We start from the raw sequence: 48,693 nt of genomic DNA on the forward strand, positions 1-48,693 counted from the left end.
CAGTTGAATATCGGTTACAATCAGCATAGATTTGCACGATTTTAGTTTGTCTACTTGACAGGGTTATGTGCACCTCGCTCAAACGTGCGAACTCACTCCAAAACGTGCAACCCCGGGAGACCATCGCGCGAGTTCAGAATCACAATATCATTAATTCTGTTGTCGATCGCGAAAGTGCTTCATTGCCATCAGCTGTCACAACATAATCGTTTTCAATTCGCACACCACCAAGTTTCGGAATATAGATACCGGGTTCAATGGTGACAACCATGCCTGGCGCCGTTACCTTGTCAGAGCTTTTTGAGAAGAATGGTTCTTCATGAATGTCCAATCCGATGCCATGTCCGGTGCCGTGCCCGAAGTATTCGCCAAAGCCCTGCGCTGTAATGTAATCCCGTGGCAATGCATCTACACTTGGTGCAGTCATATCCGGTTTCAGTCCTTTAGCACCTTGTGACAAGGCTTCCTGGACAATGGAATAAATCTCCTTCAGCTTTTCATCCGGTTTGCCAACTGCGACCGTTCTTGTGATGTCCGAACGATAACCTTCGTAATATGCTCCGAAATCAAGTGTAACCATGTCTCCTTTTTCAATCACTTTATCGCTGGCAACACCATGAGGTAAGGCGGAGCGAAAGCCGGAAGCGACAATGATGTCAAAAGCAGAAGACGCTGCTCCGAGTTTTCTTATGGTATTTTCTAATTCATGATTAACATCCATTTCTGTGATTCCGGGACGAATATAGTCTGTAATCCTGGAAAAAGTTTCATCTGCAATGTCAGCCGCTTTTTTGATGGCATTGATCTCATCTTCGCTTTTAACCATCCGAAAGTTTTCAATCACACCTGTGGTTGGAACTAACTCCGCATTAATATGTTCAGTGAACTGTTTGAACATGCCATAGGTTACGTGATTTTCCTCAAAGCCGAGTTTTGTGATATCCGAAGAAGCGACCTGTTTATCTATTTCATCGATCGTTCTTCTTTCATGTAGAACAACTTCAAAATCCTTAGCCTGTGTTTTTGCTTGGTCGACATAACGAAAGTCGGTGATCAATTTCGCGTCTGATTTTGAAATGAGTACAATGCCGGCTGTCCCGGTAAAACCAGTCATGTACCGACGATTTTGATCATTAGTAATCAAGATACCGTCGATTCCCAAATCATCAAATTGTTTTCGCAGCTTATTTATCGTTTCCATTTGTTGCGTTCCTCCTTTTAACTACGTCTGATATAAAATAAGCAATTTTCATGCCAAATAGCCCATGTATTCTTACGTGAAATCTCCACAGACTCCAAGAAAGGGGAAGGTGGAGGTTTACGTGTAATGCTACACGTGGTGCTGGGATAAAAGTGTTTTAATAAAACGTGACTCAGCCGCTCCGGAAATATACTTCGCTTTCCGGGGGCGGCTGCTGAGCCTCTCCGTGCTGACGCACTACGAGTCTCACCTAGGCCTAGCTCCCCCAGGAGTCTACGTATATTTCCTCCGCTAAAGCGATGCATTGTACGTCTTTTCTGATATGCGTTTTTGTTTTTATCCCAGCCTTCTCTCTATTAGACTGCTTTAATGTTTCAGAACGCGGGCATATGTCCAGTCCACTGTCGGACCGTAATTCCGTACAATTATGTGTTTAACATACGGTTTTTTGACATAGGCCGCAGCAGCTTGATGGGTTGGTACAATTGCTGCATCTTCCAATAGGATTTTTTCGGCTTTTTGTAACAGTTCCCAGCGTTTTTTTGGTTTATGGCCAAGGTTTTTGGCTTTCTTAATCAGTGCATCAAACTCCGGATTGGAGTATCCTGTCCGGTTGAAGGGAGCGTCTGTTACCCATAAATCAAGAAACGTCATTGGATCGCGATAATCTGGCAGCCATCCCCATTTTGACATATCATATTTTCTGTTTCCTTCAAGCTCCAAATGTGATTTGTAAGGCTGCCTATTGATGGTTACGGTTAGTCCCGGTAAATTTTCTTCCAGTTGATTCGCGTAAAATTCAGCTATGGTAGCATTCGTATCCGTATCACCAATCATCAGACCGATTTCCACTTTTTCTTTTCCGATTTGCTGAAGTCCTTTTTTCCAGGATTTTTGCGCCTCTTCCAGTGACATTTTATTAATGGATGGATTTTTTGAACGAAAGTCTTTCCCATCCGGTCCTTTTGCAAAGTCTTTCGGTACCACATATCTGGCAGGTTCGGCACCGGTTTTCACCAATACATCCACAAGGCCCTCTCGGTTAAGGGAATTATAAATGGCATCACGGATATGTTCATTTGCGAGTGCTTCATGTTTTTGATTCAGCCGGATAAAATGGATTTCCGCTGTTAATTCGCCAGTATGAAGTTCACCGCTGTCTTCAAAGAGTTGAATATAATCGGAACTGAGTTTTAAAAAATCGAGACTGCCGGATTTATATACGTTTGCTGCAGTGTTTTGCTGCTTTAAGACTTTGTAGTTCACTTTTTCCAGTTTGACTTCATCAGCATTCCAATATTTTTCATTGTTAACAAATGTCCAACCTACGCCATGATTCCATTTTTTTAACTTGAAAGGTCCGTTGAAAAGCATGTTTTCCGGTTCCATTGCAAATTTATCGCCCTGTTTTTCCACAAACTCCTGATTTAACGGATAAAAGGGCGGGAAAGTTAATAAATCCAAGAAGTAAGGTGTTGGTTTTTCAAGGGTAATTTTCAATTTGCGCTCATTTACAGCTTCAATCCCTATCTTTTTTTCTTTTCCATACATGTCACTGTTTTTATCCCGAATTTTAGCCGCATTTTTGATATTGGCTGATTTATAGATAAACGCATATTCACCAGCCGTTTTCGGATCGACTTCCCTACGCCAGGCATACACAAAATTTTGTGCCGTTACCGGGTCCCCGTTTGACCATACGATATCATCCTTTAATGTAAAGGTATAAACTGTTCCATCTTTACTGACTTTTGGCAGTGAAGCAGCCATATCGGGAACAACTTCTCCGTTTTCATCAAGTGTGACCAATCCGGAACGAATTTGATATAAGGCGTCAAACGATGGTGCATCTGAAGCGTGATGCGGATCAAGTGAAGTAAAATCTGCTGAAGACGTAAGATTTAAGACCTGGTCCTCAGCCAGTGCAGGCTGGCTGTTATTCGCGGGTTGGGATTCATCATTTTCCTGATTGTTGTTTTTGCTGCTCTCTGAATCGTTTCCACTACATGCGTAAAGGAAAGTAATTAGCAAGAGTGTGATAGTCAATAAAACTATTGTTCTTTTTTTATTTTTCATATTCATCCTCCCAAATAATAGTCAAATGCTTTGATACGCGGCAAACCGATAAATCTAAAACAAAGCTGGCCTCCTTTTTTGGCAGTAAGAATGTATATAACTTTCTTACTGCATAAGTGCTACTAAGGCTGTCATCTCAAGGCTTAGTGACAACCAAGTTTTCTAAATGATTCATTATATACATAGCAAATTTTGTGCCAACTAAAATTGCCGTATAATTCGAAATAATGTTGAAAGTAAATCGTGATTGTGTCAAAATAATTTAAAAGTGTTAAAGAGATTTTACAGATAGAGGGGTGTTTTATGTTTTTTCCGACTTTTTTAGATGTGAAAAAAATGCTTAATGAAAATTTTATATTATATAACGCGGAAGATTTGCTCAGAAGTGAAGTGAAGTCGAAAGTCAAAGCTGAATATTCGAAGCAGATTTTTCTAGCGGATAAAGAGGAAACTATTCAATGCGTCACCTATTCGGAAAAGGAAAACCAATTAAACTATTCACCATGTGCAGAAACCACGATAGATGAGGGGATCAGTCACATCGTTACTATTTTGGCGGACTATAATTGCACGGTTGTAAAGGATAGCAAAGGGCAGTTGTTGGGATATATAACGTCTCAGGAATTTCCCAAAAAATTATACACTTCCTATCAATATCTGTATAAATATATTACCACCATCCTGGAAACGATTGATGAATCTTGTACCGTTATTGATAATGATAAGAACGTTTTAGCTTGGACAAAAGGGGCAGAACAGGTTTTTTCGATTAAACAGGAAGAAATATTAGGCAAACCGATTACCGATTTTTTCAATCCGAAACATTTGGAATTGTTGAATACATTAAAGGATGGTACGTCTGTTTATCATAGTCAACATAAAGCACGCGATAATCAAGTAGTGTTAATTAACTCTAATCCAGTTTATTGTGATGAGGAAATCATTGGGGCAGTGGTATCTGAGACCGACATAACAAGTCAAATTAAGTTGAATAAAGAATTGTATCACGCTTCCGAGCGATTGTTTCATTTGGAAAAAGAGGTTAGTAAGTTAACCTCTACAGATAATCCATTTGTTAAAATTCGAGGGAACAGCAAGCCGCTGCGTAAAACGATTCAAAAATTTAAAAAGGCAGCGTCCACCGATGCCAATATTCTGATCTACGGTGAAAGTGGTGTTGGAAAAGAACTGTTTGCAAAGGCAGTGCATACAATGCGCGAGCACGAAAAGGCCCCGTTTGTGGCAATTAATTGCGGTGCAATTCCGGAACCGTTGTTTGAGAGTGAAATTTTCGGCTATGAGAAAGGTGCATTCTCCGGTGCAGATCAAAAAGGGAAAAAGGGAAAGGTGGAACTCGCCAAAGGAGGCACATTGCTTCTTGATGAAATTGGCGAAATGCCGTTGGATATGCAGGTGAAAATGCTTCGCCTGCTGCAGGAAAACAAATTTTATTCGGTAGGTGGGACAAAGGAAAAAGAAGGGGATTTCAGACTTGTAGCCGCAACCAACCAGGATTTAAAGGCATTAGTGAAAGAGGGGAAGTTCAGGGAGGACCTTTATTACCGATTAAATGTGGTAAGTATTGAGGTGCCGCCGCTGAGAAAACGAACGGAAGACATTATCGAGTTAACCCATTATTTTTTAAATGAAATTTCCATTAAATATCACCGCCCAATTCACGGCATATCGCAGGAAGTCATGCAGGCGCTGCTGCAATATCATTGGCCGGGAAACATCCGGGAATTAAAAAACGTTGTGGAACGGCTCATTGTGTTTTCGGAAAATGGTGATATAAAGTTGGATGACTTGCCATTTGAGCCGAAAACCGGCAATGGAATAAACGGAGGACACAAAATATCATCTGAAAACAATGGACGTTCGTTAAATGAGCGGCTGCAGGAAGTGGAAAAAGAAATATTTGTCAAAGAATTGGACAAGGTGGATGGAAATAAAGCTGCCTGCGCCGAAAATCTGCAGATAACCAGAGCAACACTTTATAACCGGTTAAAAAAATTGGGATTAAAATAAACACCATGAACAAATAGTGCTTTAAACGATTTATTTTTCGTTTTGGCACTATTTTTGCATGTGTTAAAGAGAGATATAGAATAGGAGTGATTCAATTGACGGAAAAAGATGTGGTTATTTGCAGATGTGAAGAAGTGACCTACAAGGAATTAATCGAAACTGCTTCCAAATATAATTGCTCTGCACGCGAGTTAAAGCTTCGAACAAGGGCATCTATGGGATATTGCGGCGGAAGAACATGCCGGAGTTTAGTTGATAAAATTGCAGCCGAAATCGAAAGTGGACAACGTAACCAAATATCGCTAAAGTATCAGCCACCGGTTCGTCCGGTTCATTTCGGCGATTTAGGGAGGGTGGAAGAATGAGTCAGCGTATAGAGGACCACCCGGTGCTTGGAGCAATTAACGAAAAAGAATATGTTGCGTTTACTTTTAATGACAAAGAGTATAAAGGGCTGAAAAATGAATCTCTTGCGGCTGCGCTTCTGGCAAATGGCATTCGCACGCTTCGTTACCATGAGGAAAGTGGCACACCAAGAGGCATCTATTGTAATATCGGTCACTGTTTTGAATGCAGGGTAACGGTAAACGGAAAACCAGGAGTTCGCGCCTGCCTGACACCACTAAAGGAAGGGATGGTTGTGGAAAGCGGCGGAAAACTGCCCACACCTGTGAGAGATTGGAGGGCTGTTCATGAATGATGTGATTATAATCGGGGCTGGTCCGGCGGGCTTATCAGCGGCGATTACGTGTGCCGAAAAAGAACTGAAGCCTCTGGTAATAGATGAATATTTTAAACCGGGTGGAAGACTGCTGGGGCAATTGTATGAAGAACCAGATGGATTTTGGTGGAATGGTATAAGGGAGTCTGAAACCCTATACCAACAAGCTATTAACTTGGATGTTGAGATTAATTTAAATACCTCAGTTAATAATATCGAAAAACAAGGTGATTACTGGGTTGTTTACACTGAAAAAAACACCCTTTACGCAGCTCATCTGTTGTTAGCAACAGGTGCAGCCGAATCCCCAATTCCGGTTCCAGGCTGGACACTTCCAGGCGTGATGTCTGTCGGTGCTGCACAAGTGATGACTAATGTTCATCGGGTGAAACCGGGAAATCGTGGTGTCATTATTGGAGTAAATGTTTTGTCTGCCGCTATTGCAATGGAACTGCAGCTAGCTGGAGTGGAAGTGGCAAGTCTTACATTACCTAAAAAGAATAAAATTACTCAAAGTGAAGCAAAACCCAAGGAGGTAATGGACTCCCTTCTTCATGTTTCCCATATGGCCCCGTCAACTGTTGTTCGTTATGGCAGCAAAATAATGAAAAATGAATGGATGAAAAAGATGGGAATATCATTTTATCCGAAGAAAGGGTTCAAAATGTGGGATATTCCAATTCAGCTTCGAAAAGCCGTCATTGAGATTTGTGGTGATGAAACCGTTAGTGGCGTTAAATTAGCAACAATAGATTCAAATGGTGAAGTGGTTGACGGCAGTGAGGAACATATACCATGTGATTTTGTTTGTATTGCCGGTGGATTGTACCCGTTAGCCGAATTAGCTGCGGTTGCCGGGTGTCCGTTTTATTTAGTGGAGGAGTTAGGCGGCTATGTCCCAATACACAATGAGTATATGGAAACCCCACTTGATCGATTATACGTGGCTGGTAATATTACCGGGGTTGAAGGTGCCAAAGTTGCCATGAAACAGGGGGTCACAGCAGGTCTGTCCATAGCAAAGAAGGGCGGTGTTCCCGGGTTAACGCAAGAACTTAACCATGCCATACAATCAACCGAACAATCGAGAGACAATGCATACATTCAGTTTCATCCTGATGTGCAGAAAGGAAGAAGGATCATTCAGGAACAGTGGGAGGAAACTGTGGGTACATCACAATTACCATAGTATTTAATATATATAGGTGGGGACACAGGGATATTAAACATAGTGTATAGCGTGGGAATGGTGACTGCTTCGTTCGGTATTCCATTCCTGCGTTAATAATGTGACTCGTTATATTCGCTTTAAGAAATTCTCTTCAGATACATGAAGGATGATTCAAGCTGAAACACTCGGAAATACCCATTGTTAAATAAAATAGAAACTGTTTTTTTATCTACTTTTGTCACTTGCCCGTTTAGTTTAAAAACCCTGTGAACTACTTTTTCTCCAATGGAATACATGGTCAACATTCCTTTCTTAACCAAGATAGCATTACTAACATTATATGATAACGTTTTCAAAAAATAAACTGAAATTTTGAAATTATGACTTCTGCTCCCGACTTTTTCATTTTACAACTCAGCACAAAGATTACATAAAGGTAAGGAAATTAAATATGGGGAGGTAAATGATTTGGACTTTAACCGAATGATTTCAACTGTAGATTTACATGTGGCAGGAGAACCTTTAAGGGTTATAACGGGCGGTCTTCCGCCAATCAAAGGCAGGACACAACCGGAGAGAAGAGCCTATTGTATAAAGCATATGGATGGTCTTCGAAAAACATTAATGAATGAACCAAGAGGTCACCATGGAATGTATGGGTGCATCATTACGCCGCCAGCAACAGAACAAGCCGATTTTGGCGTGTTATTCATGCATAATGAAGGCTGGAGTACCATGTGCGGTCACGGTATTATCGCTGTCGTTACGATGGTAATCGAAACCGGTCAGTTTACTGTAGAAGGGAATCAACGAAAATTTATTGTTGACAGTCCTGCTGGTCAAGTAGTTGCTTATGCACGGTGTGAAGGACAGCGAGTAATGGATGTTTCCTTTGAAAATGTAGCTTCTTTTGTTTATGAAAAAGATTTCCCCATTGAAATTGATGGGAAGAAAATTACGGTTGATATTGCATTTGGCGGGGCTTTTTACGCCATTCTTGACAGTGTCAAAGTGGATTTACAGTTGAATAACGAATCATTATCAAAGCTGCAATCGCTCGGTATGAAAATAAAATATGATATTGAAGCAAATTTAAATGTGAAACACCCGCTTCAGGATGATTTAAATGGAATTTACGGGGTTATCTTTTCGGGGGATCCCACTAATAAAGAAGCTGACTTGAAAAATGTGACCATATTTGCCGATCATCAAATTGACCGTTCGCCATGTGGCACCGGGACGAGCGCCAGAGTAGCGACACTGTATGCAAAAGATGAATTGGGAAAAGGAGAACCATTTATTCATGAAAGTATTACGGGTGGCGTGTTTCAAAGTGAAGTGCTGTCTGAATCGAAAGTTGAGTGTTTTGATGCTGTGATACCAAAAGTAGCAGGTATAGCGAGTATTACTGGATTCCATCAGTTTGTAATAGACAAGAGGGACATTATGCCGGAAGGGTTTTTATTGTAGTGAAGATTTGCTGTATTGAAAACCAGGTTATAATTGCTGAAACAGGGACCGGCAACGGAATATGTCTGGAAGTTCATGAAAAATCGCTATTCTTAGTAATGCACGAAAAGGAATTAAAAGTAGGTATAACAGTAACAGGTGGGCCTAGTATTTATCTACCGAATGTCGGGGGAGCACGAGTGGAAGAACGTTGACGCCATCGGATAAGGAGTTGAAGATTATTTAATCCAGGTTGTAATGGCGTCCGTGATGGAGGAAATGAAAAATATAAAGAGGTTGAAGTAATAGTGGACTGTCACTCGTAAGGTGGCGGTCTTTTTATTTGTGGACATTTGGTAATATTAATGTTATAATGTAATTACATAATAATGTATAAATTATATAAAATAGAATACAATGGATAGGAGAATGATATGAAATGGGTGTGGGTGCAATGGCAAAAAAAGAAGTTCGTAAAGTCAACCAGACTGGGAACAGTTTAAGTGTTGGTCTGCCAAAGTCAATTGTTGATGCATTGGAAATTAAACGTGGTGATGAAATGGAATTTGAAGTTGAAGATAATCAAATCATTTTGAGTAAAAAAGAAAACTGGGAAGACCATGTAGATACTGAAATGGTTGAAATGCTTCGTGAAACGTTTGATGAACATTATGAAGTGTTCAGGAATTTGAAGGACAGATAAATGAAGCTAGTTTATTTGAAAACAAAGGATGTAATATTGATTCATTTTATGATCATGAAGAAATTTGGGGAAGGTGAACAGGCTGGAATTAAAGAGCAGGGGCTATTGGAGTCGGCAGTTCATCGACCTCAACAATCAGCATTTGGTGAAGATGCCTATCCAACCATTTTTGAAAAAGCAGCATCTCTATTTGAATCATTAGCGAGAAATCACTGCTTTTATAATGGAAACAAGCGCACCGCATTTGCTGCAGTTGATATATTTTTGAAGAAAAACGGATTCAAATTGAAACGGAATGATGCCGAGAATGAAGACTTTACCGTTGTTGTTGCTGAAGGCAAGGTAACCGCACAGGAAATTGCTGAATGGTTGAGAAATAATACAGACAAATATAAATGATGAAGTCACTTTAAAAGGTGGCTATTTTTTTCAGCTAATGTCATGATCGCTTTTATAACCAGGTGGAATACGTGCGAAGTGGGTGTTCAAACGAGCGAACTTCGGCCGAAACGTGCGAAGTGGGTGCTCAAACGTGCGAACTCAGCCCCGAAACGTGCGAAATGGTCGCTCAAACATGCGAACTCAACGCCGAAACGTGCGAAGTGGTGCTCCAAACGTGCGAACTCAGCCCCGAAACGTGCGAAGTGATGCTCCAAACGTGCGAACCCAGCCCCGAAACGTGCGAAGTCCCCGCCCAAACATGCGAACCCCTCCCAAATCACACACCCCCAAACGCTCCATACCTTCATCCCCGCATGCCCAACTGACTCCGCATCACATTACGGCGGGCAAAAAGCATGAGCGTGATGGCGACTGATCCTTCTGCGGCTGGGAGGGCGAGCCAGATGCCGGTTATTCCGAAAAAATATGGCAGAATGAGGAGCATGGCGATGAGCATGATGAAGCCGCGGAATATGGTGATTCCGAGGGATGGGCGGACGTAGCCGATTGATTGGTAATAGGTCATGTATATAAAATTAATGCCCATAAATAAATAGCCGATAAAGAACAGTCTGATTCCATTTGCGGCGAGTGCGGTGATTTCATCTGTCGCGACTCCAAAAATAGAAATGAGCAAATCAGTTCCGAGATAGCCTATTAGCAGTGCAAGAGCTCCCAGTGCGAGCGCAGTTACCTCGGCGACTTTTACGGTTTCTTTGATGGCATTATATTTTTTCGCTCCATAATAAAAACTGATCATCGGCTGAATTGATGTTCCGATACCGATAAATGCCAGAAACATGAAGGTATGCAAATAGTTAATGACGGAAAAAGCAGCAAGTCCGGCCGTTCCCGCATAATACGTGATTGCAATATTGTAGCCCATTACAAATATACCGGTGCCTGCTTCCGATAAAAAGTTGGGCAGTCCCATTGCTCCGATTTGTTTTAAATCGCGGGCTTTCCATTTGACGCGGACGAACTTCAGGCCTGAATCTTTTTTGAAAAAGTGAATCGTATAGACGAGCAGGCCGGCGAGTGTGGCGACGCAGGTTGCCAGTGCCGCCCCGGTGACTTCCCATTCCAGAATAAAAATCGCCCAGTAATCCAGCACGATGTTGAGCAGAGCCGAAACGATTAAGCCTACCATGGCAAGCTGTGGATCCCCGTCATTACGCACAAATATGCTGATATGGATTTCCCAGGCAAGGATAAGGGAAAATAAGAACAGAATCCGCATATAGTCGATTACATATGGCAATGTTTCCTGATTCGCCCCAAAAATTTTGGCTAGAAATTCCATGTTAAATAGGCCGATAACTCCGCTGAATAAGGTAATAACGGTGACAAGTATGAAAGAAATGGTGAAAATGAGTTTAGCGCGGTCTGTGTTGTTTTCTCCCATCGCAATGGAATATAATGCCCCGCCGCCCATTCCGATTAAAAGGGCAACCGAAATAATGATGGAAAATACCGGGACGGCGATGTTAACCCCGGCAAGCGCAACGGCACCAACCCCATTGCCGACAAAAATTCCATCGACAACAATATTTACCGACATGAGCATCATGCCCAATATGGTCGGAACAAAATATTGGAAAAAACTTTTAATTGTTGATTGTGATTGTAACCGTTCGTTTAGTAAACTCATCGTCATCCTCCATCGCATGATAGTATTTCCATTTTAAGTTGTGGGATGTAAAAAGTCTAAAAAAGGGGAAAAAGAATTTGTAATTGCCTACATTATGCATTATTGTCTAATTACATAATGGCGCATAGACTACGGAATTTAACAAAAAATGGCTACAAAATATGGAGATGGCTCCGTTCGCCCTTCCGAATGGAGTATTTCCTTATGAAATTGGATGGTGTTTTTAATAAAAATAACCCCATAGAGTGTTCACATTTTAAAAACGTGAATTCCATGAGGTTACTTCTTATTTATTTATGATATACGTTTAAAGGTAATTGGTCAATTTTTACAACAGCAAGTGGATTGCCTTATATTAGATAAAGCTCTTCTAATGGGGTGTTAAGAGTTTTAATCAAACGTTCGATTAGATACTTAAAGTTACGCTGATATCAATAAATATAAAGTGATGACAAGATGGGGTTCGAAAATGCGACTATACGGGATGGAGGTTATGTTAATGGAAAAGCGATACAAAAAAATTAAAGACGTAAACACAAACGCAAAAATAATAAATAAACGAAGGAACTGGATGGAAAAACAGTATATTTTGCAACATTAAAAAGAAATAATCACCATCATAATGGTAACGATAGATAACGGATTTTGCCATGGCTAGTTTATAATTCATAGTAATGTGAAGTCAGTTATTAAAAGGCACAGCAATCTGCTATAATGTCCTTGAAAGATTACAATCAGAAAGGAAGCTTCCATGACACAGAGCATTATATTTTTCGATCTCGACAATACATTGCTGAATGCGGAAAAAGAAGTGCCGCAATCGGCGAAGAAGGCAATACAGGCGCTTCAGGATGCTGGTCATATTGTTGCGATTGCGACAGGCAGGACGCCATTCGCGTTTGATCACTTGCTGGAGGAGCTGAACATTGATACATATGTGTCGCTTAATGGTCAGTATGTGGTCTATCAGGGTGACGTGATTTATAAAAACCCGTTGAATACAAAAGCGTTAGAAGGGCTAACGGCGTATGCCCTGGAGCATAATCATCCGATTGTTTATGTTGATCATGAGGATTGGCGTTCCAATAAGGAGAATGACGAATCGGTTACGAATGCGATTGGGACATTGAAAATCCCGCATAAAGTTAGCTATGACCCTGATTATCACATCGGACGTAATATTTATCAGGGGCTGCTTTTTTGCACGGATGGAGAAGAAGCGGTTTATGAGGAGCACTTCAGCCAATTCGATTTCATTCGCTGGCACCCCGCTTCGGTTGATGTGCTGCCACATGGCGGTTCCAAGGCGCGGGGCATTGAAAAGGCCATCGAAAAAATGCGTATTGCTCCAGAGAATGTGTACGCATTTGGTGATGGATTGAATGATATTGAAATGCTGCGCGCGGTTGAGAACAGTGTTGCAATGGGAAATGCTGACGATGTTGTGAAAGAGGCAGCGAAATCTGTCACGAAAAGCGTGGATGAGGATGGCGTTGCGCATGGTTTGAAGTTGGTCGGTTTGCTGAAATAAAAGGTGAAAAAGCGGGCTGGAATCGTATGGGTTTCAGCCCGCTTTCGTATTCCGACAAAATTATTGCCCGGGAAATATTTTGTCAGATGGTGCCTGGTTATGGAAAAAAGCTGAGTATAAGGTTTTAAAAGAGACAAACAGAAAACCGTTTTTGGTGGACTGGTACCAAAAACGGCTAAGTGGATTTGCTGTGTTATTTATGTTTTTTTATAAAGTGACCTTAATCTTCGGCATCATCGTTATCGTCGTCTTCCTCCTCATCATTGTCATCATCCTCATCAGATTGGTGGATGACGTTGACATCGCTTTTCTTAACAAAAGCCATACGGTGATTGAAGGCAATCTGATAGTATTCGGTTTCACCCTCAACAACCTGATTCGTTTCTGGTTGATTGTATCGTTTTGCATAATAATAATCGGCATTGAACGGGCCTGAGGCAACGTATACTTGCCCGGCTGGAATCCTGTACTGTAATGGGTTGATGTTTCCTCTTGCCCATTGAGGTATCCCAGTACCTTCGTAAGCAGACTCTTCAGGAAGTGCCATTCCATAGACAGGAATGGATTCCATGCCATTTTTCGGAGTAATAAGCAACCCATTTCCGGGAACGGCTTTTTTACCGTTCGGGTTATGGAACCAAGCCTTCTGCCCCGCGTAGTAGATTGCAGTCCAGTCATTTACCCTGTCCGCACGGTAATAGCTTTGTCCAAATACTGCTTTGTCTCCCCAATCATAGATCAATGTCGTACCAGGTTCACCGCCGGGATGGAGAGCAGGATCGCCAATTAAAGGTGCATCAAAACTTGGAGCAGTGCGCAAGTAAACAAAGTTGGTTGACTGTTGCTCTAATTGCTCTCCTTTATAGGTTAAAATCGGTTCATTTTTGTGGAATTTCGGCGCAATTGTTACAATATTATTATCGCTGTCTCCATCCTCCTCAACTTCTTCATCACGTGCATGTACTGGTTCCCCAAGCAGTTTGAAATAGTGCTCCCAGTTCCAATATGGTCCCGGATCCCAGTGCATGCTGGACTGATCTTCTGCGCTTGTTCCCGGAACTTCGTCATGACCAAGAATATGCTGCCTGTCGAGAGGGATATCATATCTTTCTGCAAGGTATCTTACAAGTCTGGCGGAGGCGTGATACATTTGCTCACTGTACCATTCTGCACCTTCAACCGCGACACCTGCATGTTCCAGGCCGATAGAATGATAGTTGACATACCAATTTCCTGCGTGCCATGCCACATCATCAGGCCTTACCATCTCTGTGATTTGCCCATCCGTTGACCTGAGGACATAGTGGGCACTCACATATGATTGGGATAAAAATGTATTAATTCCCTCCATATAAGTCCCTTCGATATCGTGAATAATGATATAGTTAATATCAAGTCCGTCTTGGGGACGGTTGGCAAGGTCGTAATTCCCGTAATTATACGAACTGCTGGAAAATTGCTCATAAAGGGCTGGGATGAACCTGCAGGCTAAACCGTTCGGGCAATCGGCGTTTGTGTTCTTGGGGTTGCGAAGCTTTAGTTTGTGAATCGTGCCTTTGTTCGGCTTTACCTTTTTATCCTTTAATACGACATGTTGTCCGTTTAAGGTCGATCGTTCTACACCTTCTTGAATTGCCTCGTACACACGGTCGGCAAAGGACTTTGCTACGGCTTCGTATTCTGAATTACTATATTTGACTACTGCCCCATACCAATCTGACGGATCCTTTGGGGTCTCACCAGTAGTCTGGCGGGCATACTTTGCTAGTAGCGCTGCGCCTCCCCGAATGTTTTGCACGGGGTTTTGTTTAAGGGCATTCTCATTGACTCCCAACAATTTTGCAGCTTCATCAAGCGTGTGCATGTTTGGATTGTCTTCCACAAAGCGGCTTTTTTTATCGATGCCGTCGCCCTTTGCACTGACCTCTGGTATACGGTTGACCTGAGTCAGATGCATCACACCATAACCACCGGATGTACTTGGCTTGCCCCGATGATGGTTCCATCGCGTCATGTTGTATGAGACAGACATGAGTATACTTTGCGGGACGTCAAACTCTTTGGATGCCTTTTTGAAAGCTTCCTGAAGTGTGCCAGTATCTGACTTGTTTAGTGAGAGTGCATCTTCCTTTGCAAAGACACCTGATGGTATTGCCAGCAAGCTCATCATCATGAAAAAAATTAATAAAGTTGATACAATAATTCGCTGATTGATGACCATGAATGAACCCTCCTTGAGTGATTTGTTGCAAGTTGATAAAACACCACTTCCAATTCAAATATTCAATTGTTCTTACACCACTCCCTTCCGCAAAATTCTATTAATTCTGTCATTCAAATCAAGACTTCTACAAATTTTCTTAATCTCCTTCGAGAACAAACACAAATAAGGCTTATGGATTAATGAATAAGCCGATCTTTAATAAAATAATAGGGAAATAGGGCTGTGTTTAGGAACAACAAAATGCTTCTACTTAATAAAACTTTTCAGCAGTATAGTGGACAGTTTAAACGTGCGAAGTAGCCGGACAAACGTGTGAACTCTGCCGGAAACGTGCAAACTAGGCTTGAATTCGTGCGAAGTGCCCTCCCAAACGTGCAAAGTCATCCCCAAAACGTGCGAACTCACTTCAAAACATGCGAAACTCGGTCTGAAACGTGTGAACCCCACCCCAAAACATGCAACATTCTGCCCAAAAAATTAGTAGCTCCAAATACCGCAACACCACACTTATACAATCTATAAAATTTATACTGTACATACAATTTATGCTATGAAAAATAACAAAACTGTTTTTATTGTGTGCAATCTATGGTATAGTAAAGCAGGTATCAACAAATTTCCCGCCTTTCTATTTTCAGAATCTATTATTAAAAGTTTCATAATGGCGTGTGGCGGTATTGGCCACTCGCGTCAAAAATAAAAAGGAGTGTTTTTACTGACATGAAGAAAGTTTACAAACGGATTGCTGTCATCATGATGATCATTCCACTGCTCGTGTTGGCGGCGTGTTCCGGTTCGGATGACGGATCGGATAAAGAAAGCAGCAGCAGTAATGGAGACAAGGCGAAAAAAGAGCCAATCGTCTTTGCAGATGCAGGATGGGAAAGTCTCCGGTTCCATAACTGGGTGGCCCGTACGATTATCGAGGAGGGTTATGGCTATCCGACCGACGTCACGCAAGGATCGACCTCGGTAACGGTATTGGCCTTGCAGGATGGTGACATTGATGTCTATATGGAAATTTGGAAACAAAATATCAAAGCAGCCTGGGAAAAGGCGGTAGATTCAGGAACGGTGAAGAAAGTATCAGTTAACTTTGATGATAATGTGCAAGGATTTTACGTTCCAACCTATGTTATCGAAGGGGATCCGGAGCGCGGAATCAAACCGATGGCACCGGAACTTAAAACGACAGAAGATCTGGCTAAATATGCGGATGTATTTGATGGAAAATTGTACGGATCACCACTTGGCTGGAAGGCGGAAGAAATTGCTCAGCAGGAAATGAAGAAATACGGTCTGAAGGAAGAGTTTAAATATATTCAGCCAGGCTCAGGTGCATCCCTTAAAAAGTCGATGGTGAAACATTACGAAGATGGAGAGCCGTGGGTAGGCTATATGTGGGGACCGACCTGGATGCTTGGCATGTATGATATGACGTATCTGGAAGGCTCATTCCCGCAAAATGATGTTATCGTCGCTATTAATAAAGAATTCGGCAAAACGGCACCAGACGTTGTTGACTTTTTGAGCAATTACCAAACAAGCGCCGATATCACCAATGCTGTCCTGTCCGATATGCATAAAAATGATATTAAGGCGGAAGAAAAAGCAAAAGAATGGCTCAAGAAAAATCCGGATATCTGGACTGAATGGGTACCGGATGACGTTGCCAAAAAAGTAAAAGAATCATTGTAAAGGAAAACATCCAGCTGCGGCTGGATGTTTTTTATTATACAAAACGTCATTAAATTTACACATGGAGTTTACACAGGTTTAATATTCCAATGTTAGCATGGGTGTATAAACAATAAGGAGGCAAAATAATTTGAGTATCCGTGCGTTATTTATTGACATGGATGACACGTTGTTAACAGCATCAAAAAGCATATCGGATCGAAACAGGAAAGCGATCATTAGACTGATGAATCAGGGAGTGAAGGTGTTTCTGGCTACTGGCCGGCATTATGAAATCACCGCCCCATACCATAAAGAACTTGGACTGCAAACACCGATGATTTGCTTGAATGGCGCTTCCATTCATGATCCGTTGGCAGGAAGAGTGATGCAACGGAATACAGTCCAATTAAATAAAGAACGATTTCACGACTTGACTGATAAAATCCGCGGTAATGTCATTATCCATACAGCAAACGGGTTTTATTGCAATCACACAAATGCAGAAATTGACGATTGGATACAGGTTGGACAAACGGGACCGCAATATATCGGTGATTTACGGCAGGCACATTATGCGGATGTCCTGAAATACAGTGTTCGAACTGGTGCACCATGTCCCGCGTTATCCGCTTTGTTTAAGGATGAAGCAGAAGTCATTAACTGGAATGACGGGTTTGAGCTGGTTGCCCCGAATGTGTCGAAATGGTCAGCCATAAAAAGCTTGCTTGACGCATTTCGAATTTACCCAAGTGAAGCAGCAGCAATTGGTGACGGACCAAATGATACCGAAATGCTTCGTCGCGTCGGGATAAGCGCAGCAATGGGAAACGCCAGTGACGAGGTAAAAGCAGCAGCTGATCTTGTAACAGGGCACCACGAAAAAGATGGATTAGCGGAGTTTATTGAAGGCTATCTTGAGGAGTCAGTTGAGGCGTTTATGATTTAATGGTTAAATACTATCAAAATTAAATTTTACAATCCGCATGTCGCCTATTTCTGGATTAGATAAGCGGTTTCGGTAAATTTAGGTTATTCCACACGTCAAAATGCCGTTTTGCAGGCGCTGCAGCCAATTTTGGCAAATTTTACTTTGGAAGGAAGTGTTTTATAATGTAGGAAAAACAGGAAGTGAACCAAAATGAAAATTAAAACGCGTAAAAAACCTCGACCGCTCGTGAAGCTGGATGCGATTATTCCGAGGCTGGCACCGAATTTCCCCAGGCTGTCCGAGATGAAACAGGATGCAGCTATTCGCCAGCGCGGCTACATCGGCGAAAAGAAAGTGGACTACTATCTTGATAATCTTGCCACAAGACACACCATTCTGCAGGACGTATGCCTCCAAGTGAACGGAAAAACCACCCAATCTGACAATGTTATTTGCGGAAAATACGCCATATATCTAGTTGAAGCAAAACATTTTAAGGACAAAATCACCTTCAACACTAACCTACGCCAGCTCACCCGCAGTAACGGCGTAATTGAATCCGGCTTCGAATATCCCATCACCCAAGTCGAAAATCAAAAGTTCCACCTCCAAAATTATTTATTCCAGCACAACATGACCAACATTCCCATCTATTACTTTGTCGCCATCGCCGATCCATCCACGATCATTGAAGTGGTGGGGGATGAAATAGAACTCGCCAAAGTCGTCGCGCACGGCGCCCGCATTCCCTCAATGATACTGGAAAAAGAACGTGAGCTTACGAACGCAGGTGCTGGCAAATTGCAGGATTGGCAAATAGGAAAACAGATTTTAAGCGACTGCATCGAATATGACCGCGATATCATCCGGGAATATGGCATTCAGCTGCGCGATTTGTCACCAGGTGTGATGTGTCCGGATTGCCGATTGCTCGGAATGCGGCGGGTGCATGGTGGATGGGGGTGTGGAAAGTGTGAGTGCTATTCAGTGAACGCTCACTTGGAAGTATTGCGGACATACTTATTGTTTAAACCTTATATTACCAATAGTGTATGTATGCGGTTGTTGAGAATCGATTCTCGCGGCATTGCGACGAGGATATTGGCAAATTGTGAGTTTTTACGGTTAGAAGATGGAAAGCGCTGGGTGGTAGGGAGATAGCGGAGCAGCAGCAAAGGGAGAACGTGCGAACTTGGGGTTCAAACGTGCGAACTCAGCAGTCAAACGTGCGAACTCAGCAGTCAAACGTGCGAAGTTGGGCCCGAAACGTGCGAACTCAGCAGTCAAACGTGCGAAGTGGGGTCGGAAACGTGCGAACGCGTGCTCAAACGTGCGAAGTGGGGTCGGAAACGTGCGAACGCAGGGTGCTCAAACGTGCGAAGTCCACTCGAAAACGTGCGAACGCGGTAACCAAACATGCGAAGTCAGCATCCAAACGTGCGAACTCCACCCAAAAACATGCGAACTCGACATCAATGTGCGATCCCGTCAGGCAGTTGATTTTCGGCGGCAGCCGAAAATCTTCCATTCCATTCAATAAAAAAGCCATTCGGTCACGACCGAATGGCTTCCTTCATAAATAAATTAATAAAAACGCTTAAAGCTGTCAAAGTGCTTGCTCCAGTATGGGTTGTCCAGGTTGGCAATTTCTACGCCGTCTGAGCTGGCGTTGATGAATCGGTTATTTCCTAGATAGATTCCCATGTGCGAGATGCCGGATTTATAGGTGTTCTCGAAAAATACTAAGTCCCCGACTTGTGGCTTGTTTACATAGAAGGAGCGGTTAAAATAGCCCTCAGTGGACAAGCGGGAAAGATTTTTTCCTGCTTTATTATATACATAATAAATATATCCGCTGCAGTCGAATCCGGATGGTGTGGTGCCGCCCCATGCATAGCCGACGCCCAGCTGGTTCTTGGCGGTGCTCACCAGCTCATTAACATTATAGTCGGTATCCACCGCGGATCCGCCCGAGCTGGAACCGGAATTACCGGATGAGCCCGCGTTCGATCCGGAGCCTGCATCCGAGCCGCCATTCCCACTGGATCCAATATTCAACTTCTGTCCAACATATATCAAACTAGACGACAAATCGTTCCATCGTTTTAATTCCCGAACCGACACGTTATGTTGCGCGCCGATTTCTGATAACGTATCTCCGGATTTCACGGTATACACGGTAGCGGAACCAGTTGAAGGTTCACCTGAAGAAGAGCCAGAACCCGCGCTCGAACCAGAATTAGAGGATGACCCCGCACCCTTCGACACAGCCAGCTTATCGCCCGGGTGAATCAGCCAGGAATCTAAATTATTCCAATCCATCAAATCAGATAACGAAATATTATGTCTGGACGCGATGCCGCTTAGCGTGTCACCGCTCTTCACTGTATATGTAGATTTACTAGAATTATTAGTTGATTGATTAGTAGAATTAGATGATTTCGAAGTTTCCAGTACCTGATTCGGGAAAATTAAGTTGCTGCTGAGATCGTTCCAGTCTTTCAAGTTTGCGACACTCGTGTTGTGCTTCTGTGCGATGCCCCAAAGTGAATCGCCGCTTTTAACTTTGTATGAAGCAGCTTCGGCATCTTGCGCACCAATAAATGCTGATGCAATGAAAGCAGTTGCAGTCACCGACATAAATATTTTCTTGTTGGCCAAATCGATTAATCTCCCTTCACATGCAGATAGTTTAAAGTACATATAAGTATAGCATGCAGATGTAAAAATTTAATAGATTCTTGTCGTATTTGTAATAACAATGTAATATAAGTAAACTTCCTGTAACCAAAATTAACCTGTTTCATTCATCGTTCAATTACGTTATAATAGTAAGGGTCATGTAAAAGTCAAAATTCGACAAATCAAACGGAAACAATAGAAATTGAGGTTATAGATTATGAGTGAAAATAAAAGAATGTACAGACATCACAAGCCCAAAAAGGTGAAGCGATGGATAAAAGTCCTTTCAAGTATAATAGGTTTACTGGTGCTGGGTGTTGTCGCCTATGTAACGTCCATCTATGTGGATGCGAAAAGCACCATTAATGATGAAGTCTATCAAAACGTAAAATCCATCGATGAAGATGTCGGGAAAGATAAAATGAACAACGAGGAACCGCTCAACATCCTCCTGCTCGGCGTGGATAAGCGCCCGAACGATACTGGCCGGTCCGATGCGATTATGGTGCTGTCATTGCGTCCGAAACAAAACGAGATGAAAATCGTCAGCATTCCGCGTGACACACGGGTGGACATTGCCGGGCAAGATTATGGATATGAAAAAATCAATCACGCCTATGCTTACGGCGGGGTCGGCAAGTCGGTTGCTACGGTGGAAAGTTTCTTGGACATCGAACTGGATTACTATGTGTCGATGAACATGCAGGGGCTGTCCGACATGGTCGATGCAATCGGCGGTATTAACGTCAACAACGAGATAGAATGGTATGATGAAGGCTATTACAAAAAAGGCTACCATTACGAGAAAGGCAACATCCATCTGAATGGACCGCAAGCAATGGGCTATGTCCGCATGCGCCACCTCGACCCACGAGGCGATCTCGGCCGGACGGAACGACAGCGGCAGGTCATTAAAGCGGTCGTTGACAAAGGTGCCAGTTTCTCATCAGTCGGAAAAATCGGCGATATGCTCGATGTGCTCGGTGACAACATGTCGACCAATCTCGATTTTGCCGATATGAAAGGCCTGTTCATGAATTACCGCAATGTACGCAAAAATATGGACACTTACATGATGAAAGCAGAACCTGCCAGAATTGATGGGGTATTCTACTTCCAGGTAGCGGAAGAAGAAGTGCGGAAAGTTCATGACATGCTGGCGAAAAAGAACTAGATTACGAAAGAACCACACCACATTGGGTGGTTCTTTTTCTATCACAAAAACTATACAGTAATCGGCAAAAGTGTGTTATAATTTCGTTTGTATTGTCGAACTTATCGTATACTTAATAGAATGAAAGTTAATGGAGGTACGCACAACATGGAGGAAACCATCTCCCTCAAGGAAATTTTTGAGGTTATCAAGAAACGCTTGTTGCTGATTATCACACTTATCGTGGCGGCAGCCTTAATCAGTGCAATCGTGACGTTTTATGTTTTAACTCCGAGTTATGAAGCAAGTTCCCAGTTTATCGTTAACCAGAGCCAACAGAAATCAGATGCGCCGTATAGTGTTAACGACATCCAGACAAGTCAGCAACTGATTAATACGTATAATATCATTATAAAAAGTCCGGCCATCCTGGAAGACGTTGTAAAGGAATTGGACCTGGGCATCACCGCCAGCCAGCTGCAAAATAAACTCAATGTGGCTAGTGCGGAAAAGTCACAAGTTGTGACGGTAACGGTAACGGATACAAACCCGCAACAGGCACAAGAAATTGCCAACACAACCGTTAGTGTTTTCCAGAAAAAAACCCCGGACATCATGAACGTGGATAATGTCAGTATTCTATCCAACGCAGATGTTGGCGACGACCCAGCACCGGTCAGTCCGAAACCGATGCTGAACATCGCTATTGCCATTGTACTCGGTGGCATGATTGGCGTAGGCTTGGCGTTCCTGCTTGAATACCTGGATAATACGGTTAAGACTGAATCGGATATTGCCGAGAAGCTTGGTGTTCCAGTACTGGGCATTATTTCGCACATTGATGATAACGATATCCGCCCTGATGACTTTCAGGCGGCAGCAGTAAGCAGACGAAAGCGAGGTGGTTTCAGTGGGTCGCAAAAAAAGTCAATCTAAAAACAGTAAAATCCGGCACCTGATTACCAAATTGAACCCAAAGTCACCTGTATCCGAGCAGTTCCGGACGGTAAGAACGAACATCCAATATGCTTCGGTCGACAGTGAATTGAAAACCATCCTCGTCACATCATCAGGCCCGGAAGAAGGCAAATCATCCAGCGCCGCTAACCTGGCCGTTGTCTACGCACAGCAGGGCAAAAAAGTGCTGCTTGTCGATGCCGATATGCGAAAACCAACTGTGCACTATACGTTCCGGTTGGATAACCTGACCGGACTGAGCAATCTTCTGGTAGGTGATTCGTCCATTCAACAGGCAGTCAATGAAACGGATGTGGAAAACCTGGATGTCATCTCATGCGGACCAATCCCGCCGAACCCATCCGAACTGCTTGGGTCAAAAAAGATGGAACAAATGATTAACGAGGCAAGTATGACATATGACATCATTCTATTTGACACGCCACCTGTTCTGGCTGTGACAGATGCTCAGATTCTCGCTAACCTGTCTGACGGGTCACTGCTGGTTGTCCGCAGCAAACAAACAGAGTACGAAACCGCACAAAAAGCACTTGAGGTACTTCAGTCAGCACAGGCAAAATTATTGGGATCCATCCTGAATGATGTCGAAAAGAAGAAAAACAATTATTACTACTATTACGGGGTAAACTAACTTGTAGAAATATGAGGAATATTGTACCAAAATTTCCTTGCTTTTTGGCAAGGAAATTTGTTATGATTATGTTTAGGTAATAAGTAGCAGGAATGAAGTGCTACAATCTGTATCGAATTGGAAATTGGTTAACGAAAGGATGTCGAAAATGAGTGAAGTTAAAGAGGCTCAAAAGCATGAATCACTCCATGAATCGACCGGAAAAGGGATCCAAATCTATGAAAATATCGTAACTGACTTAAAACGCGGGCATATCGCACCATTTATGAAAAATACAGGGTATGTTCTAATTGAGCTGCCGACCGACCACCTGCCCCCATATATAAGTACATTAATCTATGACATGCAAATGGTCGGGTATACACCGATATTCTCCAATGTGGAGCGGAATAAAGATATCATCGATAAGCCGAATAACCTTTATCGTATGGTTAAAAGAGGAGCGCTCGTACAAGTGAGTGCTGCTGGCGTGATGGGTAAAAAAGGTAAGAAGGCAGAAAAACTCATCCAATTGCTGCTTGGTGTTAATATGATCCACTTTGTAGCATCAGACGCGCAAGATTCCAGAAAAGGTGAATTCCAACTGCAAAAAGCATACAAACGGCTCGGATCTTATTACGAGGAGTATTTTCGTGAAAACAGTAACCTTCTGTATAGTGGTGAACGGATTATTAAAAAAGAACCCGAACATGTCATAAAAAGCAAGATCGTACGTTTTCTAAAAGGTTTGTAAACTACTAATATAGTACGACATCTTATGACTATGCAACTATCGGCTATTCCAATGGTTTGAATGTGGTTTGTGAATGATAGTTAAATGCATAGTCATTCTTATGTGCAGTTGAGGTATTATTAATGATTTATAGCACAACTAGAAATTACCGTTGTATGTAACCATTTGCATATGTTTTAATAGTATTATTGTCAATTAATCGACGAAATCATCTGCATATTTCTGCTGTCGATTATTGAAATATACTGTAAAATTTACCAGATTTTTGTTATACTAAATTATTAGTATTTCTATTAAACTAATTATCTGGACGTGAGCAGCATGATTGATATACATTGTCACATACTACCCGGCATTGATGACGGGGCAAAAACAATGGAAGACAGTCTGGACATGGCAAAAACTGCCGCCCAGCAAGGAATCAAAACCATTGTTGCCACCCCGCATCACTGCAACGGCAAATATGATAATTACAAACAGGATATAATCACGCGTACAAACGAACTGAACGAGCGACTGAGTAAGGAAGGCATTCCATTGACGGTCCTCCCCGGGCAGGAGTCGAGAATACATGGGGACATGATTGAAGGACTCCAAAAGGGTGAGGTTGCCCCACTGAATGACACCAAGTATGTCTTTGTCGAATTCCCGTCCAATCAGGTACCGCGGTATACGAAACAGTTGCTGTTTGATATGCAGGTGGCTGGTTATACACCAATCATCGTGCACCCGGAGCGGAATTCCAAACTGATTGAGCATCCTACTATGTTGTTTGAATTTGTACAAAGAGGAGCCTTAACTCAAGTAACAGCTGCAAGCTTGGCCGGGAAATTCGGGAAAAAAATCCAAAAGTTCTCCAACCAGCTTGTTGAGGCAAATTTAACGCATTTTATTGCTTCAGATGCACATAATACAACTACACGAGGGTTTGCGCTGAATGAGGCTTATCAGGAACTCCAGGAACAACATGGAAATGAGGCATATTATATGTTTCTGGAAAACACTCAGCTTCTTGTTGACGGTCAAAATGTAAACCGGATGGAACCGGAAATGATCAAGAAGAAAAAATTCTTGGGACTGTTCTAAAAGTGTCGGATTTAGAAACCCTATCTGTCTGGCGCTTTTTATAGTTATACACATTTTTGCGAACCTAATTCAGTATAATAGGACCATTTCGATGCCTAAGGGGTTGTGATTCGTGATTAACGTACTGTTGGTAGAAGATGAGCGGCTGTTCCGTGAAGGTGTCCGGTCATTATTGAAAACCGAAGACAACATTAATATGGTTGGGATGGCCGAAGATGGAAAAGTGGCCCTCGCTTAGATTGTAGAACCCACGCCGAATGTTGTGTTAATGGACATTCATATGCCGAGTCTCGATGGGGGTCCAGGCTACGTCACAAATCAAGGAGAATCGCCCTGATGTCCAAGTAGTGCTGCTGACAACAACCCCTGATGAGGAACTCGTTATCCGCGGCATCAGCGTCGGAGCGGATGGCTTCCTTCTGAAGGAATTATACCCGGAAAATTTGCACCGTGCTATTCGCGATGCTTATCGCGGTCAGACAGTATTTAACGGTGAAGTAGCCAGTATTCTTTCCGGCCGGGTCCGCGAACTTACACTAAGCAATAAACAAATTCTCGGCGAAAATCACGGGTTATTCCTCACCGATCGGGAACTTCACATCGCGTATCTTATTATGGAAAAGCACTCAAACAAGCAAACTGCAGACAAACTTTTTTTGGCGAAGGAACGGTTAAAATTTATATCAGTATTTATCTATTACAAGCTGCAAATTCATAAACGCAACGAGGTAATTGAATTTTTACATACTGTCCCTTCGAAAACAGCTTCGACATTTATTGACGTTTTTCGATGGTGCTAAGCAAAGGTATTACTCCGGATGGCAAAGTCGCTTAAAATATGACCTTGTATCTAGTATGATAGGAGTGTTGTTTTTAACACAATTTTAAAAAACAATCACTTCAATAGATGTTATAATAGAATTGTCGAAAATACAGGAAAGGTGTTGTTGGAATGAGTTATAAAAGTCGAATGACTTTACTTATGATTATGGATTCGATTATTGTCAGTATGGCAATCTTCGTCGCTGCCTGGGTTGTCTATCCCTTTATGCCTGTATTTGAAAATTCAGCACTCATCATCAGCTCTATTGCTCTATTATTTTTTCATCACCTTTTTGCAATGGTTTATAAATTATACAACAAAGTATGGGCATATGCGAGTGTCGGTGAACTAATTGCAATTGTAAAAGCTGTCACCTTATCTATCATAACGGCAGGAATTATTCAATTTTTAACAAATGATTTTTCCATGTTTAAACGGGCACTTGTTGTCACCTGGCTATTACATATTACATTAATCGGTGGATCCCGTTTCATCTGGCGCATCTATCGTGACCGTTACGTTACAAATGCTAAGGATAAAAAACGTACACTAATTGTGGGTGCTGGGGCGGCTGGCTCTATGATTGTTCGGCAGTTGAAAAATAACTTCGATAACAGTGAACTGTTGCCAGTTGCTTTTGTTGATGATGACTTGAGTAAACAACGGATGCAGATATACGGAATTCCTGTATTAGGACGAGCAATACACATACCAGAAATTGTCGAAAGGCAGAACATCGAACATATCGTCATTGCTATTCCGTCTTTACAAAATGGCGCATTGAACAAGCTCGTAATGGAATGCAACCAAACAAATGCTCAAGTGCAGATGATTCCCAAAATAGAAGATCTGATGACCGGAAAAGTTTCGGTCAACCACTTAAAAAATGTTGAGGTGGAAGACCTGCTTGGACGCGAACCAGTTGAACTTGATATCAATGCTATTTCGGAGTATGTAACCCGAAGTACTGTCATGGTAACCGGTGCCGGTGGATCAATTGGATCAGAACTGTGCCGCCAATTGATGCGTTTTTCGCCCGGTAAAATCATACTCGTGGGACACGGCGAATTCAGCATTTATACGATTGATATGGAATTACGTGAGAAATACCCGAACGATGATGTGGAAATTGTTCCGGTGATCGGCGATGTCCAGGACCGCGAGCGTATATTTGAAATTGTACGACAGCATCAACCGGCGATCGTCTATCATGCAGCCGCACACAAACATGTACCATTAATGGAGTACAATCCACATGAGTCGGTCAAAAACAATGTCATCGGTACAAAAAATGTCGCCGAAGCGGCTGATACATTTGGAGTTGCCAAGTTCGTCATGGTATCCACCGACAAAGCGGTAAACCCGACTAATGTGATGGGTGCTACCAAACGAATTGCCGAAATGGTTGTACAGGATATTTCACGAAGAAGCAAAACTAAATTTGTCGCCGTTCGATTTGGTAATGTTCTCGGAAGCCGCGGAAGTGTGATACCACGATTTAAGAAGCAGATTGAGAATGGTGGCCCAGTTACAGTTACTGATCCGGAAATGACACGTTACTTCATGACGATACCTGAAGCATCAAGACTGGTTATACAGGCAGGTACACTTGCCAAGGGTGGAGAAATATTTGTCCTAGACATGGGTGAACCAGTAAAAATTGTTGATTTGGCGCGTAATCTTATTAAACTATCAGGCTACTCCGAAGATGAAATAAAGATAGAATTCACCGGTAAACGTCCTGGTGAGAAAATGTATGAGGAACTGCTTGGTGAAGATGAGGTTCTGCCTGGGGAAGTTTATGAGAAGATTTATATTGGACGGACGATTGAGGTGGATTCCGGCTTGCTTGTTGATTTGATTGAGCGGTTTGAAGGATACGATTCTACCGATTTGAAGGATGAATTGATGAAGATTGTTTATATGGAGAAGACGCTGTTAGCTGTGAAAGGCTCATAAGGAGGTTGTATTAATGAAAACTATTAAAAAAGCAATTATTCCAGCGGCAGGACTTGGTACGAGATTTCTGCCAGCTACAAAGGCTATGCCAAAAGAAATGCTTCCAATCGTGGATAAGCCAACAATACAATATATTGTTGAAGAGGCTGTGCAATCTGGCATTGAAGATATTATTATTGTAACTGGTAAGCATAAACGCGCCATTGAAGACCACTTTGATAATAATTTTGAACTGGAAGACAACTTGATTAAGAAAGAGAAGTTTGAATTACTAGAAAAAGTAAATCAGACATCAAATGTTGATATCCATTATATTCGTCAAAAAGATCCACAAGGCTTGGGTCACGCTGTTTGGTGTGCCCGTAAGTTCATAGGTGATGAGCCGTTTGCCGTTCTTCTGGGAGATGATATTGTGGAAGCAGAAACACCTGGGTTAAAACAATTGATCCAGCAATATGAACAAACCGAACGCTCTGTTATCGGTGTCCAACAAGTATCTCATGAAGAAACCGATCGTTATGGTATTGTTGATCCAAGTATGATTGAAGGCAGACGTTACAAAGTGGACCTTCTTGTTGAAAAACCTGCCCAAGGATCAGCACCTTCGAACTTAGCTATAATGGGTCGCTATATCCTGACGCCGGAAATCTTCAAATATCTTGATAAACATAAAATTGGAGCGGGTGGTGAAATCCAACTGACAGATGCCATTCAGAATTTAAATCAAGAGCAGGATGTCTACGCATATGATTTTGAAGGAAAACGTTATGATGTTGGTGAAAAGCTAGGGTTTATCAGGACAACTTTAGAATTTGCCTTGAAAGATAGCGTTATTGGTCAAGATGTAGCGGCGTTGGTTGATGAGTTGACCGATAAGCAAAAGGTGAAAAACTTATAGCTTTCTTCTTTTATAATCTTGTTCACATATATGTCAGGTGTCAGGCTTTAAAGGTTTGGCATTTCGCCATGTCACTCGTTTAGAGTTTCAACAGTTGCTTGGGCACTATATATTCTGAATTAGTCCAAACAATTTTGATTTGTGAGGAGCGTCATAACATGTATTTAAAAATAAAACGAATAATGGATCTTGTACTCTCATTAGTTGGTCTGGCTCTATTATCACCAGTGTTCTTAATTCTCATTATTAGTATTAAACTCGATTCTAAGGGTCCGGTGTTATTTAAACAAAAGAGGGTTGGAATCAATAAAACACATTTCAACCTTCTAAAATTTCGTACGATGAAGATCGATACGCCTAAGGATACACCAACCCACTTGTTAAAAAATCCTGATCAATATATTACGATGATGGGAAAGTTTCTTAGAAAAACATCCCTTGATGAATTACCACAAATCTTTAATATTATTTATGGCACGATGAGCATTATAGGGCCAAGGCCGGCATTATGGAACCAATATGATTTAGTAGCTGAGAGGGATAAATTTGGTGTAAATGCTGTTCTGCCGGGACTAACCGGATGGGCGCAAATTAGAGGAAGAGATGAACTTCCGATTGATGTAAAAGCGTATCTGGATGGTGAATATGTGCAAAACATGAGCTTCTTATTCGATGTAAAATGTTTCTTTGGCACCTTCGTCAGCGTTATTAAAAGTGATGGAGTTGTGGAAGGCGGAACAGGGGTTACAGACAGGGAAAAGGTAACAAGTAAGAAGGAGACTGTATCAAAGTGAAACGGATACTAATCACAGGTAACAACAGTTATGTTGGCAATAGCTTGGCGAACTGGTTGGAAAAAGATCCTGACAATTATTCAATTGATAAAATAAGTTTAAGAGACAATACGTGGAAAGAAAAAGACTTTTCTAAGTATGATTCAGTTGTACATGTTGCTGGGATTGCTCATAGAAAAGAGACGAAAAAAAACAAACAACTTTATTACAGAATAAATAGGGATCTGACTCTAGCGATTGCGCTAAAAGCAAGAAATGAAAGTGTTCAACAGTTCATTTTCTTAAGTTCGATGAGTGTTTATGGATTAAAAGAGGGAGTTATTGATGAAAACACCTCCCTAAACCCAAAAAGCCATTACGGAAAATCCAAGCTACAAGCGGAAAAGAAGATTAAAGCTTTAACTACTTATAATTTTAAAGTAACCATAGTTCGACCGCCAATGATTTATGGTAAAGGATGTAGGGGTAACTACCAAAAATTAGCAAAATTGGCAGTTAAATTACCCTTATTTCCGGATATTGATAACCAACGTAGTATGATTTATATAGATAATTTATGTGAATTTATAAGATATTTAATTGAGAAGTCCAGTAGTGATATATTGTGTCCACAAAATAAGGAATATGTTAATACGAGTGAAATGGTTAGATTAATTGCACAAGAACATGGGAAACGAATGAAATTGATAAAACTGTTTAATTCTAAAATTACTATGGTTAGTAATGAAACTATAAAAAAGGTATTTGGTGATTTAGTATACGCAGAATCACTTAAGAGTTATAGAGGGCTAGATTTTGTTGATTTCAGGAAATCAATAAAATTAACGGAGGAGTAATAAATGAAGAAAGATAGGCATGTCTTTAGTTTTTTAATCATTACTTCATTAAGTACTTCCTATAAATAAGGCGTTAGCTCTTATTTTTGAGAAAGCATCTGGAATGGAAGTATCATATAAAGTAGTTGACAGAAGACCGGGCGATGCAGCCGTTTGTAACTCAGATCCAACAAAAAGTATTAAAAGGCACAAATTGAAATCTCAAAGAGGGCTTCATGATGTGAGTAGGGTTGCGTGAAATTGGTCGCAGAAAAATGGATTAATAACAATACTTAAAATATCTTGGCTCTTGATAGCTTAATATTGAGTAATACACTGGGTAAAGACTAATTTGATAAACAGTTGAAACTGAACGTTTGGGGAAGAGATAATGAAGAAGAAAGTTTTATTTGTAGCTACGGTGGTAAAAAAGCACATTATGGTTTTTCATATTCCATATCTTAAATGGTTTAAAGAGAATGGCTATGAAACCTATGTCTGCGCCAGGAACGATTATGAGAACCCGGAAGAATGTGTTATTCCTTATTGTGATTACTATTATGATATCCCATTTGAGCGCTCGCCATTTAAACTTAATAACTTTCGAGCATATAAACGTTTGAAAAATATTATTGATTTTAATGAGTTTGATCTAATCCATTGTCATACACCCGTAGGCGGGGCTTTAACGAGATTAGCAGCAAGAAGCGCAAGGCAACACAAAAGTACATCTGTCATATACACAGTACATGGTTTTCATTTTTTTAAAGGGGCTCCATTAAAGGATTGGTTAATTTTTTATTCGATAGAAAAATATCTTTCCCGATGGACCGATGCTTTAATTACAATGAATGGTGAAGACTTCGGGAATGGGAAAAAGATTACATTAAGGACGTCAACTGAGGTATATCATGTGAATGGAATAGGAATTAATAAAGAAAAGTTTATACCACAAACGGAAAAAGCAAAAAAATATTTAAGAAAGGAATACGGATTTAAAGAAAGTGACTTTATATTAATATATGTAGGAGAGTTAAGTCACAGAAAGAACCAAAGTTTACTTATAGAAACAATGAGTATATTAAAGGGTAGAATACCAAATATAAAATTACTTTTGGTAGGAAGCGGTTCTTTAGAAAAAAAATATAAGAAGCAAGTCGATAATTTAAAAGTAAGTGAAATTGTAAATTTTTTAGGTTATCGTACGGACATTGTGGAATTGATGACATTATCTGATTTGGCAGTGTCATCATCCATACAAGAGGGGTTACCAGTTAATGTAATGGAGGCTATGGCAACTGGATTACCACTTGTTGTCACCAATTCAAGGGGGAATCGTGATTTGGTAGTTAATGGGGTGAACGGTTTCGTTGGAGATAACGATGTCAATAAGTTCAGTAATGCTATAGCGGAATTACTGATCTCTGATGAACAGAGAATAAAACTTGGAAACTCCAGTTTAGACCTCATAGACAAGTACTCCCTCGATAATGTAATGGAAGAGATGAAAAGAATTTATTTAAAGCACATGACCGTTGAAAAAAATACTTAGTGGGATCAGAATAAATTTGGAGTGAATATAAAATGCCACGGTTATCAGTTATAATGGGGATTTATAATACTAACAATGAAAAAAAGCTTAAAGATTCTATTGGCTCAATACTTAATCAGACCTTTACAGATTTTGAATTTATAATATGTGATGATGGGTCTACAGACGGGACATTTGATTTAATAACAAAAATAACGGAACAAGATGATAGGGTAAAAATTCTTAGAAGTCAAACAAATAAAGGACTTGCAAAGGCATTGAACACTTGTATCGAAATAGCAACCGGTGAATATATTGCAAGAATGGATGCAGACGATATTTCAACCTTGGACAGATTCGAAAAACAAATCGACTTCTTAGATAATAATCCAGAGTATGCGCTAGTAGGATCCAGTATTATTTTGTTTGATGAAAAAGGTGACTGGGGTAGAAGACAAATGATGAAACTACCTAACACAGAAAGTTTTCTTTTTGGTCCCCCTTTTATTCATCCTTCTATAATAATAAGAAAGAGTGCAATATTGACTTTAAATGGTTATCGTGTAGATAAAGAAACATTACGATGTGAGGATTATGAACTGTTTATGAGACTATATTCGATGAATATGAAGGGTTACAATATTCAGGAGTCACTTCTTAAAATCCGCGAAAATCACGAAGCATTTAGCCGAAGAAAATATAAATACCGCTTTGACGAAGCTAAAGTCAGAGCAAAAGGATTTAAATCTTTAGGGTTGTTGCCCAAAGGATGGCCATATGTATTAAAACCGTTGATAGTCGGACTTATTCCACAAAGGGTTTTAAAAGCTATTAAGAATGAGTCCATAAAATGATCTTTATAGTAATTGCAACTGTATTATCAATTTTTATTTGAATTATTCAAGTCAATTTATACATTAATTTGTAAATAGTTAATGTTCAGGAGAAGACCTATGTATATATATTTTTTTACAGCTATTTTATCAAGCATATTTATCTTATTGTCTCGGGTTATTTATAAAAAGAATCGATTTATGGGAAACTTGCTTGCCATCTTTTCTTTTTTAATATTATGGATAACAGCTGCAGTGAGATTTAATGTAGGTACAGATTTTTTGAATTATTACTCGTATATAAATAGGCTTGATTCTATTGAAGTTAAAAACAATGAATATGGTATGTGGATTTTGGTTCATTTAATTAAAATTTTCACCCATGAAGGGCAGTTTTTCATTGTATTAACGTCGTTTATAATTACTTTTTTTATTTTCTATACTATTTATAAAAGGTCTTCTTACCCTGAATTAAGTATATTAATGCTTTTCGGGTTAGGATTTTATTTCAATTCATTAAATGCGATTAGACAATATATAGCAATAAGTATTATATTTTATTCAGTTCAATACTTGTTTAAGGCTAAAGTAAAGTTTTATGTTTTTTCAGTTTTTGTTGCAATGATGTTTCATTTTTCTTCAATAGTAACTCTTATATTTATGCCTTTGACCCGATTTAAGCATTTTACTATTAAAATTAGGTTTATGGTTATATTGGGTTTTATGCTTATATTGATATTTTATAACAGAATTTTAATATATATTATTCCGGATCAATACTCCTTCTATTTAGATACGAGATTTACAGAAGAAGGGGCAAATTATATCTTTCTTATATTATACCTTTTAATTACGATAGTGTTATATACATTTAAAAGAAAACTGATATATGAAAATAGCAAAAATGAATATTATATGTTTATTATACTAATTGGTACAGGTGTCTCATTGTTAGCAACTCAATCATTAATATTTATGAGAATAGCAAGTTATTTCACCATATTTTCTATTTTGGTTTTGCCTGACCTGGTTAAAATTGTTAAGGATAAGAACTTAAGGTTTATAACATACTTTGGACTTATTTGTATCTCGTTACTAGGTATGCTTTTATTCCTTAATCAAAACCTTAGCGAAGTATTACCCTATAAAACTTTTTTTAGTAAATAAACATAGAGATACGGATTTGTAGTTTAAAGCAGTAAATTTGTGGGATGAACAATAACCAAATTTACTTGTAAATCATGGTATTTTAGCTATTTTAAATTAGTACAACTTCTTTTCTTCTACAATAATTTTTAAATTATAAAACTTTATTAAAGGGATTGGTATCATGGGTAGTTATAGAAGTATAAAAAATAAAATATTTAATAAATCCAAAGCTATAAATCATACATTCATTTTTGAATTGAAAAGGTATAAGTATGAAAATGTAATTTTGCTACTTGGATCGGGAAGAAGTGGAACAACATGGATTTCAAATATAATTAATTATAGAAATGACTATCGATACGTGTTTGAGCCTTTTAATACCAGGACATCTAATACGCTGAAAAAACATTTTAATTACTTGCATTACCTTAATTATGACAATTCTGATTCTAATGCTTACAAGATAATTAGTGATATCATTCATGGTAAAGTGAATAATGTTTGGGTCAACTCTTTTAATAGAAGAATAAATAGCAAAGAAATATTAATAAAAGATATCCGAGCAAATTTAATGGCGTATTATATATATAACCATTTCACTGAAATTCCAATTGTGTTTGTAATTAGACATCCCCTTGCAGTAACTTATTCAAAAATGAAACTAAATTGGGATACGCACCTTGATTTGTATTTATCCCAAAATGAGTTAATCGCAAATCATTTATTTGATCAAAAGGATTATATAAAATTTATAAATGAGAAAGGTACAAAGTTTCAAAAGCATATAGTTATGTGGTGTATAGAAAATTATGTTCCATTAAATCAATTTCAATTGAATGATATACATTTTACGTTTTATGAAAATTTAATTTTCAGCCCCAAAAAAGAATTCGAACGATTATTTAACTATTTAAACAAAGAATTTAATGATGAGATATTCCGAATATTAAAAACCCCTTCACCCGTGGCAAGAACGGAAAGTTCCTTATTTACAGGGCAAAGCATGATTACAAGTTGGGAAGGCAAATATTCAAATGAGGAAAAGAATCAGGCAATGGATATTTTAAAAAAGTTTAATTTAGAACAGTTATATACAAGTGATTCACTAGGGGACTATAATACCTTAAAAAAAATATTGTCTAATAGTTAATAATAGAGGATGCAGATTTTTAGCAGAGGTTAGGGGAAAATGACATTCAAATAAAATCATGGATTAGGTGAAAATTTATTTAGAACTATTTTAATAATTATTTTCCTGTTTTCCTAGTAATTAAAATAAGGGAATCAATTAGATCGTTAGATAATGGATAAAACCATTATTATGCAATGGAAAGGAAATTTTAGAAATAAACGCTTGAATAAATAAGAAATTCCACAAATTTACTAGAGGGTGTTGGCAATGATTAGTTTATCCTATATAATTCCAACTTTTAACAATTTACATTTACTAAAAAGGTGCATTAAATCAATTGAAGGACAATTAGATGTTAATGATAGAGTCATTATTGTTGATGATGGAAGCAATGACAATACTTATGATTATTTATTACACAATTACAGTGAGAAACTGAATTTCATAATTCTTAATCAAAAAAACTCAGGGTCTGGTATCGCAAGGAATTATGGTCTGAATCAATGCAATACCGACTATTTATGGTTTATAGATTCTGATGATTATATAGAAGAGAATGCAAGCAGTATGATTAAATCCTCAATATCAAAGAATAATTACGATATTTTATTTATTAATTATAATTGGATTTTAAATGGTGGAACAAAAAAAAGCATAAATACTGTATTTAATACGGAAGATTTTAATGAGCTATTGTTAACAAAACACTATCCTTGGAATAAAATTATTAAAAGAAAAATATTTGAAGGTGTTAATTTTCCTAATAAAAAAATCAGATTTCAAGATCATGCTACCATTCCTGTATTGTTAAAAAAAGCTCAAAGAATTGGGTCTATAAAAAGCTCCCTATATAATTATGACTCTAATCACTTGAATAATATCAGTAAAGACTCAAGTAAGAACGATGATATATATATTGCTTGTGACTATTTAGTAAATTATTCTAATCAAGGAATATTTACAGAAGGTGAATTAGAAATAATTTTAATTAACACTTTACTCTTTGCGAAATTATTTAATCATTCAGAAAGTAATATTAAAGAAATACGTGCTGACTATTTAAAAATAAAAAAATATTTAGATGTGAATACTCCGAAATGGAAAGAATCTGGTATTTTTAAATTATCATCTAGTCAGAAATATAAACATCTGATTACCAATATTAAAATTAAGATTTGTATCGGAAGAATATTTAAGTACAGTATTTCTGCAACTTATTTATTAGTTTATATTTTATTAAGGATTAAAAGAGTAATAATGTAAATATCCACATTATTTCGCTTTCAAATTAGCATCGTATTCCATATTGAAAAATACTTGTAAAAGTCCAAGTCCAAGAAATTGATTTACTTGAAAAAATGGGGATGAGGGTAGGCTATAGGCCTTGTAAAATCAATGTTTTCCCGTTTACTCCTTTTACTATAACGGGCTCAAAGTCAAGCCATCAAATTATAAATAAATGGGTGCGAATTTGCACTTTGTATCAGATTTCAGTCTGATATAGCGTGAAAAAATCCGATTTAATTGGCAAATTGCCTTGTTTTTGCTGGAATAAAGTGTATTTATTACAATGATAAAGAAGCGAGAAGAAATTATAGTTCTTTGCATTCTTTGTGGAAATCGCCTTTTTCGACCATGGGACAGAAGATGTCCTTCATCAAGTGCTACCAATAATGTGATTTTGGTGTCTTAGGTTCTGATTTTTCCGGTACTTTAAAGTGTTTAAGCGATTTATTTTGAAGATATAATTGACTACATAAGTTTCATTCGGTTGCTGTCTTACTTTTTTAGAATACCATCCACAGAAAAGATGTTTATCCTAAGATAACCGTAATTGTTAATCAACAGTAGTATGTTTATTACAATTTTTTATGTAATTCATCTAATTTAAAGAGTATTTGAAAGTGTGTCCAATGCAAGAGGAAGTAAAGAATCGGAAATCACAAACATAAACCTAACATCACACAAGAGAAACAGGAGGAAACCAAACCATGAAAATTGCAGTCGCAGGAACAGGTTATGTCGGTTTGTCCAATGCCGTCCTGCTTGCCCAGCACAACAATGTTGTCGCATTTGACATCCTTCAGGAGAAAGTAAACATTATCAATCAAAAGCAGTCACCGATTACAGATAACGAAATAGAGAATTTCCTTGAGGATAAGGATTTGAACCTAACCGCTACCACAAGTAGTGAAGAAGCTTTTGTAGACGCTGATTATATTATCATTGCAACACCGACGAACTATGATCCGGATCAGAATTATTTTGACACATCGACAGTTGAAACGGTAATTGGTCAGGTTATGGATATTAACCCAGAAGCTGTTATGGTGATTAAATCCACTATTCCGGTCGGCTACACGAAAGAAGTTAGCAGCAAACTTCATACTGATAACATTATTTTTTCCCCCGAATTTTTACGGGAAGGCCAGGCATTATACGATAACTTGTATCCGTCACGTATTATCATTGGCGAGCAGTCCAAACGTGGTCAAATATTTGCCAACCTGCTGGTGCAGGGTGCCGTGAAGGAAAATATCGATGTATTGTTCACCAATTCAACCGAAGCCGAGGCTATTAAGTTGTATGCCAATACATATCTGGCTATGCGCGTATCATTCTTCAATGAACTAGATTCTTATGCAGAAGTGCGGGGCCTTGACACCAAACACATTATTGATGGTGTAGCACTAGATCCACGTATCGGAGGCCATTATAATAATCCTTCTTTTGGCTATGGCGGCTACTGCCTTCCAAAAGACACCAAACAGTTGCTTGCTAACTATAAGGATGTACCGAATAATATTATGCAGGCGATAGTGGATGCGAATCGGACGCGGAAAGATCACATTGCGAATATGGTTCTTGAGAGGAAGCCAGATGTTGTCGGGATATATCGCTTGACGATGAAGACAAACTCTGACAACTTCAGGCAATCAGCTGTACAGGGGGTTATGAAGCGTATTAAGGCAAAAGGTATTGAAGTCGTTGTTTACGAGCCAGTACTCACGGAAGAAACTTTTTATAACTCCCGAGTTGTGAATGACTTTGAAAAATTTAAGAACATATCGGATATTATTGTTGCCAACCGAATGACAAGTGAATTGAAAGATGTTGAGGAAAAGGTTTATACACGTGATTTGTTTAGTAGGGATTGATTTTTTAATTTTTAGGACTCAGAAATGAAATTTATCTCATTATAGTTTATTAAGCACAAAGTCAAATAAAAGAAATATATTGCTTTTTTGTTAGAGTCTACGTGTGGTTTATGAATCATTCAGAAATAGAGAATGTCTCGAATACTAAAACATCAATTGGTCTGCTATAATCTAAATGGTAAACTTTTTCCTTGTTCTTTAATTAGAATAGTTTAGGGATTCTTGGCTAGTAGATTTTTTATGGTTATGCATTATTAAATATATCACGAACAAAAAGGAAGTTTTAGATTGAAAAATCTCCACATACAAAATATGGATAAATTTATAGAACCTTATATAAATTTTATAAATAAGTATTTTAACCCAGATTCTCATTTGTTTGCCGTAATAACATCCAATAAAGATAAAGTGTTTAAAAGTAGGCATAAAAACATTCATTATATATACAAAAGTTTTTCAAGTTTGTTAGTGCTTATTAATTTTATGTATAAAGCCGAAAGAATTTTTTTGCATGGACTTTTTAACAGTAAAATTATATTTTTGTTATTTCTTCAACCTTGGTTATTAAAAAAATGTTATTGGATAGTTTGGGGAGGGGACCTTTATAAATATAGAGAATCTAAAGTCACTTTTAAACAAAAGGGGGGAGAGTTTGTTAGAAGGTTTGTTATAAAGAATATGAGCGAGTTATTACCTATTGTTGAAGGAGATTTTAAGTTAGCACAGCGGTGGTATAATACAAAGGCAAGATATAGATATAATGCGGTTTATGTTAATAATTTGGAAGTTATAAATTTAGTAGACTTCAACACTTCTAAAGAAAATAATGATGATGAAATTAAACTTTTAATAGGGAATTCGGCAACAGAGTCCAATAATCATGAAGAGATCTTTGATAAACTATCAAAGTTTAAGGAAAAGCATATTAGATTATTTGTTCCACTTTCGTATGGTGATGAAGCATATGCTGATAAAGTTATATCTAAAGGAGAAGAGATTTTTGGAGAAAAGCTTGTTCCATTAACTAAGTTTATGAATAAAACTGATTATATTAAATTTTTAAATACTATGGATGCAGGTATATTTAACAACGACAGACAACAAGCTATGGGAAATATATATTTATTATTGTATCTTGGTAAGAAAATCTTTGTAAAAGAAGGTACTACAATGTGGGAAGAATTAAACAAAAAGTATTATGTATCCTCAGTAAGGCAATTGGATGATATAGACCTTAATTGGTTAAATGAACTAGATGAGAAAAAGCAAAGTCATAATATAGAAAAAGCTTCATCCAGATATAATGTCGAAAAAGCTAAGGCTGCTTGGAAAAAAATATTTGAGGACTAAATTTTAAGTTAAGAATTGGTGTAAAATATGTCAAATAATAATCAACTAAAATCTAAAACTTTACTTGGTCTCTTTTGGAGTTTCACAGAACTGGTTTCTAAACAGGGTATTCAATTACTCGTTCAAATTGTATTGGCAAGATTATTATTACCCGAACATTTTGGTTTAATTGGTATGATAACAATATTCATTGCAATTTCTGCTATATTTGTGCAAAGTGGTTTAGATCAAGCGTTAATTCGTGAAAAGAATCCCGGGACAGAAGATTATTCTACGGTATTTTATTTTAATCTAGTTATTTCAATTGTTGTGTACATTATTATGTACTTATCTGCCCCAATAATTGCTGACTTCTTTAAGGAACCTAAATTAGTGGAAATATTAAGGGTTATTATGGTTGTTGTCATTATCAATGCATTTGCAGTAATACAACGTGTGATTTTAATAAGGAAGGTTGATTTTAAAACACAAACAAAAATAAGCATAATTGCTGGAATCACATCTGGAACTATTGCAGTAATTATGGCATTAATGGGGGCAGGAGTTTGGAGTTTAGTTGCTCAACAGGTAACCATGCAGTCTATGGAAGCAATATTATTAATAGTAAGCAATCGTTGGGTTCCATCATTCACCTTTAACTTTACTCTGTTTAAACAATATTTTAACTTCGGTTATAAGTTATTGTTTTCTGGGTTAATAAGTACTATTCAAAAAAACATATATTTTGTAATAATAGGTAAAATGTATCCTGTTACACAGTTAGGTTATTTTACAAATGCAACCAAACTCAGAGATGTATCAGCACAATCCATATCACAGGCTATTCAGAAAGTTACTTATCCCGTTTTGAGTAGGTTTAAAGATGATAATAAAAGGTTGTCGGTAAATTATATAAGACTAATAAGGTGCACAGCTTTTGTTTATTTTCCAATAATAACAATATTGGCTGCAGTAGCTCCTATTGTAATTCCAATGTTATTGGGAGAACTTTGGGAACCATCTGTACCTTATTTTCAATTATTATGCATAGTTGGGTTATTATACCCAATTCAAGCTCTAAACTTAAATGTATTAAAAGTTAAAGGCAGAACGGATATAGTTTTCATGTTATCTATTATAAAAATAATTGTATTATTTTTGCTGCTAGGTTTAATTATAAAGATTAATGATACCATAATAGGAATAATAATTGCAGCTATATTAATGTCTTTTATTGCAATACTATTACACTGTTACTATGCTAGTAAATATATCGAATACAGAATGTCTAGACAATTATTTCATCTTTCGAAAATTATGGTGTCGAGTTCAATATTATTTATTATCGTGAACTTAACAAGGTTGACTATAGATATAAACAGTATTACGAACCTAATATTACAAGTTGTATTAGGTTTAGGCGCCTATTTATTAATTAGTTTACTAATAAATAAGTGGGAATTAAAAAATACAATTAACTTATTTAGTAAACAAGGATAAGGAAAATTATTAGTTCTGATCCTATTGAAATAACTAGTAAAGGGTATGGTATGGTATGAATTTAGTTAGATATAAAAGTTTTTTAAAAAGAAGAGCAAGATGGTTTAAACCAAGCAGACATCCGAATTTTATGATTATTGGTGAACAGAAATCTGGAACAACAGCCTTACATTATTATCTTAATCAGCATCCCATGATTGTCGGTTCCCAACCAAAAGAAATACGTTATTTTCATAAAAAAATAGATTTTGGATATAATCAAAAATGGTATGAAACACATTTTAAATCATTAAGGAAAAACTTGTTGCATTTTGAAGCAACCCCTGAATATATTTACTATGAAAATGCTGCTAAGGAAATTAAAAATATGTACCCAGATATAAAACTGATCTTGATCCTTAGAAACCCGGTAGAAAGAACTTATTCAGCATGGAATATGTATAAAGATCATTTTTATGATAAAAAGTTTCATTACTTTCATGAAAAAACACCAGATGGAAAAGAGAACCCTCTCTTTACCTATTTTTTTAAAGATAGAACCGAATTTCCATCGTTACGAGAGTGTCTCTCGATAGAGCTAAAACTTATTGAAGAAAATGGCCCCGTAGAACCATCATTATTAAGAAGGGGGCTATATTATGAACAAATAAGATCTTATTTAAAATATTTTAATAAAGATCAGTTAATGATACTTGGATCAAAAGATTTATCACAAAGTACTGATAAAACACTGAATAATATATTAAACTTTTTGGGCTTGTCAGATTATGATTGGTCAAATGTTAATACTGAAAAAAAGCATAACAGAAAGTATGATGAAAAAATTGATAAGGATTTACTGGAATTTCTTGAGGGATTTTTCGATAAACCAAACCAAAAATTGTTTAATTTTATTGAACCGATAAATTGGTGAACATGGAGTTTTTTAACTGAAAGTAATAAGGGGCATTAAAGAATAAATTGTTTAAATGAAGAAAAGCCCCCTGTGATTAATTGAACTAACCTTAATTGTAAGGAGAATAACATGGAACCTATACAAGTAACAAAATCATCTATGCCCGACATTCAAGAATATATGGAAGAAATTAAAGACCTGTGGGACAGCCAATGGTTAACTAATAACGGTGTGAAACATAAAAAGTTAGAAGGCCAATTGTCCAAGTATTTGGATGCTGAAAAAGCCTCCCTTTTTACGAATGGGCATCTTGCATTGGAGTATACCATAGAGGCTTTTAATCTCACAGGTGAGGTGATTACAACGCCATTTACTTTTGCCTCCACTACAAATGCAATTATTAGGAATGGTCTGAAGCCTGTCTTTTGTGATATTAACCCTTATGACTACACAATAAGTACTGATAGTATAGAGAGATTAATTACCGATCAAACGACCGCTATCGTTCCTGTACATGTTTATGGGAACATTTGTGATGTTGATGAAATTGAACGAATTGCCAAGAAATATAATCTTAAAGTTATATATGATGCTGCACATGCATTTGGAGTAACTGTTAATGGTATGGGAGTAGCCAACTGTGGGGATGCTTCTATGTTCAGCTTTCATGCAACGAAAGTTTTTAATACCATTGAAGGTGGAGCAATAATAACTAAGAATGAAGAGTTAGTGAAAAAATTAAACATCTTAAAGAACCATGGTATTACAGGCCCAGAAAGTGTTGAGTATGCCGGTGGAAATGCTAAAATGAATGAGTTTCAGGCTGCTATGGGAATATGTAATTTACGAAATATAGATGGGGATATTCAAAAAAGAAAAGCTGTAGTCGACAGGTATTTCGAAAGATTGGGTAACGTTAACGGAATCAGGTTATGTAAACCCCGATTAGGTGTAGAAAGTAACTATGCTTACTTTCCTGTAGTATTTGATGGATTCCGTTTTTCCCGGGATGAAGTATTTGAGAGGCTGAAGACTAAAAATATATACTCTCGTAAATATTTTTATCCTCTTACTAATAGTTTTGAATACCATGGAGATAAGTATGATATCAATAAGACACCAGTAGCAAAGGATATAGCGGAAAGGGTTCTTACATTACCACTTTATGCCGATTTGGATTTGAAAGATGTTGATAAGATCTGTGACATTATTTTGAATAGTGATAATACAGAGTGTGATGCTATTTTAGCTCTTTCAAGGGAGGAATAGATATGAAAGGAATAATATTAGCAGGTGGTTCAGGCACAAGATTATATCCATTGACTCAAGCCACATCTAAACAGATGCTACCAGTTTATGATAAGCCAATGATTTATTATCCTTTATCTGTCTTAATGCTAGCAGGCATAAGGGAAATTCTCATTATTTCAACTCCAAGAGATATGAGGATGTTTCAAGAATTATTTGGAGATGGTACCCACATAGGGTTAGACATTCAATATAAAATTCAAGAAGAACCCAAAGGATTATCTGATGCATTTATTGTTGGGGAAGAATTTATAAATGGTTCTTCTGTTGCGTTGGTACTTGGAGATAATATTTTCTACGGATCTAATTTTGGTAATGTCATGCAACGCGTATCTAAATTAGAAGAAGGAGGCTTAATACTTGGTTGTTTTGTTAAGGATCCAAGACGTTACGGGGTGGTTGAAATTGATGACCACAGAAATGCGATATCGGTTGAGGAAAAACCGGAACATCCGAAGTCTTCTTACGCAATTCCGGGACTCTATTTTTTTGATGAAAATGTCGTTGATTATGCAAAACAGGTAAAGCCTTCTGATCGTGGAGAATTAGAAATTACATCCATTATTGAGCGTTATATGAACGAAGGTAAACTTAAAGTCCAGATAACTGGACGTGGTTTAGCTTGGCTAGATACAGGAACACATGAGTCATTATTAGAGGCATCTAACTTTGTAGAGGCTGTTCAGAAAAGACAAGGACTCTATATTTCTTGTGTCGAAGAAATTGCTTATAGAAGAGGTTATATTACAGGTGAACAAGTTAAGAAATTAGCAGAACCTTTATTAAAAACGGACTATGGGCAATACTTAATGGAAATTATCAAAACTGAGGAAAGGTAGAATTAGATGAATGTTTTAATTACAGGCGGTGCGGGTTTTATCGGTGGTAATTTTGTTCAATATATGGTTAATAATTATCCTGATTATGATATTTACAATCTAGATTTATTAACGTATGCCGGTGACTTAACAAAGCACAAAGAGATTGAAGATAAAGAGAACTATCATTTTATTAAAGCAGATATTGCTGATCGTGAAAATATACTTACTCTGTTTAAAGAAAAAAAGTTTGACTATGTTGTGCATTTTGCTGCAGAAAGTCATGTAGATCGATCGATTACTGATTCAGAGATATTTATTCGATCAAATGTATTAGGTACGCAAGTGTTATTAGATGCTTCCAAAGAAATTAATGTGAAGAAATTTGTGCATATATCAACAGATGAAGTATATGGAGAGCTTGATTTTGATCCTAGTACGTTTTTTACAGAAGAAACACCATTACAACCAAATAGTCCCTATAGTGCAAGTAAAGCATCATCTGATTTATTAGTACGTGCTTATCACGAGACCTATGGATTGCCTATAAATATTACTAGGTGTTCAAATAATTACGGGCCATATCATTTTCCTGAAAAGTTAATACCTCTCACAATTTCAAGAGTATTGAATGATGAAAAAGTTCCAGTATACGGAGATGGAAAAAATATACGTGATTGGCTGCATGTTGATGATCATTGTTCCGCTATTGATCTTGTTATGCATAAGGGTGTTGATGGTGAAGTTTATAATGTTGGTGGACATAATGAAAAGACGAATCTTGAAGTTGTTCAAACGATTATTAAAACATTGGATAAATCTGAGGACTTAATTGAATTTGTAAAAGATCGTTTGGGACATGACAAACGATATGCTATTAATCCGACTAAGCTAGAAAACTTAGGATGGCAACCTAAATATGATTTCGATACGGGTATAGAGCAAACTATCCAGTGGTATTTGGATAATAAACAATGGTGGGAAAAGATTATTGATGGGGAGTATAGAAAGTATTTTGAAAAGCACTATGAGATTTGATGGATAGAAGTTCTGAGGAGTGAAATGAATGAAGCTAGCAATTATGCAACCTTATCTATTTCCTTATATTGGCTATTTCCAATTGATACATGCAGTTGATAAATTTGTTGTATATGATGATGTTCAATATATTAAAGGGGGATGGATTAATAGAAACAAAATATTAGTTAACCATGAACCCCATGTATTCACATTCAGTGTTAAGAAGGATTCACTTGACACAAATATAAACGAAAGATACTTTTCGCAAAATTTTAATAAGGAAAAGTCAAAGTTTTTAAAAACTGTTAAAGAAAGTTATGGGAAAGCGGATAATTTTGATCAAGTGTATACTATCATTAAGTCAACTCTGGAAGAGGCTAAAGCCACAGATAATATAGCAACAGTGATTACCAGGAGCATAAAGTTGATTTGCGATTACTTGGAGATCAATACTCCAATTGTTTTATCCTCTAACATTGACAAAAGTCATAATCTTAGTAGGGAAGATCGCGTAATCGAAATGAACCGGCTTTTAGAAGCTAATCATTATATCAATGCTATCGGAGGCACGGACCTATATTCAAAAGACTATTTTTCTAATTATGATTTAAAAATTGATTTCTTAAAATCAAATGCTATACATTATGAGCAAACAGAAAATGATTTTGTACCTAATTTATCAATTATTGATGTTTTGATGCATAATTCAAAACATCAAATAAGAAAATTCTTAGATGAGTACACACTAGTATAGGGAATTTTAATCACAATCAAATCGGAGTGGGAAATATGAGTTTTAAACAGATTATATCAATACACGGTGTTCCTAGATCTGGTACTACATGGTTAGGTCAAATATTGGACAGCTCACCTTCAGTAAAGTATAAATTTCAACCACTGTTTTCTTATGCTTTTAAGGATCGCATCAACTTACAAAGTACTAAGCAGGATATCCTGGATTTTTATCATGAACTATATAATAGCTCGGATGAATTTTTAGATCAATCTAAACAAAAAGAAACTGGTATTCACCCAACCTTTACAGAAAAAGCAAATAACCCCGAATGTCTTGTTACAAAAATGGTTAGATACCATTACATAATTCCACATTTATTAGCTGACGTAGACGATATTAAATTTTTGTTTATTGTAAGACATCCATGTGGATCATTAAAGTCATGGAAAAAGGCTCCTAGGGAATTTAATAGCCAGAAATGGGATTTTCAAAGGGAATGGGAGTATGGCCAAAGTAAAAATGGTTTCAGGCCTGAGGAATATTATGGCTATCATAAGTGGAAAGAAGCGACAAAACTATTTTTGACGATGAAACAATTATATGGAGAGCGTGTTATGTTGATAAAATATGAAGATTTAGTGGAAAACCCAATAGAAAAATCCAAAGAAATTTATGATTTTTGTAATCTGGATTTATCTAATCAAACTAAAAATTTTATCGAAAAATCCACTAAAATTACACAAGAAGATGTATATAGTGTATTCAAAGGACAAAAAGATGTAGATGATTGGAAAAATAAATTGGATGGTAATATAGTTAATAAAGTTTATCAGGATTTGAAAAATACAGAATTAGAACAGTTTTTGTAGTTACATCAAATCAGAAGTAAGCCCTGAAGATACACTGTTCATCCTTAACTTTTATAGCAAATACGAACCCAACTTTATATCAAAACGCGAGACCTATATTAATAGATACAAAGATGGATACGTGAAAACTTATGTTCCTATGCGCATTGGAACGTGCTTAAGCGATGCTAAGGCGAATGCCAAGCTTCCAAAAGCGGTGATTGTTGTAAATCTGTACGGGCAGAGTGCCAAGATGGATGAACTGTTGAAATATGTGGTGAATATGGTGTTCCCGTCATAGAGGATGCAGCAGAATCGTTGGGAAGTACCTATAAAGGGAAACCGAGTGGCACATTTGGAAAGTACGGAATCTTTTCCTTCAATGGAAATAAGATCAATACCACTTCAGGTGGCGGTCGCTAGTATCCAATGATGTGGAAGCATTAAAGAAAGCTAGATTTCTGGCAACCCAGGCACGGGATCCAGCCATTCACTATCAGCATAGTGAACTTGGCTATAATTACCGCATGAGTAATATTGTTGCCGGTATTGGCCACAGACAGTTGGAGGTTTTGGATAAACGTGTTGCACAGCGTCGTACAGTTTTTGATAAATACAAAGAAGCATTTGCTGATCAACCTGGTTTTGAATTTATGCCGGAATTGGAAGGTACCAAGTCCAACAGATGGCTGACTGCTTTAACCGTCGATAAGGAACTAGCAGGTGTTTTACGGGCAGAAATAATTGAAGCATTAGGGCAGTAAAATATAGAAGCACGTCCCGTATGGAAACCAATGCATTTGCAGCCACTATTTGAGGGTGCAACATATTATCCCCATGAATAAGGAAATAGCGTTTCGGATTACTTGTTTAGAGATGGATTATGCTTGCCATCTGGATCGAACATGACAGATGAGCAACAGCATATGGTGATTGATGAGATAAGGGGTTTGTTGAGGAAAACCTAAATTTGGGGGCAAATAAAGTGGAAACACATTCAAAGCTGTTTTTGAAGTGGCCTTCTAAAGCGCGTTGCCCCTGAAATATGTTTACCCCACTTCATAACGCAATAGGTTGGTTTTTACCCGTCAGCGTTATGAAGTGGCCAGTAAATGAAACACGCTAGTTCTTATGTTCGTAATTTGATTTTTCCATTTTCTTGACAAAATACCAGTTATCTATTGAGAGTGTTTGACATCCTATTAGATGCTAATACAATACTATCCACCAATAATTTCATTCTCGGAATATAACTATCTATCTCCATATACTCATCTTCAGTATGCCATCCACCTCCAATTGGTCCCGTAGCACAAACTATTGGTACCCCTAAAGAAGCGACGAATCCGGCATCTGCAGCGCCCTTTTCACTTTTCTCATCAACAGTTATGTTGAGATTTAAAGCTGCTTCTTTTACAATTTGAAACAACTCCTCAACACCCTCATGTTTTTCCATTGGAAGAATACCTTCTCCTCCTGTTAAACAGTTCTTTGTTCCTGAAATATAGCTTGTTGATACAATAGAATTTAGCTTTTCTTTTAATATTTTAAAGTCTTCATTTTTAGAATAGCCAACATGAATCGCTCCAATTGCTTCGGCTGCCACAACATTACCATTCGTTCCTCCACTAACTTTACCTATATTCAAAGTGATTCCTTTTTCCTTATTATTTAGTTTCTTCATTTCAATTATTTTATATGCTAATTCATCCACTGCGCTTATCCCTTTTTCAATAGCAACACCAGAATGAGATGCCTTTCCTTGAATTGTAAATTTGAAATGGGACGACCCTCTACGTGAAGTAACAACGGAGCCATCAGGTCGTCCAGATTCTAAATTAAATACAGCTAGTGCATTTTTGGCTCTTTTTTCTATAACTTGTCGTGAAATTGGCGAGCCAATTTCTTCATCAGGAGTAATAAGTAGTTCGATATCACAGGTTTCGATGTTTGTATTTTGCAGGGCTGAAGCAGCATATATCATGCTTACAACACCCGCTTTCATATCGTGTTTTAGCTAAGCGAAAAAGACCGGAAGTTGACGGCTATGTCTGACCAGAAGTAGACTGATAGAGTGACC

Annotated in this window: 42 protein-coding genes and 1 pseudogene; 37 read left to right on the forward strand and 6 right to left on the reverse strand. The window is 38.2% G+C overall.

Annotated features, from left to right (window positions below; all coding sequences use genetic code 11):
* Positions 1-139: 139 nt before the first annotated feature.
* Entirely contained in the window at positions 140-1,201 is a 1,062-nt protein-coding gene (locus ABD010_RS12190; RefSeq protein WP_343813415.1) for a M24 family metallopeptidase, read from the reverse strand.
* Between the two features lie 366 nt (positions 1,202-1,567).
* A complete protein-coding gene (locus tag ABD010_RS12195; protein WP_343813417.1) occupies positions 1,568-3,277 on the reverse strand; it encodes a peptide ABC transporter substrate-binding protein in 1,710 nt (569 codons plus the stop codon).
* A 303-nt stretch (positions 3,278-3,580) separates the two neighbouring features.
* Between ABD010_RS12195 and ABD010_RS12200 the strand changes: the two genes are divergently transcribed.
* The 7 genes from ABD010_RS12200 to ABD010_RS12230 all read left to right on the forward strand — a co-directional run bounded on the left by ABD010_RS12200 (position 3,581) and on the right by ABD010_RS12230 (position 9,748).
* A complete protein-coding gene (locus ABD010_RS12200) occupies positions 3,581-5,305 on the forward strand; it encodes a sigma-54 interaction domain-containing protein (RefSeq protein WP_343813420.1) in 1,725 nt (574 codons plus the stop codon).
* A gap of 95 nt (positions 5,306-5,400) precedes the next feature.
* Positions 5,401-5,670, forward strand: coding sequence for a (2Fe-2S)-binding protein (locus ABD010_RS12205; RefSeq protein ID WP_343813423.1), 270 nt, complete (start codon positions 5,401-5,403; stop codon positions 5,668-5,670).
* Positions 5,667-6,005 (forward strand): (2Fe-2S)-binding protein, encoded by a 339-nt coding sequence (locus ABD010_RS12210; protein WP_343813426.1) that lies wholly within the window; start codon positions 5,667-5,669, stop codon positions 6,003-6,005. The genes ABD010_RS12205 and ABD010_RS12210 overlap by 4 nt, the downstream gene beginning before the upstream one ends.
* Complete coding sequence (locus ABD010_RS12215) at positions 5,998-7,215, forward strand: NAD(P)/FAD-dependent oxidoreductase (RefSeq protein WP_343813429.1); 1,218 nt, start codon at positions 5,998-6,000, stop codon at positions 7,213-7,215. The genes ABD010_RS12210 and ABD010_RS12215 overlap by 8 nt, the downstream gene beginning before the upstream one ends.
* A gap of 450 nt (positions 7,216-7,665) precedes the next feature.
* Positions 7,666-8,667, forward strand: a complete 1,002-nt coding sequence (locus ABD010_RS12220) for a proline racemase family protein (protein WP_343813431.1) — start codon at positions 7,666-7,668, stop codon at positions 8,665-8,667.
* 433 nt (positions 8,668-9,100) lie between these two features.
* Positions 9,101-9,349, forward strand: a complete 249-nt coding sequence (locus ABD010_RS12225) for an AbrB/MazE/SpoVT family DNA-binding domain-containing protein (RefSeq protein ID WP_343813434.1) — start codon at positions 9,101-9,103, stop codon at positions 9,347-9,349.
* Positions 9,350-9,748 carry a type II toxin-antitoxin system death-on-curing family toxin gene (locus ABD010_RS12230; RefSeq protein WP_343813437.1) on the forward strand — a complete coding sequence of 133 codons (399 nt, stop codon included), beginning with the start codon at positions 9,350-9,352 and terminating at the stop codon, positions 9,746-9,748.
* A 346-nt stretch (positions 9,749-10,094) separates the two neighbouring features.
* Here ABD010_RS12230 and ABD010_RS12235 read toward each other — a convergent pair whose 3' ends face one another.
* Positions 10,095-11,441 (reverse strand): MATE family efflux transporter, encoded by a 1,347-nt coding sequence (locus ABD010_RS12235; protein WP_343813440.1) that lies wholly within the window; start codon positions 11,439-11,441, stop codon positions 10,095-10,097.
* Positions 11,442-12,192: 751 nt separating this feature from the next.
* Between ABD010_RS12235 and ABD010_RS12240 the strand changes: the two genes are divergently transcribed.
* Positions 12,193-12,972 (forward strand): Cof-type HAD-IIB family hydrolase, encoded by a 780-nt coding sequence (locus tag ABD010_RS12240; protein ID WP_343813442.1) that lies wholly within the window; start codon positions 12,193-12,195, stop codon positions 12,970-12,972.
* Between the two features lie 220 nt (positions 12,973-13,192).
* Here the strand turns inward: ABD010_RS12240 and ABD010_RS12245 are convergent, their stop codons facing one another.
* Complete coding sequence (locus tag ABD010_RS12245) at positions 13,193-15,193, reverse strand: N-acetylmuramoyl-L-alanine amidase (RefSeq protein ID WP_343813448.1); 2,001 nt, start codon at positions 15,191-15,193, stop codon at positions 13,193-13,195.
* 723 nt (positions 15,194-15,916) lie between these two features.
* On the opposite strand from ABD010_RS12245, the gene ABD010_RS12250 reads away from it, so the two are divergent.
* The 3 genes from ABD010_RS12250 to ABD010_RS12260 all read left to right on the forward strand — a co-directional run bounded on the left by ABD010_RS12250 (position 15,917) and on the right by ABD010_RS12260 (position 18,965).
* Entirely contained in the window at positions 15,917-16,894 is a 978-nt protein-coding gene (locus ABD010_RS12250) for an ABC transporter substrate-binding protein (protein WP_343813451.1), read from the forward strand.
* A 130-nt stretch (positions 16,895-17,024) separates the two neighbouring features.
* Complete coding sequence (locus ABD010_RS12255) at positions 17,025-17,822, forward strand: HAD family hydrolase (RefSeq protein WP_343813454.1); 798 nt, start codon at positions 17,025-17,027, stop codon at positions 17,820-17,822.
* Positions 17,823-18,014: 192 nt separating this feature from the next.
* On the forward strand, positions 18,015-18,965 hold the full coding sequence (locus tag ABD010_RS12260) for a nuclease-related domain-containing protein (protein WP_343813457.1): 951 nt from the start codon (positions 18,015-18,017) through the stop codon (positions 18,963-18,965).
* A 423-nt stretch (positions 18,966-19,388) separates the two neighbouring features.
* Here the strand turns inward: ABD010_RS12260 and ABD010_RS12265 are convergent, their stop codons facing one another.
* Positions 19,389-20,465, reverse strand: coding sequence for a C40 family peptidase (locus ABD010_RS12265; RefSeq protein ID WP_343813518.1), 1,077 nt, complete (start codon positions 20,463-20,465; stop codon positions 19,389-19,391).
* 238 nt (positions 20,466-20,703) lie between these two features.
* On the opposite strand from ABD010_RS12265, the gene ABD010_RS12270 reads away from it, so the two are divergent.
* From ABD010_RS12270 to ABD010_RS12395, 26 genes and pseudogenes are all read left to right on the forward strand, one after another.
* Complete coding sequence (locus ABD010_RS12270; RefSeq protein WP_343813459.1) at positions 20,704-21,660, forward strand: LCP family glycopolymer transferase; 957 nt, start codon at positions 20,704-20,706, stop codon at positions 21,658-21,660.
* 147 nt (positions 21,661-21,807) lie between these two features.
* On the forward strand, positions 21,808-22,575 hold the full coding sequence (locus ABD010_RS12275) for a YveK family protein (RefSeq protein WP_343813462.1): 768 nt from the start codon (positions 21,808-21,810) through the stop codon (positions 22,573-22,575).
* The gene (locus tag ABD010_RS12280; RefSeq protein WP_343813465.1) at positions 22,550-23,248 is read left to right on the forward strand and encodes a CpsD/CapB family tyrosine-protein kinase; all 699 of its coding nucleotides are present in this window, start codon (positions 22,550-22,552) and stop codon (positions 23,246-23,248) included. The genes ABD010_RS12275 and ABD010_RS12280 overlap by 26 nt, the downstream gene beginning before the upstream one ends.
* Positions 23,249-23,387: 139 nt before the next feature.
* Positions 23,388-23,981: a CpsB/CapC family capsule biosynthesis tyrosine phosphatase gene (locus tag ABD010_RS12285; RefSeq protein ID WP_343813519.1), complete on the forward strand. Its 594-nt coding sequence runs from the start codon at positions 23,388-23,390 to the stop codon at positions 23,979-23,981.
* Between the two features lie 321 nt (positions 23,982-24,302).
* Positions 24,303-25,067 carry a tyrosine-protein phosphatase gene (locus ABD010_RS12290; protein WP_343813468.1) on the forward strand — a complete coding sequence of 255 codons (765 nt, stop codon included), beginning with the start codon at positions 24,303-24,305 and terminating at the stop codon, positions 25,065-25,067.
* Between the two features lie 112 nt (positions 25,068-25,179).
* Positions 25,180-25,305, forward strand: coding sequence for a helix-turn-helix domain-containing protein (locus ABD010_RS12295; protein WP_343813471.1), 126 nt, complete (start codon positions 25,180-25,182; stop codon positions 25,303-25,305).
* Between the two features lie 55 nt (positions 25,306-25,360).
* Entirely contained in the window at positions 25,361-25,867 is a 507-nt protein-coding gene (locus tag ABD010_RS12300) for a response regulator (protein WP_343813474.1), read from the forward strand.
* A gap of 152 nt (positions 25,868-26,019) precedes the next feature.
* Entirely contained in the window at positions 26,020-27,849 is a 1,830-nt protein-coding gene (locus tag ABD010_RS12305; protein ID WP_343813477.1) for a polysaccharide biosynthesis protein, read from the forward strand.
* A 13-nt stretch (positions 27,850-27,862) separates the two neighbouring features.
* Positions 27,863-28,747, forward strand: a complete 885-nt coding sequence (galU, locus tag ABD010_RS12310) for a UTP--glucose-1-phosphate uridylyltransferase GalU (RefSeq protein WP_343813480.1) — start codon at positions 27,863-27,865, stop codon at positions 28,745-28,747.
* A gap of 158 nt (positions 28,748-28,905) precedes the next feature.
* Positions 28,906-29,541, forward strand: a complete 636-nt coding sequence (locus tag ABD010_RS12315) for a sugar transferase (RefSeq protein WP_343813482.1) — start codon at positions 28,906-28,908, stop codon at positions 29,539-29,541.
* Entirely contained in the window at positions 29,538-30,377 is an 840-nt protein-coding gene (locus ABD010_RS12320) for an NAD-dependent epimerase/dehydratase family protein (protein WP_343813485.1), read from the forward strand. Before ABD010_RS12315 ends, ABD010_RS12320 begins: the two co-directional genes overlap by 4 nt.
* A 370-nt stretch (positions 30,378-30,747) precedes the next feature.
* A complete protein-coding gene (locus ABD010_RS12325; RefSeq protein WP_343813487.1) occupies positions 30,748-31,908 on the forward strand; it encodes a glycosyltransferase family 4 protein in 1,161 nt (386 codons plus the stop codon).
* Positions 31,909-31,940: 32 nt separating this feature from the next.
* Positions 31,941-32,741: a glycosyltransferase family 2 protein gene (locus ABD010_RS12330; protein WP_343813489.1), complete on the forward strand. Its 801-nt coding sequence runs from the start codon at positions 31,941-31,943 to the stop codon at positions 32,739-32,741.
* A 99-nt stretch (positions 32,742-32,840) separates the two neighbouring features.
* The gene (locus ABD010_RS12335; protein WP_343813491.1) at positions 32,841-33,887 is read left to right on the forward strand and encodes an EpsG family protein; all 1,047 of its coding nucleotides are present in this window, start codon (positions 32,841-32,843) and stop codon (positions 33,885-33,887) included.
* Between the two features lie 163 nt (positions 33,888-34,050).
* On the forward strand, positions 34,051-35,019 hold the full coding sequence (locus ABD010_RS12340; RefSeq protein ID WP_343813493.1) for a sulfotransferase domain-containing protein: 969 nt from the start codon (positions 34,051-34,053) through the stop codon (positions 35,017-35,019).
* A 249-nt stretch (positions 35,020-35,268) separates the two neighbouring features.
* Positions 35,269-36,264 carry a glycosyltransferase family 2 protein gene (locus ABD010_RS12345; RefSeq protein ID WP_343813496.1) on the forward strand — a complete coding sequence of 332 codons (996 nt, stop codon included), beginning with the start codon at positions 35,269-35,271 and terminating at the stop codon, positions 36,262-36,264.
* 728 nt (positions 36,265-36,992) lie between these two features.
* The gene (locus ABD010_RS12350) at positions 36,993-38,159 is read left to right on the forward strand and encodes a nucleotide sugar dehydrogenase (RefSeq protein WP_343813498.1); all 1,167 of its coding nucleotides are present in this window, start codon (positions 36,993-36,995) and stop codon (positions 38,157-38,159) included.
* A 288-nt stretch (positions 38,160-38,447) separates the two neighbouring features.
* On the forward strand, positions 38,448-39,509 hold the full coding sequence (locus tag ABD010_RS12355; RefSeq protein ID WP_343813501.1) for a TDP-N-acetylfucosamine:lipid II N-acetylfucosaminyltransferase family protein: 1,062 nt from the start codon (positions 38,448-38,450) through the stop codon (positions 39,507-39,509).
* A 27-nt stretch (positions 39,510-39,536) separates the two neighbouring features.
* Complete coding sequence (locus ABD010_RS12360; protein WP_343813504.1) at positions 39,537-40,988, forward strand: lipopolysaccharide biosynthesis protein; 1,452 nt, start codon at positions 39,537-39,539, stop codon at positions 40,986-40,988.
* A gap of 55 nt (positions 40,989-41,043) precedes the next feature.
* Positions 41,044-41,901: a sulfotransferase family protein gene (locus tag ABD010_RS12365; RefSeq protein ID WP_343813506.1), complete on the forward strand. Its 858-nt coding sequence runs from the start codon at positions 41,044-41,046 to the stop codon at positions 41,899-41,901.
* Between the two features lie 111 nt (positions 41,902-42,012).
* Positions 42,013-43,152, forward strand: coding sequence for a DegT/DnrJ/EryC1/StrS family aminotransferase (locus ABD010_RS12370; protein WP_343813508.1), 1,140 nt, complete (start codon positions 42,013-42,015; stop codon positions 43,150-43,152).
* A 2-nt stretch (positions 43,153-43,154) separates the two neighbouring features.
* Positions 43,155-44,030, forward strand: coding sequence for a glucose-1-phosphate thymidylyltransferase RfbA (gene rfbA / locus ABD010_RS12375; RefSeq protein ID WP_343813510.1), 876 nt, complete (start codon positions 43,155-43,157; stop codon positions 44,028-44,030).
* A gap of 6 nt (positions 44,031-44,036) precedes the next feature.
* Positions 44,037-45,047, forward strand: a complete 1,011-nt coding sequence (gene rfbB, locus ABD010_RS12380) for a dTDP-glucose 4,6-dehydratase (protein ID WP_343813512.1) — start codon at positions 44,037-44,039, stop codon at positions 45,045-45,047.
* A gap of 28 nt (positions 45,048-45,075) precedes the next feature.
* A complete protein-coding gene (locus ABD010_RS12385; RefSeq protein WP_343813514.1) occupies positions 45,076-45,783 on the forward strand; it encodes a WbqC family protein in 708 nt (235 codons plus the stop codon).
* 35 nt (positions 45,784-45,818) lie between these two features.
* Positions 45,819-46,634 (forward strand): sulfotransferase family protein, encoded by an 816-nt coding sequence (locus tag ABD010_RS12390; RefSeq protein WP_343813516.1) that lies wholly within the window; start codon positions 45,819-45,821, stop codon positions 46,632-46,634.
* 29 nt (positions 46,635-46,663) lie between these two features.
* Positions 46,664-47,581, forward strand: a pseudogene (locus tag ABD010_RS12395) (DegT/DnrJ/EryC1/StrS family aminotransferase); the annotation flags it as partial.
* A 206-nt stretch (positions 47,582-47,787) separates the two neighbouring features.
* Here the strand turns inward: ABD010_RS12395 and ABD010_RS12400 are convergent.
* Positions 47,788-48,618: a M20/M25/M40 family metallo-hydrolase gene (locus ABD010_RS12400; protein ID WP_343813517.1), complete on the reverse strand. Its 831-nt coding sequence runs from the start codon at positions 48,616-48,618 to the stop codon at positions 47,788-47,790.
* Positions 48,619-48,693: the final 75 nt, after the last annotated feature.

Origin of the sequence: Virgibacillus siamensis, assembly GCF_039522605.1 — a bacterium.
Lineage (GTDB): Bacteria > Bacillota > Bacilli > Bacillales > Amphibacillaceae > Lentibacillus > Lentibacillus siamensis.

Coding starts and splice junctions, on each gene's coding strand:
- ABD010_RS12190 (WP_343813415.1), bottom strand. CDS start 1,201: ATGGAAACGATAAATAAGCTGCGAAAACAATTTGATGATTTGGGAATC.
- ABD010_RS12195 (WP_343813417.1), bottom strand. CDS start 3,277: ATGAAAAATAAAAAAAGAACAATAGTTTTATTGACTATCACACTCTTG.
- ABD010_RS12200 (WP_343813420.1), top strand. CDS start 3,581: ATGTTTTTTCCGACTTTTTTAGATGTGAAAAAAATGCTTAATGAAAAT.
- ABD010_RS12210 (WP_343813426.1), top strand. CDS start 5,667: ATGAGTCAGCGTATAGAGGACCACCCGGTGCTTGGAGCAATTAACGAA.
- ABD010_RS12215 (WP_343813429.1), top strand. CDS start 5,998: ATGAATGATGTGATTATAATCGGGGCTGGTCCGGCGGGCTTATCAGCG.
- ABD010_RS12225 (WP_343813434.1), top strand. CDS start 9,101: ATGGCAAAAAAAGAAGTTCGTAAAGTCAACCAGACTGGGAACAGTTTA.
- ABD010_RS12230 (WP_343813437.1), top strand. CDS start 9,350: ATGAAGCTAGTTTATTTGAAAACAAAGGATGTAATATTGATTCATTTT.
- ABD010_RS12235 (WP_343813440.1), bottom strand. CDS start 11,441: ATGAGTTTACTAAACGAACGGTTACAATCACAATCAACAATTAAAAGT.
- ABD010_RS12240 (WP_343813442.1), top strand. CDS start 12,193: ATGACACAGAGCATTATATTTTTCGATCTCGACAATACATTGCTGAAT.
- ABD010_RS12245 (WP_343813448.1), bottom strand. CDS start 15,193: ATGGTCATCAATCAGCGAATTATTGTATCAACTTTATTAATTTTTTTC.
- ABD010_RS12250 (WP_343813451.1), top strand. CDS start 15,917: ATGAAGAAAGTTTACAAACGGATTGCTGTCATCATGATGATCATTCCA.
- ABD010_RS12260 (WP_343813457.1), top strand. CDS start 18,015: ATGAAAATTAAAACGCGTAAAAAACCTCGACCGCTCGTGAAGCTGGAT.
- ABD010_RS12270 (WP_343813459.1), top strand. CDS start 20,704: ATGAGTGAAAATAAAAGAATGTACAGACATCACAAGCCCAAAAAGGTG.
- ABD010_RS12275 (WP_343813462.1), top strand. CDS start 21,808: ATGGAGGAAACCATCTCCCTCAAGGAAATTTTTGAGGTTATCAAGAAA.
- ABD010_RS12285 (WP_343813519.1), top strand. CDS start 23,388: ATGTCGAAAATGAGTGAAGTTAAAGAGGCTCAAAAGCATGAATCACTC.
- ABD010_RS12290 (WP_343813468.1), top strand. CDS start 24,303: ATGATTGATATACATTGTCACATACTACCCGGCATTGATGACGGGGCA.
- ABD010_RS12300 (WP_343813474.1), top strand. CDS start 25,361: ATGGGGGTCCAGGCTACGTCACAAATCAAGGAGAATCGCCCTGATGTC.
- ABD010_RS12305 (WP_343813477.1), top strand. CDS start 26,020: ATGAGTTATAAAAGTCGAATGACTTTACTTATGATTATGGATTCGATT.
- galU (WP_343813480.1), top strand. CDS start 27,863: ATGAAAACTATTAAAAAAGCAATTATTCCAGCGGCAGGACTTGGTACG.
- ABD010_RS12315 (WP_343813482.1), top strand. CDS start 28,906: ATGTATTTAAAAATAAAACGAATAATGGATCTTGTACTCTCATTAGTT.
- ABD010_RS12325 (WP_343813487.1), top strand. CDS start 30,748: ATGAAGAAGAAAGTTTTATTTGTAGCTACGGTGGTAAAAAAGCACATT.
- ABD010_RS12330 (WP_343813489.1), top strand. CDS start 31,941: ATGCCACGGTTATCAGTTATAATGGGGATTTATAATACTAACAATGAA.
- ABD010_RS12335 (WP_343813491.1), top strand. CDS start 32,841: ATGTATATATATTTTTTTACAGCTATTTTATCAAGCATATTTATCTTA.
- ABD010_RS12340 (WP_343813493.1), top strand. CDS start 34,051: ATGGGTAGTTATAGAAGTATAAAAAATAAAATATTTAATAAATCCAAA.
- ABD010_RS12345 (WP_343813496.1), top strand. CDS start 35,269: ATGATTAGTTTATCCTATATAATTCCAACTTTTAACAATTTACATTTA.
- ABD010_RS12350 (WP_343813498.1), top strand. CDS start 36,993: ATGAAAATTGCAGTCGCAGGAACAGGTTATGTCGGTTTGTCCAATGCC.
- ABD010_RS12360 (WP_343813504.1), top strand. CDS start 39,537: ATGTCAAATAATAATCAACTAAAATCTAAAACTTTACTTGGTCTCTTT.
- ABD010_RS12365 (WP_343813506.1), top strand. CDS start 41,044: ATGAATTTAGTTAGATATAAAAGTTTTTTAAAAAGAAGAGCAAGATGG.
- ABD010_RS12370 (WP_343813508.1), top strand. CDS start 42,013: ATGGAACCTATACAAGTAACAAAATCATCTATGCCCGACATTCAAGAA.
- rfbA (WP_343813510.1), top strand. CDS start 43,155: ATGAAAGGAATAATATTAGCAGGTGGTTCAGGCACAAGATTATATCCA.
- rfbB (WP_343813512.1), top strand. CDS start 44,037: ATGAATGTTTTAATTACAGGCGGTGCGGGTTTTATCGGTGGTAATTTT.
- ABD010_RS12385 (WP_343813514.1), top strand. CDS start 45,076: ATGAAGCTAGCAATTATGCAACCTTATCTATTTCCTTATATTGGCTAT.
- ABD010_RS12390 (WP_343813516.1), top strand. CDS start 45,819: ATGAGTTTTAAACAGATTATATCAATACACGGTGTTCCTAGATCTGGT.
- ABD010_RS12400 (WP_343813517.1), bottom strand. CDS start 48,618: ATGAAAGCGGGTGTTGTAAGCATGATATATGCTGCTTCAGCCCTGCAA.